This is a genomic window from Streptomyces aurantiacus (genome assembly GCF_001418335.1).
Taxonomy (GTDB): Bacteria; Actinomycetota; Actinomycetes; order Streptomycetales; family Streptomycetaceae; genus Streptomyces; species Streptomyces aurantiacus.
The window spans coordinates 1-57,671 of the sequence record NZ_LIPP01000017.1; the positions used below are offsets into that span (position 1 = coordinate 1).

Annotated in this window: 34 protein-coding genes (1 of these 34 running past the window's edge); 14 read left to right on the forward strand and 20 right to left on the reverse strand. The window is 71.5% G+C overall.

Going from position 1 to position 57,671, the window contains the following annotated elements; genetic code table 11:
- A partial coding sequence (locus AOK01_RS02300) for a type I polyketide synthase (protein WP_213862039.1) occupies positions 1-1,442 on the reverse strand: 1,442 nt, incomplete at its 3' end.
- Positions 1,443-1,804: 362 nt separating this feature from the next.
- On the opposite strand from AOK01_RS02300, the gene AOK01_RS02305 reads away from it, so the two are divergent.
- Positions 1,805-3,112: a cytochrome P450 gene (locus AOK01_RS02305; RefSeq protein ID WP_245702045.1), complete on the forward strand. Its 1,308-nt coding sequence runs from the start codon at positions 1,805-1,807 to the stop codon at positions 3,110-3,112.
- 90 nt (positions 3,113-3,202) lie between these two features.
- Here AOK01_RS02305 and AOK01_RS02310 read toward each other — a convergent pair whose 3' ends face one another.
- Together AOK01_RS02310 and AOK01_RS02315 are read right to left on the reverse strand one after the other, a co-directional pair.
- Positions 3,203-4,000: an AfsR/SARP family transcriptional regulator gene (locus AOK01_RS02310; protein ID WP_055507816.1), complete on the reverse strand. Its 798-nt coding sequence runs from the start codon at positions 3,998-4,000 to the stop codon at positions 3,203-3,205.
- Positions 3,997-4,800 carry a thioesterase II family protein gene (locus AOK01_RS02315; protein ID WP_055507818.1) on the reverse strand — a complete coding sequence of 268 codons (804 nt, stop codon included), beginning with the start codon at positions 4,798-4,800 and terminating at the stop codon, positions 3,997-3,999. The genes AOK01_RS02310 and AOK01_RS02315 overlap by 4 nt, the downstream gene beginning before the upstream one ends.
- An 898-nt stretch (positions 4,801-5,698) precedes the next feature.
- Here AOK01_RS02315 and AOK01_RS02320 point away from each other — a divergent pair.
- On the forward strand, positions 5,699-7,069 hold the full coding sequence (locus AOK01_RS02320; protein ID WP_055507820.1) for a phenylacetate--CoA ligase family protein: 1,371 nt from the start codon (positions 5,699-5,701) through the stop codon (positions 7,067-7,069).
- 45 nt (positions 7,070-7,114) lie between these two features.
- Here AOK01_RS02320 and AOK01_RS02325 read toward each other — a convergent pair whose 3' ends face one another.
- The 10 genes from AOK01_RS02325 to AOK01_RS02370 form a co-directional block, all read right to left on the reverse strand.
- On the reverse strand, positions 7,115-8,110 hold the full coding sequence (locus tag AOK01_RS02325; protein ID WP_157871165.1) for an esterase/lipase family protein: 996 nt from the start codon (positions 8,108-8,110) through the stop codon (positions 7,115-7,117).
- Positions 8,111-8,267: 157 nt separating this feature from the next.
- On the reverse strand, positions 8,268-9,623 hold the full coding sequence (gene ccrA, locus AOK01_RS02330) for a crotonyl-CoA carboxylase/reductase (RefSeq protein WP_055507824.1): 1,356 nt from the start codon (positions 9,621-9,623) through the stop codon (positions 8,268-8,270).
- Positions 9,620-12,031: a beta-ketoacyl synthase N-terminal-like domain-containing protein gene (locus tag AOK01_RS02335; protein WP_055507826.1), complete on the reverse strand. Its 2,412-nt coding sequence runs from the start codon at positions 12,029-12,031 to the stop codon at positions 9,620-9,622. Before AOK01_RS02335 ends, ccrA begins: the two co-directional genes overlap by 4 nt.
- An 8-nt stretch (positions 12,032-12,039) precedes the next feature.
- Positions 12,040-13,338 (reverse strand): acyltransferase domain-containing protein, encoded by a 1,299-nt coding sequence (locus tag AOK01_RS02340; protein ID WP_055507828.1) that lies wholly within the window; start codon positions 13,336-13,338, stop codon positions 12,040-12,042.
- Positions 13,339-13,762: 424 nt separating this feature from the next.
- A complete protein-coding gene (locus AOK01_RS02345) occupies positions 13,763-13,978 on the reverse strand; it encodes a DUF5988 family protein (protein WP_055507830.1) in 216 nt (71 codons plus the stop codon).
- 116 nt (positions 13,979-14,094) lie between these two features.
- Positions 14,095-14,622, reverse strand: a complete 528-nt coding sequence (locus AOK01_RS02350; protein WP_055507832.1) for an NUDIX hydrolase family protein — start codon at positions 14,620-14,622, stop codon at positions 14,095-14,097.
- Between the two features lie 135 nt (positions 14,623-14,757).
- Positions 14,758-15,819, reverse strand: a complete 1,062-nt coding sequence (locus AOK01_RS02355; RefSeq protein WP_055507834.1) for an iron-siderophore ABC transporter substrate-binding protein — start codon at positions 15,817-15,819, stop codon at positions 14,758-14,760.
- Complete coding sequence (locus tag AOK01_RS02360) at positions 15,819-17,663, reverse strand: ABC transporter ATP-binding protein (RefSeq protein WP_055507836.1); 1,845 nt, start codon at positions 17,661-17,663, stop codon at positions 15,819-15,821. Before AOK01_RS02360 ends, AOK01_RS02355 begins: the two co-directional genes overlap by 1 nt.
- Positions 17,660-19,354 carry an ABC transporter ATP-binding protein gene (locus tag AOK01_RS02365; RefSeq protein WP_079103106.1) on the reverse strand — a complete coding sequence of 565 codons (1,695 nt, stop codon included), beginning with the start codon at positions 19,352-19,354 and terminating at the stop codon, positions 17,660-17,662. The genes AOK01_RS02360 and AOK01_RS02365 overlap by 4 nt, the downstream gene beginning before the upstream one ends.
- 201 nt (positions 19,355-19,555) lie before the next feature.
- Positions 19,556-20,908: a lysine N(6)-hydroxylase/L-ornithine N(5)-oxygenase family protein gene (locus tag AOK01_RS02370; protein WP_055507838.1), complete on the reverse strand. Its 1,353-nt coding sequence runs from the start codon at positions 20,906-20,908 to the stop codon at positions 19,556-19,558.
- Between the two features lie 86 nt (positions 20,909-20,994).
- On the opposite strand from AOK01_RS02370, the gene AOK01_RS02375 reads away from it, so the two are divergent.
- Entirely contained in the window at positions 20,995-21,942 is a 948-nt protein-coding gene (locus AOK01_RS02375; protein ID WP_055507840.1) for a methionyl-tRNA formyltransferase, read from the forward strand.
- A 185-nt stretch (positions 21,943-22,127) separates the two neighbouring features.
- Here AOK01_RS02375 and AOK01_RS02380 read toward each other — a convergent pair whose 3' ends face one another.
- The 3 genes from AOK01_RS02380 to AOK01_RS02390 form a co-directional block, all read right to left on the reverse strand.
- Positions 22,128-22,964 (reverse strand): ABC transporter ATP-binding protein, encoded by an 837-nt coding sequence (locus AOK01_RS02380; RefSeq protein WP_055507872.1) that lies wholly within the window; start codon positions 22,962-22,964, stop codon positions 22,128-22,130.
- 82 nt (positions 22,965-23,046) lie between these two features.
- Positions 23,047-24,066 (reverse strand): FecCD family ABC transporter permease, encoded by a 1,020-nt coding sequence (locus tag AOK01_RS02385; RefSeq protein WP_245702047.1) that lies wholly within the window; start codon positions 24,064-24,066, stop codon positions 23,047-23,049.
- 92 nt (positions 24,067-24,158) lie between these two features.
- Positions 24,159-25,181 (reverse strand): FecCD family ABC transporter permease, encoded by a 1,023-nt coding sequence (locus AOK01_RS02390; protein WP_281181288.1) that lies wholly within the window; start codon positions 25,179-25,181, stop codon positions 24,159-24,161.
- Positions 25,182-25,396: 215 nt separating this feature from the next.
- Between AOK01_RS02390 and AOK01_RS02395 the strand changes: the two genes are divergently transcribed.
- From AOK01_RS02395 to AOK01_RS02405, 3 genes are all read left to right on the forward strand, one after another.
- The gene (locus tag AOK01_RS02395; RefSeq protein ID WP_055507874.1) at positions 25,397-44,776 is read left to right on the forward strand and encodes a non-ribosomal peptide synthetase; all 19,380 of its coding nucleotides are present in this window, start codon (positions 25,397-25,399) and stop codon (positions 44,774-44,776) included.
- A gap of 72 nt (positions 44,777-44,848) precedes the next feature.
- Positions 44,849-45,103 (forward strand): MbtH family protein, encoded by a 255-nt coding sequence (locus AOK01_RS02400; RefSeq protein WP_055507846.1) that lies wholly within the window; start codon positions 44,849-44,851, stop codon positions 45,101-45,103.
- On the forward strand, positions 45,100-45,309 hold the full coding sequence (locus tag AOK01_RS02405) for a hypothetical protein (RefSeq protein ID WP_055507848.1): 210 nt from the start codon (positions 45,100-45,102) through the stop codon (positions 45,307-45,309). The genes AOK01_RS02400 and AOK01_RS02405 overlap by 4 nt, the downstream gene beginning before the upstream one ends.
- A gap of 56 nt (positions 45,310-45,365) precedes the next feature.
- On the opposite strand, the gene AOK01_RS02410 is transcribed toward AOK01_RS02405, so the two are convergent.
- Positions 45,366-46,025 (reverse strand): isochorismatase family protein, encoded by a 660-nt coding sequence (locus tag AOK01_RS02410; RefSeq protein ID WP_055507850.1) that lies wholly within the window; start codon positions 46,023-46,025, stop codon positions 45,366-45,368.
- A 192-nt stretch (positions 46,026-46,217) separates the two neighbouring features.
- On the opposite strand from AOK01_RS02410, the gene AOK01_RS02415 reads away from it, so the two are divergent.
- The 7 genes from AOK01_RS02415 to AOK01_RS02445 all read left to right on the forward strand — a co-directional run bounded on the left by AOK01_RS02415 (position 46,218) and on the right by AOK01_RS02445 (position 53,532).
- On the forward strand, positions 46,218-46,955 hold the full coding sequence (locus AOK01_RS02415) for a helix-turn-helix domain-containing protein (protein ID WP_055507852.1): 738 nt from the start codon (positions 46,218-46,220) through the stop codon (positions 46,953-46,955).
- 47 nt (positions 46,956-47,002) lie between these two features.
- Positions 47,003-48,391 carry a M24 family metallopeptidase gene (locus tag AOK01_RS02420; protein ID WP_055507876.1) on the forward strand — a complete coding sequence of 463 codons (1,389 nt, stop codon included), beginning with the start codon at positions 47,003-47,005 and terminating at the stop codon, positions 48,389-48,391.
- Positions 48,392-48,507: 116 nt separating this feature from the next.
- Positions 48,508-49,449 carry a thiamine pyrophosphate-dependent dehydrogenase E1 component subunit alpha gene (locus AOK01_RS02425; protein ID WP_055507878.1) on the forward strand — a complete coding sequence of 314 codons (942 nt, stop codon included), beginning with the start codon at positions 48,508-48,510 and terminating at the stop codon, positions 49,447-49,449.
- Positions 49,437-50,417 carry an alpha-ketoacid dehydrogenase subunit beta gene (locus AOK01_RS02430; RefSeq protein ID WP_055507854.1) on the forward strand — a complete coding sequence of 327 codons (981 nt, stop codon included), beginning with the start codon at positions 49,437-49,439 and terminating at the stop codon, positions 50,415-50,417. The genes AOK01_RS02425 and AOK01_RS02430 overlap by 13 nt, the downstream gene beginning before the upstream one ends.
- Positions 50,418-50,504: 87 nt before the next feature.
- Positions 50,505-51,869: an amidohydrolase family protein gene (locus AOK01_RS02435; protein ID WP_055507856.1), complete on the forward strand. Its 1,365-nt coding sequence runs from the start codon at positions 50,505-50,507 to the stop codon at positions 51,867-51,869.
- Positions 51,866-52,762: a cupin domain-containing protein gene (locus AOK01_RS02440; protein WP_055507857.1), complete on the forward strand. Its 897-nt coding sequence runs from the start codon at positions 51,866-51,868 to the stop codon at positions 52,760-52,762. Before AOK01_RS02435 ends, AOK01_RS02440 begins: the two co-directional genes overlap by 4 nt.
- 80 nt (positions 52,763-52,842) lie before the next feature.
- On the forward strand, positions 52,843-53,532 hold the full coding sequence (locus AOK01_RS02445; RefSeq protein ID WP_055507860.1) for an SDR family NAD(P)-dependent oxidoreductase: 690 nt from the start codon (positions 52,843-52,845) through the stop codon (positions 53,530-53,532).
- 54 nt (positions 53,533-53,586) lie between these two features.
- Here the strand turns inward: AOK01_RS02445 and AOK01_RS02450 are convergent, their stop codons facing one another.
- Positions 53,587-54,285: an HhH-GDP family DNA glycosylase gene (locus AOK01_RS02450; protein WP_055507862.1), complete on the reverse strand. Its 699-nt coding sequence runs from the start codon at positions 54,283-54,285 to the stop codon at positions 53,587-53,589.
- Positions 54,282-54,653, reverse strand: coding sequence for a DUF3140 domain-containing protein (locus AOK01_RS02455; RefSeq protein WP_055507864.1), 372 nt, complete (start codon positions 54,651-54,653; stop codon positions 54,282-54,284). The genes AOK01_RS02450 and AOK01_RS02455 overlap by 4 nt, the downstream gene beginning before the upstream one ends.
- Before the next feature lie 191 nt (positions 54,654-54,844).
- Here AOK01_RS02455 and AOK01_RS02460 point away from each other — a divergent pair, with 191 nt between their 5' ends.
- The gene (locus AOK01_RS02460) at positions 54,845-55,681 is read left to right on the forward strand and encodes a sulfite exporter TauE/SafE family protein (protein WP_055507866.1); all 837 of its coding nucleotides are present in this window, start codon (positions 54,845-54,847) and stop codon (positions 55,679-55,681) included.
- A 153-nt stretch (positions 55,682-55,834) separates the two neighbouring features.
- Here the strand turns inward: AOK01_RS02460 and AOK01_RS02465 are convergent, their stop codons facing one another.
- On the reverse strand, positions 55,835-57,671 hold the 3' portion of the coding sequence (locus tag AOK01_RS02465) for an MDR family MFS transporter (RefSeq protein WP_079103108.1). The gene runs 308 nt beyond the window's last position; only the last 1,837 of its 2,145 coding nucleotides appear in the window; the start codon falls outside the window, past its right edge; it ends in the stop codon at positions 55,835-55,837.

Consider the following 57,671-nt stretch of genomic DNA (forward strand, 5'->3'; position numbering starts at 1 on the left):
GGCTCCGCCACCACCTCAGCCAGCGCGGCGGCCAATGCCTCCTCCGGTACCTCCTCCGGCGCCTCCTCCAGGATCAGATGCGCGTTCGTCCCGGAGAAGCCGAAGGACGACACTCCGGCCCGGCGTGGGCGTTCCCCGCGCGGCCAGGGAACCGGCTCGGTCAAGAGGCGTACGCCGCCGCCGTCCCACTCCACATGGGGCGAGGGGGCGTCGAAGTGTGCGATGGCGGGCAGCAGTTCGTGCCGCAGGGCCAGGATCATCTTGATGACACCGGCCACACCGGCGGCGATCTGTGTGTGACCGATGTTGGACTTCACGGCGCCGATCCACAACGGCCGTTCCGCCGGCCGTTCCTGTCCGTAGGCGGAGATGAGGGCCCCGGCCTCGATGGGATCGCCCAGGGTCGTGCCGGTGCCGTGCGCCTCCACCACGTCGACGTCCTCGGGGGAGAGGCGGGCGTTGGCGAGGGCGGCACGGATCACACGTTCCTGGGAGGGACCGTTGGGTGCGGTGAGGCCGTTGCTGGCACCGTCCTGGTTGACGGCCGAACCCCGGATCACCGCAAGGACCCGGTGGCCGTTGCGCCGGGCGTCGGACAGCCGTTCCAGGAGCACCACACCAGTGCCCTCGGCCATGCCCATGCCGTCGGCGGCGGCCGCGAACGGCTTGCATCGCCCGTCGGGGGCCAGGCCACGCAACTCGCTGAAGCCGATCAGCGGGGCAGGGGACGACATCACGTAGGTACCGCCCGCCAGTGCCAGCGAACACTCCTGGGCGCGCAGGGCCCGGCCGGCGAGATGGAGGGTGAGGAGGGACGACGAGCACGCGGTGTCCACCGTCACCGCCGCGCCCTCCAGGCCCAGGGCGTAGGCGACGCGCCCGGAGGTGACGCTGCCGGAATTGCCGGTGGTGAAGTACCCGGCGGTGCCCTCGGGCACCTCGACGGCGCCCAGGGCATAGTCGAGGCCGTCGCAGCCGATGAAGGTGCTCGTGTCGCTGCCGCGGAGGCTGAGCGGGTCGATGCCGGCGCGTTCGACGGCCTCCCACGCCGTCTCCAGGGCGAGCCGCTGCTGCGGAGCCATGGAGAGGGCCTCGCTCGGCCCGATGCCGAAGAAGGTGGAGTCGAACCGGCCTGCGTCGTAGACGAAGCCGCCCTCGCGGACGTAGCTGGTGCCGGTGTTCTCCGGGTCCGGGTCGTAGAGGGTGTCGAGGTCCCAGTTACGGTCGCCGGGCAATGCGGCGACGGCGTCGCCGCCTGCGGAGATCAGCTCCCAGAACTCTTCGGGGGAGCGGATGCCGCCCGGCAGCCGACAGGCCGTACCGATGACGGCGATCGGCTCCTGGTCCGCCGATTCGAGATCGTGCAGCCGGCGTTCCGTCCGACGCAGGTCCGCGGTGACCCGCTTGAGGTAGTCAAGTAGCTTCTCTTCGGTGTGCGCCATCCCGGTGACAACCGCTCCTCTCCGTGAGAGCAGGTGGGCCCCTGACCCGAGGGCCGGACAGGCCGGACAAGCCGGACAGGCCGGACAGCCGCGAGATCGGTGTGAGCATCCGGCGGGCGGGGCCCTGCCTGACCGCAGACTCGTCGACAGCGCTAAAGCGCTCCTAATACTCGGCTGCATGCCCGGCTGCATGCCTGACCGCATGCCTGACCGCATACCCGGCCGGCTGTACCGCGGTGCGCCGCGGGTACCGGTTCGCGGACCCGGACATGCCGGCGAGCGGTTTCTTAGGGGCGCTTAAGCGGCGCCTGCGACGGTTTGCCGGTGTCAGGCCGCCGTGCTCCAACAGCGGAAGTCGCCCGATGCCCGGGGGATTCGGCGGCCTGACCGTCGGTCCGGACAACGCGAAGCGAGACATCATGCCCCTCACGGGAAGCACGTCATCCGCCACCCTGCCCGACCTGGTCGACCCGTCGTTCTGGGCGCGGCCGTACGACGAACGCGTGGCGCTGTTCGAGGAGTTGCGCAGCCTGCCGCACCCGGCGTTCATCCAGCAGAGCATGCCCGGCGTGCCCTGGGCGTTCGGCTACAACGCGGTGGTCAAGTACGCCGACATCGCGGAGGTGAGCCGCCGGCCGCAGGACTTCTCCTCGAAGGGCGCGACCAGCATCGTCGGCATGCCGCCCGAACTGGACGAGTACTACGGCTCGATGATCAACATGGACAATCCGGAGCACTCCCGGCTGCGGCGCATCGTCTCCAGTTCCTTCGGCCGCAACATGGTCCCCGAGTTCCAGGCCGTGGCGACCCGCACCGCCCGGCGCATCATCCGCGAGCTCATCGCGCGCGGACCGGGGGACTTCGTCAGACCTGTGGCCGCGGAGATGCCGATCGCCGTGCTCGGCGACATGATGGGGATTCCCGAGGAGGACCACGACTTCCTCTACGAACGGTCCAACATGATCGTGGGCCCGCTCGATCCGGACATCGTCCCCGACCGCGCCGACTCCGAGCGGGCGGTGATCGAGGCGTCCCAGGAACTCGGTGACTACATCGCACGGCTCCGTGCGGACCGGATCGCCCGCCCGTGCGGCGACGTGATCACCAAGCTGGTGCAGGTCCAGGCGGACGGCGAGCAGTTGACCCGTCAGGAACTCGTCTCGTTCTTCATCCTGCTCGTCATCGCGGGGATGGAGACCACCCGCAACGCCATCTCGCACGCCCTGGTGCTGCTGACCGATCACCCCGAGCAGAAGGAGCTGCTCCTCTCGGACTTCGACACGTACGCGAAGGGCGCGGTCGAGGAGATCCTGCGGGTCTCCACGCCCATCAACTGGATGCGCCGTGTCGCCACCCGCGACTGCGACATGAACGGCCACCGGTTCCGCAAGGGCGACCGGATCTTCCTGTTCTACTGGTCGGGCAACCGGGACGAGAACGTCTTCCCCGACCCGTACCGCTTCGACATCACCCGCGGGTCGAACGCCCACGTCACGTTCGGCGCGGTGGGCCCGCACGTCTGTCTGGGCGCCCACCTGGCCCGTATGGAGATCACGGTGCTCTACCGAGAACTGCTCGCCGCGCTGCCCGAGATCCGCGCCGTGGGGCGGCCCCGCCGTCTGGACTCCAGCTTCATCGAGGGCATCAAGCAGCTGCGCTGCACCTTTTGACGAGCAGACCGTCGCGAGGCCGTTCACGCGCCGGTCCCGGACGTGCCGGAGTGCCGCACACCGAGTGGGGAGTGATGTGCGGAACTCCGGTCAGCGGCCGGACGCGACCGACGATGTGGCCATCAGACGCTTGTCCCCGGCGAGTATGGCCCGCTGCATGGCCTGGAGCGGGCGCCCGGGCTCCAGGCCCATTTCCTCGTTGAGGGTCTTGCGTACCGATTGATAGACCTTCAGCGCGTCCGCCTGCCGCTCGGAACGGTAGAGCGCCAGCATGAGCTGGCGGTAGAACGCCTCGCGCATCGGGTTCTCGGCGATGAGGGCGTACAGCATCCCCACGGCCTCCCGGTGGCGCCCGAGCTGCAGCTGACACTCGGCCAGCATCTCCTGGCACTCCAGCCGGACCTCGGTCAGCCAGGTCGAGAACCCGTCGATGATCGGCCCGTTGGCGGCCGGCCCGCTGCCGCCGTGTCCGAGCGCCGGACCGCGCCACAGCGCGAGCGCGTCCTCAAGGCACTGAGCGGCCCTGTCGTGCCGCTTCTCCCTGAGGAACGACCGCCCCGCGTCGACCAGTTGCGGAAACAGATGAGCGTCGATCTCGTCGTCACCCTTGTGCAGCACATACCCCGGCGCGCGCGTCTCGACGCGGCTTTCGGCGGTGCCCGGACCCTTGAGAAACTTGCGCAACTGGGAGATGTACACATGCAGTCCCGCGGTGGCGCGCCGCGGCAGATCCTCTCCCCAGACCTCCAGCATCAACTGCTCCAGGGAGACCACCTGGTCGGCACGGATGAGGAGGACGGAGAGAACGATCTCGACCTTACGTGCGTTGATGCTGGAGTACCTGTTTCCGTCGATGACACGGGGCGGACCCAGAATCTCGTATCTCACTGAGCGGTCCCCCTCACGGGTTCGCGCCGGCCGGCGATCCGCGCAAGTGCCTCGGAGACGACGTCCGTCACGCCCTGCCGGTGCGCGTCCAGGTAGAAGTGGCCGCCGGAGAAGACCTTGAGGTCGAAGGGCCCGTCGGTGTGCTGCCGCCAGGCGGCGACGTCGTCCGGCGGGGCCTGCGTGTCCCGGTCCCCTGCCAGGGCGGTGACCGGGCACCTCAGTGGTGACGACGGACTCCACCGGTACTCCTCGGTCGCCCGGTAGTCGTTGCGGACGACCGGGATGATCTCCGCGAGCAGTTCCTCGTCGTCCAGGAAACGGGGGTCGGTGCCACCGACCCGGCGCAGTTCGTCGACGAGTTCGGCGTCGCCGAGCAGATGGACGGTGCCTCGCCGGAAGCGGGACGGCGCCCGGCGCCCTGATACGAAGAGCCAGTGCGGCTGGTTCTCCGAACGCTCCCGCAGCCGCTGCGCGACCTCGAAGGCGAGAACGGCGCCCATGCTGTGTCCGAAGAGGGCGAGCGGGCGGTCGTCGTACGGAGTGAGTGACGCGGTGATCCGGTCGGCCAGCTCGGGAACGCTGTCCATGAGCTGTTCCTTGCGCCGGTCCTGCCGTCCGGGGTACTGCACCGCCAGCACTTCCGCCGTCGGCATGAGTGCGGGGGACTGTGCCAGTGCGTGGTAGTAGGTGGCTGAGCCGCCCGCGTGCGGAAAACAGACCAGGCGGACTTTGGCTTCCGGACGCGGCCGGAACCGTCGAAGCCATGGATCTGGAAGATCAGGTATGTGGGGGGCAGACAAGATCGTTCCCCTTCTCCGGAATTACGGCAAGGGGACCGCCACGTCGCGGTCATCGTCGACCAACTGCGGCGGCCGCCAAACAAGTTCGTCCATCATGCAAGGCCGAAGTTCAAGGGGCAACGAGGCCTATGGCACCACTAGGGCGGAATAAGACATTCCATCCCTCTTGTATCTCGATTCTTGAGTGATCAATTAATTTCCGGAAGTTAAAAGGAGGGTAATCACTGCGACCGATTGGTGTTTCGTCCTGTAAAGCTCGACACCCGGTCGGGTGGCTGAATAGGGCGTCGGCGTCCGAGGGGCGGCGGATCGAGCCGCGCGCGGTGCGGTCGGTCTCCCGTCGGTCAGGATCGCGAGGCTGCCCGCGCCCGGTTCCCGCCAACTGCGACGTGTTGCTTCTGTGGGTGATGTGGAGAATTCCCGTACCACCGCTCGATCCTGCGCAGAGCTGCCCTTTCCTCGTCTTTCGTAAGCCCCGGGCGGAGGCGGTCGGGCCGCGCGGGAGCGGCTCGGGTGGAGTTGTCGGAGAAGCAGGATGTGGCTGGTTTCTTTCAGTGGGCCGGAGAAGCATTCGGTCTCGCTCTCGCTCGTGTCGAGGGTTGGGGACTACGTCACGGGACCCGTGGTACGCGTCGGTTGACGAGTTGTCGTGACGAGTTGTCGTGACGAGTTGTCGTGACGGGTTGTCGTGACGGGTCGTCATGACGAGGAGGCCCGAGGGCTCGGCCGGGGCCGGGCGTCGTCACCCTTTGGTGTGACTGTGTCGCGCTCCGGACGGTCTGCCCCGCGGTGCGTCCGCCACCGTTGTGCCAAGGGGGCGCGGTGAACGCACGCCCCGCGTCGGATTTCTCCGGCAGGCCGGCGAGCGGCCGTGTCTGCCCCGAAGGAGCACAGGACGATGAGTGACAGCATGTCGGGGCTGAACAGGGACATCCGCAGGGCGCGGAAGAAGGGCACGGCCGCGATCGCCCAACGGCAGCGTGACCGGTTGGGCGACTTGGTCGCCCACGCCCGCTCCGCGTCGCCGTACTACCGCGAGCTCTACCGCGGCCTGCCCGAGCGGGTGGAGGATCCGGCCCTGCTGCCGGTCACCGACAAGAAGCAACTGACGGAGCGTTTCGACGACTGGGCGACCGACCGCGACGTCACGTTCGAGAAAGTGCGCGCGTTCACCGACGATCCGGATCAGATCGGACGGCGGTTCCTCGGCAAGTACCTGGCCGCCACCACCTCCGGCACCAGCGGCCGGCGCGGCATGTTCGTGCTCGACGACCGGTGCATGAACGTGGGTTCCGCCCTGCTCTCCCGCGCTCTCGTCTCCTGGCTGGGCCCCCTGGGCCTGGCCCGTGCCGCCGTCCGCGGCGGTCGCTTCGCCCAACTGGTCGCGACGGAAGGCCACTACGTCGGCTTCGCCGGGTACGCCCGCACGCTTCGCGAGGGCAGCCTGCGCGGCAGGCTGGTCCGGGCGTTCTCGGTGCACACACCGACCTCGCAACTGGTCGACCGGCTCAACGACTACCGTCCTGCCTTCGTCATCGGCTACGCCAGCACGATCATGCTGCTCGCCGCCGAACAGGAGGCAGGCCGTCTGCGCATCGATCCGGTGCTGGTCCAGCCCGCCGGCGAGACGATGTCCACCAGCGACGTCGACCGCTTGGCGGGCGCCTTCGACACCATGGTGCGCCCGGTGTACAGCGCGACCGAGTGCATCTACCTGAGCAACGGCTGCGCCGAGGGCTGGTACCACGTCAACGACGACTGGGCGGTGTTCGAGCCGGTCGACGCCGACCACCGGCCCACCCCGCCCGGCGAGTTCTCACACACCGTCCTGATCAGCAACCTCGCCAACCGCGTACAGCCGTTCCTCCGCTACGACCTCGGCGACAGCGTCATGCTGCGGCCCGACCCCTGCCCCTGCGGCGACGTTCTGCCCGCGATCCGTGTCCAGGGCCGCACCGGCGACATGCTCACCTTCCCCACCAGCCGCGGGGACGACGTACAGCTCGCTCCACTGGCCCTGAGCACCCTGTTCGACCGGGTGCCTGGGATCGAGCTGTTCCAGATCGAGCAGACCGCCCCGTCCGTACTGCGGGTCCGGGTGGCCGTGGCCCCGGGCGCCGACCCGGACCGCGTGTGGGCGACCGCCCACCGGGGCCTGGCCCGGCTGCTCGCCGACAGCAAGCTCGACGACGTCACTGTCGAGCGGGGCGAGGAACCGCCGAAGCAGGAATCCGGCGGCAAGTACAGGACGGTCGTCCCCTTCGGCTGACCGCCGTCCCCGGTGTGCTGTCCGTGGGTTCGGATGCCGTGGCGCTCACCGCGCGTAGGGGCGCAGGGGCGGCTCTTCGCCGGCCCATGGCCGGCTGTGGATCAGTGCCTCGATCGGGAAGGCCAGGAAGCCGGGCAGCGCCTTGACGGCCTCTTCGCTGTTGAGCGGCATGATCAGCTCGGCGCAGTCCGCACGGTCGATCCGGCCGGGATCCGCGGGGCCGGGATGTTCGATCGCGTCGGCGACCAGGTCGTAGCTCACCTGGTCGACCACCAGGGCGATGTGGGTGGGCCATGGCCGTCCGGGACAGATGTCCTGGACTCCGACGCGCTGGGCGCCGGGCAGGGTCGGGGGCCCTCCGTCGGCCACCACGGACTCGTCGGCGGTGGAGTGGACGGTGGTGTACGAAGGCCCCGCCGGCATGGGCGTGCCGTTCGCGGTGAGGGCCTTCGACCAGTTCGAGTCGCGTGCGAACTGCAGGACCGCCGCGGGGCATCCGGTGATCTCGGTGAGGGGGAGGCAGAAACTGGCGAGCCGGGTCCCCTGGAACGGGGAGCCCAGCGTCACCACGTCGTCGACCTTCCCGGCCAGGTCCGGCCAGAAGCGCAGGGCCCAGGCCGCCAGGAGGCCGCCCTGGCTGTGCCCGACCAGGTCGACCTTCCGGCCGGTTCGCTCCTGGACCGTGCGTGCCGCGTACACCACGTATTCGACGGACACCTGCATGTCCTGGAGGCCGCGGCCAGGAGGATCCACCCAACAGGACGGATAACCCTCCTTGGCGAGTTCGGCCATGTAGTTCCAGGCGTAGTTCTCGTAGCCTGTGAAACCAGTGGCGGGAATGAAGAGAACGGTCGGCTTGTCGCCGTCCGCGTGTACGCCCTTGAGGTCCGTTCCGCAGTGCAGAGCCCCGGCCAGCTCGGCCACCGGAGTTTCCAGGGGCGGAGACGGGTCGGCAGCGGCCCGGGCGGCGGGCGCCGGAAACAGGACAAAGGTCAGGAGCAGTGCCGCCGCGAGACCACTGACCTTCGAGGAAAAGCGCACCGGGACCTCCAGGATGCCTTTATGTAAAAGCCCACGCGAAGAATACGTTCGTCGTGGGGATTAGCCCACCGAACGCGCAGGAACATGTTTCCCGGTCTCTTTTCCGGCGAACTGGCGACACCTCACCCGGTCTTCGTCCCTGCCCTGCCGCGCGGCATCACGTCACAGGCCGGAGTGCGGGGCTCGGACTGTTCTGGAAGAGATTGATCCGGTCGAGTTTGCGGGCCCTGAGATCGGGGTCGCGTACGCCCATGCCGCCGCGGTCGGCGAGGCAGAGCACACCGACCTTTCCCTGGTGGAGGTTGGCGGCCACGGCGTGGGTGGCGTCGCCCACCGCGGCGAGGGGGTAGGTCCGGGAGAGCACGGGATGAATGCTGCCCCGGACGACGAGTTCGTTGGCGGCCCATGCCTCGCGGTAGTTCGCCATGTGCGAGCCGATGACGCGCTTGACGTGCATCCACAGATGGCGGTTGTCGTAGCTGTGCTGATAGCCGGTGGTCGAGGCGCAGGTGACCACGCTCCCGCCGCGGGCGGCGACCATCACACTGACTCCGAAGGTGTCCCGGCCCGGATGCTCGATGACGATGTCCGGGTCGTCCCCCGCCAACTTGCGGATGGCGCCGCGGAATCGGCTCCAGTCGCTGAGGCGGGGGCGGTCCTGCTCGTCCCAGAAGACGAAGTTCTCCGCGGCCCGGTCGATGACCAGCTCGGCCCCCATCCGGCGGCACAGGTCGGCCTTGGCCTGTGACGACACGACACAGACAGGTATGGCGCCTCCATTGAGGGCCAGTTGGGTCGCGTAGGCGCCGAGCCCACCGGCGGCTCCCCAGATCAGGACGCGCTCGCCCTGCTTCATCGCCGCCCCGTGATGGGACACCAACTGGCGGTACGCGGTGGAGAGTCCCACACCCAAGGAGGCGGCCTCCTCCCAGGTGAGGTGGGCGGGCTTCGGCATCAGCTGGTTCGCCTTGACCAGGGAGATTTCGGCGAGGCCGCCGAAGTTCGTCTCGTACCCCCAGACCCGCTGGCCGGGGTCGAGCAGCGTGTCGTCGTGTCCTCCCGGGGTCTGCAGGTCCGGCTGGAGGCAGTGCGCGACGACCTCGTCACCCGGCTTCCACTCGCGTACCCCCGGTCCGGTGCGCAGCACGACTCCGGAGAGGTCGGAGCCGAGCACGTGGTACGGCAGGTCGTGCCGGGCCCCTTCGGGCGAGGTCCGGCCGAACGTACGCAGGAAGCGGAAGGTGGGAACGGGCTCGAACAGGGCCGACCACACGGTGTTGTAGTTGATGGAGCTGGCCATGGTGGCGATGAGCGCCTCGCCGTGCTGCAGCTCCGGGGTGGCGACCTCCTGCACGTGGACGGTCCTGCGGGGGTCCCGCCGGTCGACGGGGGTCCGGGCGAGGGACTGCTGCTCCGCCGCGAGGACGACGGCGGCCCGGTAGCCGGCCGGGACGTCGCAGGCGGCGATGGCCAGCGGGTCGTCCGTCGCCGCGGCGTCACGAAGTCGGCTCATCGGCTGGTCCTTGTCTGCCGGCGGGGCGGGCCGTCGGTGACGCGGCTGACGGTGATCAGGGGTCCTGGTTCGCCGCTCACCGGCCCGGCCACGACGTCGGTGGTGTCGGGGGTGTCGGGGGTGTCGGCGTGCAGCGCGCGGATCACGGCGAGGACACCGTCGGCGCCGAGGAAGGTCTCCTCCGTCGTACGGTCGCCCCCGCACGCGAAGTCCACCGGCGGGTGGGGTGTACGCGACCAGGCCGTACGGAGCCGGGCGAGCGGCCGGAGTCCGTGTGCGCGGGCGACGGACTCCCGGCTCAGGGCGAGCAGGAACGCCCCTTCGGCGATCCGCTCGGGCTCGACACCCATGAAGCGGGCGAACTCGGGCCGGCTGGTGGCGCTGACACCGAGGACGAGCGCCATGTCGAGCTCACCGCGGGCCAGTTGCCGGGCCGCGGTGTGCACGGCGGTGAGCCCGCTGGTGACGCCGGTGTCCACCAGCATGGTGGGGCCGCCCAGGTCGTAGCGGTTGGCGATACGGGCCGGGACGACGTTGGGCAGGATCCCCGGCAGCGTGTCCTTCGTGGTCGGCGGGGTCGCGGACCGTACCTCGGCGAGACAGCCGGCGAACGCCGTACGGTCGGCTCCTTCGAGGACGCCGTCCACCTCGGCGGCGTGGCATCGTACGAGGTGGTCCGACGCGGCCGGCGACGGGCCGACGGCGGCCGCGACGACCCCGGTGGTGAGGCGCGTAGGAGCCCACAGTTCGCCGTGCTCGGCGCTGAACAGGGCCGCCACCCGCAGGGCCATGAGCTGGCTCGGGTCGGTGGCCCGCACGGTGGGCGGGGGCAGGCGGACATCCTGGAACGGCGGCGCCGGATACCGGGGGCCGAACGTGCGGGGTCCTGGCGGACGACCGTCGCGCAGCAGCCGTGCCAGTTCCGCGGGGTCCGGGTCTCCGGGCAGGTGGGCGGTCCAGGCGAGGAGGACCACCGGGTCGGACTCCGGAGCCGGGACGCGCCGGGCCGGCCGTGCCGTGGCACGGTCGCCGATCAGCAGATGGGCGTTGGTCCCGCCGAAGCCGAAGGCGGAGACGCCCGCGATCCTGGGGCGGCGGCCGTCCTCGGGCCAGGGGACGTCGGTGACGGGCACGCGCACCAGGTCGTCGGCCCGCGCGGTCGGTCCTGGCTCGGTGTAGCGGCGCTGTGCCGGGATCGTTCCCTGCCGCAGCGCCGTCAGGGCGTGGATGACCGAGACCACTCCGGCACTCCAACCGGTGTGCCCGAGCAGCGACTTGTTGGACGCGCACCAGACGCCGCCCGGGGCCGTCACGTCGCCGAGCGTTCCCAGCTCCACCGCGTCGCCGACCGCCGTGCCCGTTCCGTGCGCGATCACCCAGTCGATGTCGTCCGCGGCCAGACCGGCGTCCTGCCGGGCACGGTCGAGACACCGGCGCTGACCGGCCGGATTGGGTGCGTAGATCGCCGTACCCCTGCCGTCCGAGGAGCGGCCGAACCCCAGCAGGACGCCGAGCACCGGATCGCCGTCCTCGACGGCCCGGTCCAGGCGCTTGAGCGCGACGACCCCCGCGCTGTCGGAGAACAGGGTCCCGTCCGCGTGCCGGTCGAACGCGCGCACGTCTCCGCTGGGGCTCAGCCCGCGCAGTTTGGCGAAGGCGACGTTGTAGCGCGGCGTCACCCCCGACACCCCGCCGCAGTAGGCGATGTCGCTGGTCCCGTCCAGCAGGCTCGTGACTCCGAGGCCGATCGCGTACAGCGACGACGAACAGGCGGCGTCGACCACGGAGAACTCGCAGTCGTCGGGCAGCAGTCCGGCCGCCGCGGCCCGCGCGACCCGATGGGGCAGCGTGTCCTGCGGCTGCCCGCCGCCGTGCCCGTGATGACGCCCCAGCAGGCCGCGCAGCCGTTCTTCGGCCTCGGCCCGCCGTGCGGGGTCGTCCCGGTGCAGATGTTCGGCGGTGTGCCGGGCGACGGACTCGGTCAGGACCGCCTCGTCGGTGCGCTGTCCGACGAGGGTGCTGCTGCCGACGTAGTAGGAGTACCGGTCGGTGGGGCGGGTGGTGACGGTCTCCCCCGCCTGCAGCAGACAGTGCCGGAGCCAGACCGGGTTCTGCTCGGTGGCCGGGACGACACCGGCCGCGATCTCCTCGGCAAGCCGGGGGTGCGGCCGGAAGTCGTGCAGGAAACCGGAGGTGCGGACGTAGCCGCGGTCCTCGGCGGCGGGGTCCGGGGACCAGAAGGAGTCCAGCCGGTAGCGGTTCGACGGCTCCTCGAACACGGGCCGGTCGTCGCACAGGAGCTTCCACAGCTCCTCCGGGTCGCAGGCCCCCGGAACGGCGATGCCCATGCCCACCACGGCGACGCTGTCGCCGTGGGCGCCGTCGTCGGCCGGGCCGCGAGGGGTCATGGGCCGGCTCACCGCCGCTCGGACGCGGGGGCGGCGCCGTCGCGCACCAGGCCGGTGACGAGCGTGGCCAACTCCGCGACGGTGTCGTAGTTTCCCGCGTTGGCCACATGGAACATGTCGCTCAGGTCGTACGTCCGCAGCGCACGCTCCAGCAGTTCGGTCATCGCCAGGGAGTCGACGCCGAGGTCGGCCTGGAAGTCGGCGTCGTCGGTGATCACCTCCGGCGGGTATTCAAGGATCTCGGCGCACACGGCACGCACGGTTTCGAGGATGTCCGCGTCGGCCACGGTCGCGGCTGCGGCCGTCTCCGCGACCGGGGCGGCGTCGGCCACGGCGGAGTGCAGAACGGGCCGCAGCCGGTCGGAGAGATCGGACGTCACCGTGCTCTCGCGGAGCGGTGCCGCGGTGACCGCCGAGGGCAGCGAGGTGGACACGATCCGGGTGAGGACGTCCAGCGCGCCGCACTCCACGAAGGTCGTGACGCCCTCGGCGTGCAGCGCGTGCACGGCTTCGTGGAAGCGCACCGGCCGGGTCATGTCGGCCACCATCAGCTCGACGACATCGTCGGCCGCGGTCAGGAAGCGGCCGAGGCCGTGGGAGTAGAAGAAGCGCTCGCGGGGCGCGGACATCCGTACGGTCCGCATCGTCGTCGCGTAAAGGGCACTCGCCTCGGCCAGCTGCGGGGTGTGGAAGGGGCCGGGGACGCTCAGCCGGGACGTGCGGATCCCCACCTCCCGCGCCGCCTGTCGCACTTTCTCCAGCTCCGCCCCGGCGCCGCTGACCACCGACTGTTTCGTGGCGTTGTGCGCCGATACGGCCGTCGTGGCGGCGCCGGCCGAAGCGATCAGTTCCTTGGCGCGGGCCGGGTCTGTGCCCACCGCCAGCATGCCGCCCACGGGCGGCGGTGCCTTGCGCAGCGTGGCATGGCGTTCGCACACCGCCCTGGCCGCGTCGGCCGGGGTGAAGACGCCGGCGACGGCCAGGGCGCCGAACTCGCCGAGGCTGTGCCCGAGGACATGATCGGGTGTCAGTCCGTAGCGGGACTCCAGGAGCGCCGCCAGGGCGACGGACGTCGCGAGGATGGCCACGTCGAGACGCTCGTGGTCGGACTCCAGCAGCTGCCCCAGCGCGGGAGCGTCCGGAGAGAACAACAGCGGTTGGACCGGCTTGAGCTGGTACTCCGCGGCGACCGCGTCGATCTCCGCCACGCGGTCCGAGATCCGGTCGGCGTCCGCGCCGAGGCCGGCGAAGACGCCCGGCAGATACGATCCTTGGCCGGGGAAGAGGAACGCCACCCCACTGCTCATGTGATCATCCTTTCGTCGGGGATGGCCCGGGACGAGTGCGTGCGAGACCGCGGAGGCGGCGGCGTCCGTGGTGGGCCGCGCGGCTGTGCTGTCCACCGCTGAACCCGGCACGGAGAACGCTGCCTCGTGTCAACGGCGACGCGTCGAGCCTAGGAGGGGGCCGTCGAGGCGTCAGCCCCTAAAAGGGCGGTGCCCACCCCTAATTGAGAGTGGGGTGTCTCTCGGAGGTGAAGTCTCGGAAGTCCGGTGTCCGGTTACGTGCCCGGTGTCGCGGCGAGCCGGACGGCGGCGGCACCGGATGCGGCTCGTACGCGTATGCCGTCGGCCACCGCCCGGGGGCGCGTGCGGTGGCCGACGGCGGTCGCGGAGTCCGTGCCGGCCGGTACCCGCTACGCGGCCACGCGGGTCTGCCCGGCCACGCGGGCTACTCGGCCACGTAGGTGTGCCGGCTCCAGATGAAGACCACCAGATCCCGGCCCTGTCGGCGGATGAGTTTCGCGGTCGGTTCGAAGTGTTCCCAGCGGTTTCCGTTCAGCAGCCGGAACTTGCTGCCGATGTCCGGCACGTACCGGAGCCGCTCCGTCTCCGGGAGGAAACCCGGACCGCCGGTGAGGATGGCATTCGGCTCGTGAGTGACCATGCACGCCGCCTTCCGTGGTTGGAACCTGGGAGAAATTCCACCATCCGGTCCACGGAAGTGGTGCATTCCCGGCGGAAGCTAGGGGGTCACGAAGCCGAGTTAGGGGGTCCCGTGCGTCAGAACAGGCAGCCCACATGCGCGAGGGCCTGCTTGAGCAGGGCGCCGTGGCCGCCGTGCATCTCGTTGAGGACCATGGCGGACGAGGCCTCCTCGGGGCTGAACCAGACCAGGTCGAGGGCGTCCTGACGGGGACGGCAGTCGCCGGTCACCGGGACGATGTAGGCGAGGGACACCGCGTGCTGGCGGGGGTCGTGGAAGGGTGTCGCCCCCAGCGTCGGGAAGTACTCGGCGACGGTGAAGGGCTGCAGCGAGGCCGGGACCCGGGGCAGCGCGACAGGGCCGAGGTCCTTCTCCAGATGGCGCAGAAGAGCGTCCCTGACCCGCTCGTGGTGCAGCACCCGGCCGGAGACGAGCGCGCGGCTGACCGCCCCGCCCGACCCCATGCGGAGCAGCAGTCCGATGCTGGTCACTTCGCCGCTGTCGTCGACGCGTACCGGTACGGCCTCGACGTACAGGATCGGCATGCGGGACCGCGCCTGTTCCAGTTCGTCGTGTGGCAGCCAGCCGGGCGTGGTTTCGGTCATGTCAGACATTGCTTGATCATACTTTCAGCGTCCGGTGTCGCGAGCGTGTCGCCCGACACAGCGAATCCGGGACCACGGTCGTCCGTGACCCCGGACCTTCTGTCCGCTTCTCCCCGCGGCGACGCGGGATCACTCTCAAGAGGCCGGTTCGGTCACCTTCGTGGCGGTGTCGCCGTCGACGGCCGCGGCCAGCTGCGGTACCAGTCGCTCCAGCATGTACGGCAGGCTCAGTACCGAGACGAAGGACACGGAGTTGCCGTAGTCGCCGGCCTCCTCCACGAGGACCTCACGTCCCTGCTTCGCCACGTCCAGGTCGGCGTAGAGCGCGTTCTTGTGCAGTTTCGCCTCGTCCTTCGCCCGGTCCGCGACGATCCACACGATGGCGTCGGTGTCCAGCAGATCGGTGCGTTCCTTGCTGATGTTGGCGCCGAACTTGTCACCGATGACCTTGTCCAGGTCCGTCGGCAGCTTGAAGCCGAGGTCGGTCAGCACCCGCGAGCGCGAGTCCTGGCTGCCGAAGACGAAGGTGCCCTCGTACGGCGTCGCCATCACGGCGCTGGCCCCGGCGAACTTCGGATTGTCCTTGGCGGCGGTCGCGAAGTCGGACTCGACGCCCTTCACCAGGTCCTTCGCCTCGGCGTCCTGGCCGAGCGCCTTGCCGATGATCTCGGTCTGCTGCTGCCACGGCACCCCGAAGTCGTTGTACTGCTTCGGCTGGGCCACGACCGGAGCGAACTTGGAGAGGGTCGTGTACTGGTCCTTCGTGAGGCCGCCGTAGACCGCGAGGATCAGGTCGGGCCTGAGCGCGGCGATCTTCTCGGTCTGCGGGCCCGTGCCGGTGTCCTTCAGTACGGTCGGGACCTTCCCGCTGCCCAGTTTGTCCGTGGCCCAGGGGCCGATGGCGCCCTTGTAGCCGCCGAGCCACTCGGTGGTTCCGACGGGCACCTTGCCGAGGGCCAGGACGGCGTCCTGGTCGGTCAGCCCGACCGTGACGATCCGCTTCGGCTCGGACTTGACGGTGGTGCTGCCGTATTTGTGGGCGAGCGTCACCGGGAAGGCGCTGTTCTCGGACGCGGACTTGTCCGAGCCGGCCGCGTCGGAGTCGTCGTCGGAGCCGCAGGCCGCTGCGGTGCTGAACAGGAGGAGCGCGGAGGCGAGCGCCGCGACGAGGCGTGCGCCTCTGGAAGAGCCGGGCATCAGTGGTCCTTCACGGTGGTGGTGTCAGGGCGGGGGTGGTGCGTGGGGGTCCGGTCGGCCGTGGCGCGGGTGCCGGACCACGCCTCCCACAGGGAGGCGTAGGGGCCGGCTGCGGCGCACAGCTCGTCGTGGGTGCCGCTCTCCACGATCCGGCCGCCGTCCATGACGACGATCCGGTCCGCGGTGGCGGCCTGGGTGAGGCGGTGCGCGACGATCAGCGCCGTGCGGCCCTCGACCGCCCGGTCGGCCGCCTGCTCCAGGAGCCGGGCGCCGGTACTGCCCGCCTCGGCCGTGGCCTCGTCGAGGACGGCCACCGGGGGATCGGCCAGCACCAGCCGCGCCAGGGCCAGTTGCTGCACCTGGGCCAAGGTGAGGCGGTGCCCGCCGTCGCCGACGACCGTGTCCAGGCCGTCGGGCAGGGCGCCGGCCCAGTCGAGGGCGTCCACCGTGGCCAGCGCCGTACGCAGTTCGTCGTCGCCGGCGCCGGCGCGCGCGAGACGCAGATCGTCCGCGAGCGGTCCGGCGAAGACGTGCGTCTCCTGGGTGACCAGCGCGACCGGCAGACCCTCCCGGGGCGCCCCGGCGCCGGCCGTCACGTGGACCGAGCCGGACGTCGGGCGGTGCACGCCCGCGATGAGCTTGGCGAGCGTGGTCTTGCCCGCGCCGCTCACGCCGACCAGGGCCACCCGCTCGCCCGCCCGGAGCGTGAGGTCCACGTCGTGCAGGACGGGACGGCCGGGCTCGTAGGCGTGGTGGAGGCCCGTCACGGTGACGGTGCCGGCGGCGCCGATGCCGATGTCGGCGCCGGTACGCTGCGCGGGCTCGGAGGACAACTCGGAGGACAGCTCGGGCGACGGCTGGTCGGCGACCCCGACGAGCCGGGCGAGCGCGGCGGTCGCCGACTGCGCGTCGTCGAGCAGGACGAGCGCCGAGTTGACCGGCGTGAACAGGCTGTGGAAGTAGAGCGCGGCGGCCGTGGCCGTGCCGATGGACACCGATCCGCCGCGCACCAGCAGGAACCCGGTGACGAGGACCGCCGCGAGTCCGGCGTACTCGGCCACGTGCAGCCGGTTGTAGAAGTTCAGCACCAGCCGTACGCCGCGCAGCGTCAGCTCGACCGCCGCCGACGAACGCCGGGTCACCCGCTCGGTGTGCTCCTCCTCAAGCCGGAACGCCCGTACGGTGCCGGCGCCCGCGACGGTGTCCAGCAACTGCTGCTGCTGGGCCCCCGTCGCGATCCGCTGCTCGGCGTAGAGCGGCACGGCGTTGCGTACGTACCAGCGGGCGGTGGAGGCCTGGACGGGCACCGCGACGAGCGCCGCGAGGAAGAACCGCCAGTCCAGCGCGGCCATCGCGACCAGGGTCAGCGCGATGGCCAGCAGTGAGCGGGCCAGTTCGGGCAGGGCCGAGCGCACGGCCTCGCCCACCACCGAGACGTCCCGGGTGACCCGCGCGGTGAGGTCGCCGGCCCCCGCCTTCTCCACCTGTTCCAGGGGCAGCCGCAGGGCCTTCTCGACGAACCGCTCGCGCAGGTGGGCGAGGACGGTCTCGCCGAGCCGGGACACAAGTGACAGGCCCAGCACGGTGGTCGCGCCCTGCGCGAGAGCGACCAGCACCAGCAGCACGACCGGCAGGGTGATGCTCCCCGGCGGGCGGTGGTCGGCGACCAGGTCCACGATGCGGCCCAGCAGCGGCTGGACCAGCAGGCCGACCGAGGTGGCCACGATCATCATGGCGAAGCCGCCGAGGGCCAGGCGCCGGTGCGGGCGTATCAGTTCGCGTACGGCGGCACGCGTACGGGCCTGTGTCGCGGTGGGCAGCAGCGTACGGGCAGTGTCACTCATGCCAGCACCGCCGTTCGATAGGTCTCGTGACGGGCTATCAGCTCCGCGTGCGGGGCCGTGTCGGTGACCCGGCCGCCGTCGAGCAGCACCACCCGGTCGGTCACGGAGAGCAGTGCGGGGCTGGTGGTCACCAGAACCGTGGTGCGGCCCTTGCGGACCTCACGCAGGCCGGCCGCGATCCCCGCCTCGGTCACCGCGTCGACCGCCGTGGTCGGATCGTGGACCACCAGGACGGCACGGTCCGCGGCCAATGCGCGGGCGAGGGCGACGCGTTGGCGCTGGCCTCCGGAGAGCGAGCGCCCGCGCTCACTGACCGCGGTGCCGTCACCTTCGGGCAGTGTCCGCGCGACCTGGTCCACCCCGGCCGCCGTCATGGCCGGCTCGGGGTCGCCGGCCTCGGGGGCGGCGGCCGTGACGTTGTCGCGGACGGTTCCCTCGAAGAGGTCCGCGTCGTGCTCGGCCACCAGCAGCACCGTACGCATCTCGGCCGGGTCCAGGTCCCGCAGGGACACCCCGTCCAGTTCCACCGTGCCGGCGTCGGGGTCGGCCCGCCGGGCCAGACAGCGCAGCAGATCGGTGGCGTGGGCGGGGTCGGTCGCGACCACGCCCAGCAGTTCGCCCGGCTCGATGTCCAGGTCCACCTCGCGCAGCCCGCCATGGCTGACGCCGGCCAGCCGCACCGCGCCGCGCACCTGCCGGGGCAGGCTCCGCTCGCCCGCCGTGACGCTGTGCGCGGTGGCCAGGACCTCCGCGACCCGTCCGGCGGAGGCCCGGCCCTGGGCGAGTTCGGCGTTGACCCAGGCGAGCACTTCGAGGGGGCCGAGCAGGAAGAGCGCGAGCCCGACCGCCGACACCAACTGGCCGAGACTGATGGTCCCTTCGGCGGCCAGCCGGCCTCCGACCAGGGCGACGACGGCGATCAGACAGCCGGTCAGGGACAGCACCATGCCGCTCTGGAAGGCCTGCGCGCGGGCGGCCTTCAGTGTGGCCCGCAGGGAGTCGCGGCTGGTGGTGCGGTAGCGGTCGATGGCCGCCGACTCGCCGCCGATGCCCTTGAGGATCCTGAGACCGGCGACCAGGTCGGCGGCGACGGCGGAGGCGTGCGCCGCGCGCTCCTGCTCGGCCTCGCTGCGGGTCTCCAGGGGCTTGCTCAGCAGATGTCCGAGCCAGAGCAGTACGGGGGTGCCCAGCAGGACGACCAGGCCGAGCAGGACCGACGTACGCAGCAGGACGAAGGCACAGGTGAGGATGCCCACCAGGGACGCGATCCCGTACATCACGGCCGTGTTGACGCCGCCGACCCGCTTGGCGTCCTCGGTCGCGATGTTGGCCAGCGCCCCGGGCAGCCGGCCGTCCTCGGCGCCGCCGCCGGGGTGCAGCACCCGTCGTACGAGGGCGATGCGCAGGGAGTGCTCGGCCCGGACCGCGGACCGGTCGCCGGCCCAGGCGCCATAGCGGAAGGACAGCGCAAGCGCGACGTAGACCACGGCGAGGACGCCGAGCCAGCGGACGAGGGCGCCGGTGTCGGAGCCGGTGACGGCCCGGTCGATCACCACACCGATCAGCACCGGAACCAGGGCTTCCCCCACCTGGTGTCCGGAACCGAGCAGCGAGCCGAGGGCCACGTCCCGGCGCTGCTCCCTGACCGACTCCCGCAGGACGTCACGCCCCGACGGATATGTAGGACTCACCCGCAACCCTCCGGGATCGGACGACGAAAACTTAGGTGAGGCTACTCTAAGTTGCTGACCATGGCATTGCCCAGTGAGGGCGCGGGGACACGGGGTGCTGGACCGTCGAGCGGCCCGCGCGGGTGTGACGGCACGTGAAGTGAACCCGTGACGTCACACCCGGCACCCGGCACCGGTGGAGCGAACCCTTCAGCCGGTTCCTCAGCCGATCGGCGCGGCCAAGTCGCCCGTGCGGTGGGCGATCAGGGAATCGAGGATCTCTCCGGACCGCACCGCCGTGGTGGACAGCAGGGTCGAGGTGAGGCCGTGCGTGTGCTCGGTCGCGCCCTGCAGATAGATGCCCGCCGTGACGTCCGGGGTGAGTTCGACACGGTGGTCGCGGCCGACCCGTACGGCGTCCTTGTCGTCCCGCAGGCAGAGTTTCGCGGTTCTGCCCAGGAGGGTGTCGAGGTCCCTGGGCCGGTAACCGGTCGCGTGGACGAGCAGGTCGGCCAAGAGCACCTCCCGTTCCCCGGTGGGGAGATACTCGACGGTGACCTCCAGATGGTCGTCGAGGGTGCGTACGTCCCTGATGCGGGACACGTTGCGCATCTGCAGCCGCTCCCGGCCCTGGACCTTCTCGCGGTACATCGTCGCGTACAGCGACTCGATGAGATCCATGTCGACCACCGAGTAGTTGGTGCTGCGGTGGTAGTCGACCAGGGACTGTTTCACCTCCGGGGTGGAGCGGAAGTAGACGTCCACGGCCTCCGGGTCGAAGATCCGGTTGGCGAACGGGCTGTCGTCGGCCGGCGTGTACCCGTACTTCGCGAAGATCGCGCAGATCTCCGCCTCGGGGAAGGACCGGTGCAGGTAGTCGAGCGCCTCGGCGCCGCTCTGACCCGCGCCGAGCACCAGGACGCGGCCCACCGAACGCTCACCCGAGGCGTTCAACTCCTTCACCCGCGGCACGAGTTGGCTGTTGTGCCAGATGCGGTCCGACAGAGCCGTGTCCGGTGGCAGATGCGGCTCAAGGCCGACGGCCACCGAGATGTTCCGGGCCCTTCGGGTGACGGTCCGCCCGGGTGCGCCGGGCGCGCGGCTGACGACGTCCAGCCAGCGGATCTCGCCGTCCGGTCCCGTCACCGGCTCGACGGACACGACCTCGTCCGAGTAGTCGACGAGGTGGGCCACCCGGGAGGCCGCCCACTCGAAGTACTCGTGGAACTCGATCCGCAGGGGGAACAGCGTCTTCGCGTTGAGGAAGTCCACCATCCTGCCCCGCTCCCGCAGGAAGCACAGGAAGCTGAAGTCGCTGGTCGGGTTGCGCATGGTGACCAGGTCCTTGAGAAAGGAGACCTGCATCGTGGCGTCTTCGATGAGCATTCCGCGGTGCCAGCCGAACGACGGCTGGCGCTCCAGAAATCCCGCGCGGATCCGGTCCTCCGGAGCGGCTTGGGCGTTGTGTTCCTCAACCGCGATGGCCAGCGCGAGATTTGACGGCCCGAAACCGATTCCGAGCACGTCAAGGACGGCGTCCGGCTCGTCGTGCAGCTCGTCGTGCAGTGCGTTCACCGCAACTTTTCCTTCCCCTAGGCGCCACTGATGTTAAATAAGGTTAGCCTTACCTTGCAATGGTGTGTCCTAGGAGAGGATCGACTATGCGGGTCGTCATGTTCGGCTACCAGACCTGGGGGCATCGCACCCTCCAGGCTCTGTTGGACTCCGACCACGAGGTGGTCATGGCCGTGACCCACCCCAAGAGCGACCACGTGTACGAGAAGATCTGGGACGACTCGGTGGCCGACCTGGCCGAGAAGCACGGAGTGCCGGTGCTGCTGCGCAACCGGCCCGACGACCCCGAACTGCTCGCCGCCCTCAAGGACGCGGCGCCCGACCTGATCGTCGCCAACAACTGGCGCACCGTGCTGCCCCCGGAGGTCTTCGACCTGCCGCCCCACGGCACGCTCAACATCCACGACTCGCTGCTCCCGGCGTACGCGGGTTTCTCCCCGCTGATCTGGGCGCTGATCAACGGCGAGCGGGAGGTCGGTGTCACGGCGCACCGGATGAACGCCGAACTCGACGCGGGCGATGTTCTGTTGCAGCGTGCCGTGCCGGTCGGCGCGGCCGACACCGTCGCCGACCTGTTCCACCGCACGGTCGACCTGATCGGCCCGGTCGTCGAGGAGTCGCTCGGCCTCATCGCCTCGGGCCGCGCCCAGTGGATACCGCAGGACCGCAGCCGGGCGAGCTTCTTCCACAAGCGGTCCCTTGAGGACAGCCGTATCGACTGGACCTGGCCGGCCGAGGACATCGAGCGGCTCGTACGGGCCCAGTGCGACCCGTACCCGAACGCCTTCACCCACCACCGCGGACAGCGGCTCAGGATCGTCGAGTCCGCGGTCTCCGAAGGCCGTTACGGCGGAACTCCGGGGCGGATCTTCATCCGCGAGGGTGACGGCGTGGTCGTCGTCGCCGGTGCGGAGGCGAGGAACGGCCGGCTGCGCGGGCTGGTCGTCAAGCGGGTACGCACCGAGGACGGGGCGGAGTACGCGGCGACCGACTACTTCCGCACGATGGGCGGCTATCTGACGGCCCGAGCGTGAGCCTTGCCGGCGGCTGAACAGCGACGACTGGGCGTTCGTCTCCGTCCGCGGGCACGTCGTGGCTGGTCGCGCAGTTCCCCGCGCCCCTAAAAGCGGGGCTGCGCCCCGGCTTTTGTCTTTAGGGGCGCGGGGAACTGCGCGATCAACCCCCACCTACCCGCGGACGAGGACGCACCCGGGCATCGTCAGTCGGTCGCCGGCACCGCCGCTCGCAGCGGAGCGGCCCCGTGGTGGCGGCCCATCGGGATCACCAGGGGCGTGCCGCTGACCGGGTCCATCGTGATCTGGCAGGTCAGGTCGAAGACGTCCTCGACGGTCTCGGCGGTGATGACCTCGGCCGGGGTCCCCTCGGCGACGACCCTGCCGGACTTCATGGCGACGACGTGATCGGCGTACCGGCAGGCCTGGTTGAGGTCGTGGAGCACCATCACGACCGTGCGGTTCTCCCGGCGGTTGAGGTCGGTCACCAGGTCCAGGACGTCGATCTGATGGGCCAGGTCGAGGTACGTCGTCGGCTCGTCGAGTAGCAGGACGGGCGTGCCCTGGGCGACGGCCATGGCGATCCAGGCGCGTTGCCGCTGGCCGCCGGAGAGTTCGTCCACGGGGCGGTCGGCGAGGTCCGTCATGTTGGTGGCGGCCAGCGCCTGGTGCACGGCCTGCTCGTCCGCCTTCGACCACTGCCGCCACCAGGTCTGGTGCGGTGAACGCCCGCGGTTGACCAGGTCGAGGACGGTCAGCCCCTCGGGCGCCACCGGGCTCTGCGGCAGGATGCCAAGACGCTGGGCGAGTTCTCTGCTCGGGATGGACTGCAGCGCCCGGCCGTCGAGGTGGACGGCGCCCTCCTTCGGCGCGAGCAGCCGGGCGAGGGCCCGCAACAGGGTGGACTTGCCGCAGGCGTTGGCGCCGACGATGGCCGTGATCCGGCCGGGCGGAACCGCCAGGTCGAGGCCGTCGACCACCAGCCGGTTGTCGTACGCAAGCCGCAGACCGCTCGCCCGCAGATCGGGGTCGGGGGCCGACAAGGAGTTCGTCGACAGGGGGGCGTCTGTCGACAGGGGATCAGCCGGCACGGGACCGACCGATATGGGATCAGCCGACATGGGATCAACCTCCTGAGCCCGCGCGGTTGGCGCGGACGAGCAGCCAGAGCAGAACCGGAGCGCCGAGCACACCGGTGACGATGCCGACCGGCAGTTCTGTGCCGGAGACGAGCGTACGGGCGATGAGGTCGCCGCCCAGGACCACGAGCGCCCCGGTCAGTCCCGAGGCGACGGTGGGCGGCCAGGCCGTGCCGGCCAGCCGCTGCGCGATCTGCGGGGCGGCGAGCGCCACGAAGGCGACGGGTCCCGCGGACGCGGTGGCGAAGGCGATCAGACCGACGCCGGTGAGCAGGATGGCGAGGCGTACGGGCTGCACGCGCGTACCGAGGCCGGTGGCCACGTCGTCACCGAGCTGGAGGGTGCGCAGCAGACGGCCGAGCAGCAGGGCCGCAGGCAACAGCACCGCCAGCGCGACGGCGAGCGGGCCGACCTGGCCCCAGGTGCGGTTGTTGAGGTTGCCGACCAGCCAGCCGAGCGCGGCCTGCGCCTGGAAGCGTCCGCCCCTGGCCACGAGGAAGTCGGTGGCGCTCGTACAGATCCAGGCCACGCCGATGCCGACCAGGATGATGCGGTAACCGGTGGTGCCGCGCCGCCAGGCCAGCACGTAGACGGTCAGGGCGGTGACCAGGGCGCCGAACAGTCCGAGGGCCTGGGTGCCCAGGCCGCCGTCCCAGCCCAGCACGATGCCCGCGACCACGGCGGTGCCGGCGCCCTGGGTGAGGCCGATCATGTCGGGGCTGGCCAGCGGATTGCGCGTCATGGTCTGGAACAGCGCGCCGGAGACCCCGAAGGCGACCCCGGCAAGCAGTCCGACCAGGGCCCGCGGCAGGCGCAGTTCCTGCACCACGAGAACGGTGCCGGGGTCGCCGGAGCCCACCAGGGCCCGTACGACGTCGGTGAAACCGATCGGGTAGTCGCCGGTCGTCAGGCCCCAGCAGAACATGACGAAGGCGCCCGCGGCGAGCACCACGCACAGGGCGACGAGCCGGGGCCGGAAGACCCCGGAGACCGGCGGCAGGACCAGCCGGTAGGTCCGGTAAGTAAGGAAACGGGCGGAACCGGCCGGACGGACGGTGTCAGCAGGCGCCTTGAGGGCGGTTTTCGGGTTCGGCACGCTCACACCTCCGCCAGATTGCGCCGACGGACCATCGCGATGAAGAACGGACCACCGATGAAGGCGACCAGGACGCCCGCCTGGATCTCGGTGGGCCGGGCCACGAGGCGTCCGATGATGTCCGCGGCGAGCAGCAGGATGGGGGCGAGCACCGCCGACAGGGGCAGCAGCCAGCGCTGGTCGGGCCCGATGCCCGCCGACTGGGCGAGCACGCGGGCCACATGGGGCACCACCAGGCCGATGAAGACGACCGGGCCGATGACCGCGACCGCGGCGCCCGTCAGCAGGGTGATCGCGGCGACGCCCGCCAGCCGGACGAGACCGAGACGCCGGCCGAGCGAGGCCGCGACGTCGTCGCCGAGGGCCAGGCTGTTGAGGGCCGGAGCGCAGGCCAGCGCCAGCACCCCGCCGATGACGAGGAACGGCAGGACCCGCCACACCATGCCGTTGTCCGCCTCCGCGAGCGAACCGGCCGACCAGAACCGGTACTTGTTGAGCGCGTCCACGTCCGTGAGCACGATGGCCTGTGTGAAGGACCACAGCATCGAGGTGACGGCGATGCCCGCGAGCGCCAGTTTCACCGGAGTCATGCCGGACCGCCCGAGGCCGCCCAGCAGATAGACGGCCACCGTGGCGATCAGCGCCCCGGCGAACGCGAACCACACGTACCCGTACAGCGAATTGATGCCGAGCACGCCGACGGCCAGCACGATGGCGAAGGCCGCGCCCGCGCTGACCCCCAGTACCCCGGGGTCGGCGAGCGGATTGCGGGTCAGGGCCTGCATCAGCGCCCCGGAAAGACCGAGCGCCGCGCCCGCGGTCAGCCCGAGCGCGGTACGGGGCATCCGCGCCGACCAGACGACGTTGTCCACGAAACGGCTCGGCGCGTCCCCGAACAGGGCCCGGATCACCTGGTCCGGCGGGATGTTGGCCGCGCCGAGCGCCAGTGACATCAGGCAGAGGACGGCCAGGACGGTGCCCAGCAGTGTCACGAGAAGGACAGGGCGCACTCTCTTGCCCGTCACCTTGCGGTCTCCAACAGCCAGCTCCCTTATTAGGTAAGGCAGGCCTTAATCGTAGTGCGGGGCACGAGGTCCGCAGAGACTGGGCCTTTTGGTTAGGTAATCCTTACCTTAGTATGACCTGCGGTCCTCCGGCTGAGCCGGTTCCGCACACTCTGGAGGCACGGTCAGCTGTGTCCGGTTTCGAAACGCGTGGGTCCGGTGTCGGTGGCAGTGGCATGAGCGACAGTGGCCTTGGTGACAGTGTCGGTGACGTGACGGCGTACTGGCGTCGACGGCTCGATCCCCTCCCACAGGAGGCGGTCCTCCCGGTCGACTTCCCCTACCCGCTCAAGCCCGGCGGAGAGCTGCGCACGATCAGTCGCACGCTGGACGCGACGGCCGACGGGATCGGCGAGACCGACAAGGCCGACAAGGCCGACGAGGTCACTTTGCTGGCCGCATTCGTGGCGCTGCTGCACCGTTACGGCGGCGCGCGGGACCTCACTGTCGGGTACGGCGGACTGCCGGTCCGGGTGGCCCTCGACGGCGGAACCGAGTTCGCCGAACTGGTCCGGCGGGTCTCGGCGGCGTGTGCGGCGGCCGACACCCACCGGGTCGAACTGTGCACGCTGGTCGCTCTGTTGCGGCCGGAGCCCACCCGGGGTGGCGGCCTGCTGTTCAACACGGCCTTCGGAGCGGCACCCGACGGCTCGGCCCACGCCCCGCTCGACCTCGCGCTCGAAGTCCGTGCGGGTGCCGTCCGGGTGACGTACCGGCAGGATCTCCTCCGGGACGGGACCGCCCACCGGACGGCGGGCCACTACGCCACCCTGCTGGCCGACGCGCTCGCCCGGCCGCACACCCCTGTCGGCGAACTGAACCTGCTGGACGCCGAGGAACGGCACCGCGTCCTGACGGAGTGGAACGACACCGACCACGACGTCCCCCTGCGGACCTGGCCGGAGATGTTCGCCGAGCAGGTACGGCAGCGGCCCGACGAGATCGCGCTGGTCTTCGAGGACACCCGGCTGACCTACGCGGAACTGGACGAACGCGCCGGCCGGCTGGCCGACGCCCTCGTCGCGCGCGGCGCAGGACCCGAACGCGTGGTGGCTCTCGCCGTGCCCCGCTCGGCCGAGCTGATCGTCGCCGAGGTCGCCGTACTGAAATCCGGCGCCGCCTACCTGCCGGTGGACACCGATTACCCGGCCGACCGCATCTCCTACATGCTGGCCGACGCTCGCCCCGCCTGCCTGCTCACCACCGCCGAGGTAGCGGCGGACATCCCGCCGTGCGACGGCATGGACGTCGTGGTCCTGGACGCGCCCGAGACCGTGAGGGAGTTGGCTGAGCGGCAGGCGTACGTACCCGGCCTCGACCCCCTCTCCGTCGGCAACGCCGCCTATGTCATCTACACCTCCGGCTCCACCGGCCGTCCCAAGGGCGTGGTGCTCTCACACGCCGGCGTCGCCAAACTGGTCGCCACGCAGAGCGAGCGGTTCGGGATCGGGCCGCACAGCCGGGTCCTGCAGTTCGCCTCGCCGAGCTTCGACGTGGGGTTCTGGGACCTGTGCCTCGGACTGCTCTCCGGTGGCCGACTCGTCGTCGTACCGACCGAGTTGCGGGTGCCCGGCGCACCCCTCGCCGACTACGCCCACGCCAACGGCATCACCTTCATGATCCTCCCGCCGGCGCTGCTCGCCGCGATGCCCGAGGACGTCGAACTGCCGCCCGCCACCCTGCTCGCCGGCACCGAGCGGGTCTCGCCCGAACTGGTCGGCCGGTACGCACGCGGCCGGATGATGTTCAACGCGTACGGCCCCACCGAGGCGACCACCAACTCCACCCTCGGCCTCTGCGACCCCGACACCCCGGCCGGCACGATCGTCCCGATCGGCGTCCCCGACCCCGGCACCCGGGCTTACGTGCTCGACGCCCGGCTCCAGCCCGTACCGGCCGGGGTCCCCGGCGAGTTGTACCTCGGCGGAGCCGGTCTCGCCCGCGGCTACCTGGGGCGGCCCGACCTGACGGCCGAGCGGTTCGTCGCCGACCCGTTCGGCGCGCCCGGCGAGCGGCTGTACCGCACCGGCGACCTGGTGCGCTGGAAGGCCGACGGGCGGCTGGAGTTCCTGGGCCGCGCCGACGCGCAGGTGAAGATCCGCGGCTTCCGCATCGAACCCGGCGAGATCGAGTCCGTGCTGCGCGCCCACCCGGCCGTGGAGCAGGCAGCGGTCCTGATCCGCGAGGACCGGCCCGGCGACCGCAGGCTCGCCGCCTACGTGGTCCCCTCGCTGGACGCGGGCGCCGATGGGAACACCGATGGGGACGCCGATGGGGACGGGCGCCGGGGCTTCGGCGTGCAGGTCCAGGAGTGGAAGGACCTGCACGAACTGCTCTACTCGGCTGCGGGATCCGAAGGCATGCGGGACGAGTCCGCGGGCTCGGTCGACAGTTCCGCGGCCGACGGTTCGGTGGGACTTCGGGGCGAGTCTCCGGGGCTCCGGGAGAACTTCGCCGGCTGGAACAGCATGTACGACGGGCTGCCCATCCCCGTCGCGGAGATGCGCGAGTGGCGCGAGGCGACCCTCGCCCGCATCGAGGAGCTCGCGCCGCGCCGCGTGCTGGAGATCGGCGTCGGCAGCGGCCTGATCCTCTCCAGGATCGCGCCCGGCTGCGAGACCTACTGGGGTACCGACCTCTCCGAGGAGGCGATACGGGCCCTGCGCGGCCAGGTCCACCAGGTGCCGGAACTGGCCGGCCGGGTGCACCTCAGCGCCAGGCCCGCGCACGACACCACCGGGCTGCCCCGGGCCCACTTCGACACGGTCGTCCTCAACTCCGTCGCCCAGTACTTCCCCGGCGCCGACTACCTCACCGACGTCATCGGCGCCGCCGCCGAGCTGCTGGCCCCCGGGGGACGGCTGTTCATCGGTGACGTGCGCAACGCCCGTCTGCTGCGCTGCCTGCGCGCCGCCGTGGAGACGCGCCGCGCGGCCGACCCCGGGGACAAGCAGGCCCTGCGGACCGCCGTGGAACGGTCGGTCGCCTGGGAGGGCGAACTGCTCCTCGACCCCGACTACTTCGCGGCGTTCGACGGCTTCGACGTCGACATCCGCGTCAAGCGCGGCGGCCATCACAACGAACTGACCCGCTACCGCTACGACGTGGTGCTGCGCAAGGCGACGCGGTCACCGGCCCGGGCCGACGGCGACGAGATCGCATGGGCCGACCTGGTCGACTTGGCCGACCTGCCAGATCCAGCAGGCCCAGCAGACCTGGCAGCCCTTGACGCGCTGCTCACCGGGCGGCGTGAGGCGATCCGGGTCACCGGTCTGCCCAACGCCCGCCTCGCCGAGGACCTGGCCGCACTGTCCGCTCTGGACGACAGCAGCCGCACCCCGGCCGCTGCCGACGCGCCGGACCCGGAGGCCCTGCACGCCCTCGCCGCCCGGCACGGCCTGCGGGCGGCCGTCACCTGGAACGGGAACGCCGAGGACGGCAGCCTCGACGTGGTCTTCGGCCCCGCCGACGCGGACCCCGGCCCCGGCACCGCGCTTGCCCCCGACACCGCGCTTGCCACCGATACCGTGCTCGAAGCGCCGGGCCGGCTGTACCGCCCGTCCGGGACGTTCCCGCACGCCAACCGCCCCGCGCCCTTCCGTGACGTGAACTCCCTGATGAAGGCCCTGCGTTCGTACGCGGCCGATCAACTGCCCGAGTACATGGTCCCGTCCGCGGTCGTTCCCCTGGACCGGCTCCCGGTCACCCCCAGCGGCAAGCTCGACGGCGCCGCGCTCCCGGTACCCGACTACGGGGCCCTCAGCTCCGGCCGCCCGCCGCGCGACGCCCGTGAGGAAGTGCTCTGCGCGGCCTACGCCGAGGTGCTCGGCGTGCGGTCGGCGACCATCGACGACGACTTCTTCGCCCTCGGCGGCGACAGCATCACCGCCATCCAGCTCCTCATCCACGCCCGCAGGGCCGGGCTGCGGCTCAGCTCCCGTGACGTCTTCCGGCACCGGACGGTCGCAGCCCTCGCCGAGGCCGCGGGCGTGCGCACCGACACAGGCATCGGTACGGGCTCGGGCACCGCGGTTTCCGCTACGCGGGCCCCGCTGGTGCGGCTCACCGGGGCCGAACTCGCCGAGCTCCAGGGCGAGTACCCGGTCACCGTGGGGGAGCTGCTGCCGCTGAGCCCTCTCCAGGAAGGCTTCTACTTCCACTCCCTCGTCGACGGCGCTGACCGTGACACCTATGTGGTCCAGCAGGCCCTCGAACTGTCCGGCCCGGTCGACGCCGAGGCACTGCGCCGAGCAGCCCAGCGCGTCCTCGACCGGCACGCCCCGCTGCGGGCCTGCTTCCGCCCGCTCTCCGACGGGCGCCCCGTGCAGATCATCGCCGAGGGCCTGGAACTGCCCTGGCGCGAGGTGGATCTGTCGACGGAGGACCGCCGGGCCACCGAGGACCGCCTGCTCCTCGCCACCGACGGAGTCGCTGACGCGGTCGCCGCCGAAGAGCGTGCCCACCGCTTCGACCTCGCTCGCCCGCCCCTGTTGCGCTGCGCGTTCGTACGGCTCGGCGAGGGCCGGAGCCGACTCCTGCTGACGTTTCACCACAGTGTCGCGGACGGCTGGTCCTTGCCGGTTCTGCACCGTGAACTGCTGGCCTCCTACGGCGAAAGCCCCGCCCCGCTGCCCGAGGTCGCCCCCTACAGCTCGTACCTGCGCGGCCTGGCCGCCGCCGACCGGGACGCCGCACGCGAGTCCTGGCGCGACGCGCTCGCCGGGATCGAGGAGCCCACCCGGCTGGTCGAGACGCCCTCCGACGGCACGCCGATCACGCCCGCCCAGGTCCGTGTCGAGCTGTCCGAGCAGGTCACCGCCCGGCTGTCGGCCCGCGCCCGCGAGCTCGGCGTGACGCTGGGCACGGTCGTCCAGAGCGCCTGGGGCCTGCTGATCGGGCGGCTGACCGCCCGCCAGGACGTGGTGTTCGGCACCACCGTCTCCGGCCGAGACGCCGAGGTCGAGGGCATCGAGTCCATGGTCGGGCTGTTCATCAACACCCTTCCGACCCGCTTCCGCTGGGAGCCCGCGGACACCCTCGCCAGCCTCCTGGGACGACTCCAGGACGAGCAGGCCGCGCTCCTCGACCACCAGCACCTGGGCCTCGCCGAGATCCAGCGCGTCGCCGGACTCGCGGGCAGCGGCGAGCTGTTCGACACCCTGGTCGTCTTCGAGAACTACCCGGCCGCCACGGGCCTGGCCGACCCGTCAGGGCGTATCCGGGTCACGGGCCACGAGTTCCACGACGCCGTCCACTACCCGCTCGCCCTGATCGTGAAGCCGGGCCGCCGCCTCGACCTGCGTCTCAAGCACCACGCCCAGCGCCTCGACGCCGCCGCCGTGCGCCGCATCGCGGACCGCCTCACCCGCATCCTGCACGCCCTGGCCGCGGACCCGGGGCAGCCGGCCGCCGCCCTGGAACTCCTCTCGCCCGCGGAGCTGTCCCACGCCCACCCGGCCGGTGAACGGCGGGAGGTGCCGGAGACCACCCTCTCCGCGGCCTTCGAGGCCCGGGCCGCCCGCGCCCCGCATGCCACGGCGGTCGTGTACGAGGACCAGACCCTCACGTACGAAGAACTCGACGCCCGCGCCGAGGACCTGGCCCGCCGGGTACGCCGCAGGGGCGCCGGGCCGGGCACGGTCGTCGCGGTCGCCGTACCGCGCTCGGCCGAGCTCATGGTCGCCCTGCTCGGCGTGCTCAAGTCCGGCGCCGCCTACCTTCCGGTCGACGTGGACTACCCCGCCGACCGGGTGGCCCACATGCTCACCGACTCCGGGGCGACGACGGTCGTCACCACCTCCGACACCGCGCACCGACTGCCCGAGGTCCCGGGCCTCGCCCACCTGCTGGTGGACAGCCTGGACAGCCACCAGACCGACCAACAGTCCGATGCGGCCCGTGTCCGTGCGACCGCCCTCGCCCCCGCGGGCCCCGACGACCCCGCCTACCTGATCTACACCTCCGGCTCCACCGGCCGCCCCAAGGGAGTCGTCGTCACCCATCGGGCCATCGTCAACCGCCTGGCCTGGATGCAGGGCGAGTACCGGCTGGGCGCCGACGACCGGGTGCTGCAGAAGACCCCGGCCAGTTTCGACGTCAGCGTCTGGGAGTTCTTCTGGGCGCTGGGCGAGGGCGCCACGGTCGTGCTCGCCCGCCCGGACGGACACCGCGACCCCGCCTACCTCGCCGGGCTGATCCGCGAACAGGGCGTCACCACCCTGCACTTCGTACCGTCGATGCTCGAAGCCTTCCTCCAGTCGGAGGACATCACCGCCGACCCCGCGTGGGCGGCCTCCCTGCGCCGCGTCTTCAGCAGCGGCGAAGCCCTGTCCACCTCCGCGTCGGCCCGCTGGCGGGACCTCACCGGGGTGCCGCTGCACAACCTGTACGGCCCCACCGAGGCCGCCGTCGACGTCACGTATCACCCGTATGACGGGGCGCCCGGCGCCACCGTGCCCATCGGCAGGCCCGTGTGGAACACCGGTCTGCGCGTCCTGGACTCCTGCCTGCGCCCGGTGCCCGAAGGGGTGCCGGGCGAGCTGTACCTGACGGGCGTCCAGCTGGCCCGCGGCTATCACGCCAGGCCGGGCCTGACCGCCGAGCGGTTCGTGGCCGATCCGTACGGCGGGCCAGGCGAACGCATGTACCGCACGGGTGACCTCGTACGCCGCCGCGCGGACGGAGTCGTCGAGTACCTGGGCCGCACCGACCGCCAGGTCAAGATCCGCGGCAATCGCGTCGAACTCGGCGAGATCGAGGCCGCGTTGGTCCGGCAGGCGTCCATCGCGCAGGCCGCCGTCACGGTCACGGTCACAGCCTCGGCCTCAGCCACAGGGTCCGTCACCGGCGGCGCGCTGGTGGCGTACGTGGTCCCCGCCCGCGGCGCACACCCGGAGCCCGCCGAGCTACGGGCCGCACTCGGCGCGGCGCTCCCCGCGCCCATGGTGCCCGACGCCTACGTCGTCCTCGACTCCCTGCCGTTGACGCCCAGCGGCAAGCTCGACCGGGCCGCGCTGCCCGCCCCGCAGGCGGCGACACGCGCCGAGGTGCGCGCACCCCGGGACGAGCGGGAGCGCGCGCTCACCGGGATCTTCGCCGCGGTGCTGAAGCTCGACGAGGTCGGCATCGACGACGACTTCTTCATGCTCGGCGGCGACAGCATCACCTCCATCGGCGTCTCCAGCCGCGCCCGGCGCGCGGGCCTGGACCTGAACCCCCGCGACGTCTTCGAGCACCGCACCCCCGAGGCCCTGGCGGCGTCGGCCACCCCGGTCGCCGCCGCGCGTGCCCTGCGCTCCGAGTTCACCCTCACCACCGAGGAGACCGAGCGCGTCCACCGGCTCAGCCCCGGCCCGGTGGACGACATCTGGCCCCTTGCCCCGCTCCAGGAAGGCCTGTTCTTCCACTCCACGTACGACGACAGCGCCCTGGACGTCTACACCGTCCACGAGTCGTTCGACATCGCCACGCCGCTCGACACGGACCGGCTCCGCACCGCCGTACGGGTACTGCTGGCACGCACCCCCAGCCTGCGCGCCGGGTTCACCAGCGAAGGGCTGCGCCAGCCGGTGCAGTTCATCGTCCGCGACCCGGAGGTTCCGCTCGAAGAGGTCGATCTGTCCGGGCTGCCCGCCGCCGAACAGGACGAGCGGCTGCGGGAGTTGACGGACGCCGAGCGGTCCCGCCGCTTCGACCTGACCCGGCCGCTGCTCTTCCGGATACTGGTCGTCCGGCTCGGCGAGGAGCGCGGCGACCGTCTGATCGTCGGCCGGCATCTCCTCCTGTGGGACGGCTGGTCCGCCTGGCTCTTCCTCGACCAGCTCTTCGCCCTGTACGAGTCCGGCGGCGACGCGAGCGGCCTGGTCGCCCCCGGCTCGTACCGCGACTACCTGACCTGGCTGGAGGTCCAGGACACGGCCGTCGCCACCGCCGCCTGGCGCACCGCCCTCGCCGGACTCGACGAGCCCACCCTGCTCGCCGCCGCCGACCAGGGCCTGGAACCCGACATCCCGGAGAGCCTCGACGCCTTCCTCCCCGACGAGGTGGGGGAGCGACTGCGCGTGATCGGCCGTCGGCACGGACTGACCCTCAACACCGTGCTGAACGCCGCCTGGGGCCTGACCCTCGCGAGCGCGACAGGCCGCGACGACGTCGTCTTCGGCACGACCGTCGCGGGCCGGCCGAGCGAGGTGCCGGAGATCGAGAACGTCATCGGCATGTTCCTCAACACCGTCCCCGCCCGGATCGCCTACGACCCGGCCGAACCCGTACTCGGCCTGCTGCGCCGCGTCCAGGACGAACGGCTGGCCGTCATGCCGTACGAGTACCTGGGCCTCGGCGTGCTCCAGGCCGAGACCGGACACCGGCGGCTGTTCGACACCCTCTTCGTGTTGCGCAACAGCGACACCGAGGAACGGCTCGCCGAGCTGAGCGAGCGGCACGGCGCCACCGCCGTCGCCAACGTCGACGCCACGCACTATCCCGTCAACCTCGTCGTCACCCCGGGCCGCAGCATCCAGGTCACCCTGACCCACCGGGCCGACGTCGTCGCGCGCGACGAGGCCCAGGAACTGCTCGACCGCTTCACGCTGCTCGTCGAACGGCTCACCGACGACCTCGAAGCCCCCGTCGGCCGTATTGATGCTCAACTCCCTTGCGAACACGTCCGGTTGGAGCGTGAGCGGGCCGCGGGCCGGGTGCCCGACCCCGAGGACACCATCGCCGACCTGCTGGCGGACCGGGCCGCGGCCACGCCCGACACCACCGCGCTGGTCTTCGGCGACGAGACCCTCACGTACGCCGACCTCGACGCCCGCATCAACCGCATGGCACGCCTGCTGCTCGACCGCGGCGCCGCCCCCGAGCGGGTCGTCGCGCTCGGGCTGCCACGCTCCCTCGACATGGTCGTCGCGCTCTTCGCCGTACTGCGCACGGGCGCCGCGTACCTGCCCCTGGAACTGGACTACCCGGACGACCGGCTCGTGGCCATGCTCCAGGACGCCCGGCCCACCCTGCTGCTGTCCAACACCGCCGTCTCCGCACGTCTGGCGGCGGCCGACACCCCCCGCGCGCTGCTGGACGACCCGGCGGTGGCCGCCGAACTGGCCGCCTACCCGGCAGACTTGGAGCGACGGGTCTTCAGCCTGGAGCACCCCGCGTACGTCATCTACACCTCCGGGTCCACCGGCCGGCCCAAGGGTGTCGTCACGCCCTACCGCGGTCTGACCAACATGCAGCTCAACCACCAGCGGGAGATCTTCGAACCGGCCGTCGCCTCGGCGGGCGGACGCGCACTGCGCATCGCGCACACGGTGTCCTTCGCCTTCGACATGTCCTGGGAAGAGCTGCTGTGGCTCGTCGAGGGCCACGAGGTGCACATCTGCGACGAGGACCTGCGACGCGACGCCGAGGCCCTGGTCGCCTACTGCGAGACCCACCGCGTCGACGTGATCAACGTGACGCCCACCTACGCCCATCTCCTCATCGAGCAGGGCCTGTTGGAGGGGCACCGGCCGCCGCTCGTGCTGCTCGGCGGCGAGGCCGTGTCCGAGACCGTGTGGAACCGGCTCCGCGACACCGAGGGCACGTACGGCTACAACCTCTACGGGCCGACCGAGTACACCATCAACACCCTCGGCGGCGGTACGTTGGACAGTGCCACCCCGACCGTCGGGCGTCCGATCCGCGGGACCCGCGCCCACATCCTGGACGCCTGGCTGCGCCCGGTGCCCGAGGGCGTGCCCGGCGAGCTCTACATCGCGGGCATCGGCCTGGCCCGCGGCTACCTCGACCGCCCTGCCCTGACCGCCGAGCGGTTCGTCGCCGACCCCTTCGGCGAACCCGGCGAGCGCATGTACCGCACCGGCGACCTCGTACGCCGCGGCCCCGAAGGCAACCTCGACTTCCTCGGCCGCACCGACGACCAGGTCAAGATCCGCGGCTACCGCGTGGAGCTGGGCGAGATCGAGACCGCGCTCTCCCGGCACCCCCAGGTCGCGCACGCCGCCGTCGTGGTCCGCGACGAACGGCTCGTCGGCTATGTCGTCCCGGCCCCGCTCACCGGCGACGACCGCGACGGCGCCGAGCGCGAACAGGTCGGCGAGTGGCAGGAGATCTACTCCGACGAGTACGAGGAGATCAGCACCGCCGTCTTCACCGAGGACTACGCCGGCTGGGACTCCTCGTACGACGGGCAGCCCATTCCCTTCGCGCAGATGCGGGAGTGGCGCGAGGCCACCGTCGCCCGGATCCGCTCGCTGCGGCCACGCCGAGTCCTGGAGATCGGCGTCGGTTCAGGACTGCTGCTGTCCAAGCTCGCCCCCCAGGCCGAGGCGTACTGGGCCACCGACTTCGCCGCCCCCGTCATCCGCAAGATCGGTGAGGAACTGGCGCAGGACCCGGAACTCGCCGCACGCGTCACCCTGCGCGCCCAGCCGGCCGACGACCTGACCGGCCTGCCCGGCGACGGCTGGTTCGACACCGTCGTCATCAACTCCGTCATCCAGTACTTCCCGAGCATCGACTACCTGACGTCGGTGATCGAGGGCGCGATGCGGCTCCTCGCGCCGGGCGGGGCGCTGTTCGTCGGCGACGTACGCAACCTGCGCCTCGCCCGGACCTTCCAGACGGAGATCCAGCAGGCCAGGGGGGTCACGGGGGAGGCATTGGAGCGCGCCGTCGAACGCGGTCTGCGCCTGGAGAAGGAACTCCTCGTCGACCCCGACTACTTCACCACCCTCGGCCACCGCGTCGACCTGCGCACCAAGCGGGCCCGCCACCACAACGAACTCACCCGCCACCGCTACGACGCCGTCCTGTACGCCGGTGAGGCGGACCTTGCCCTGGACCGCGTACCGTCGGTCGGTTTCACCGAAGGGCTCGACCTGACGGACCTCGTCCGTGCCGTGACCCCGCTGCGGTTCACCGGCATTCCCGATGCGCGTGTCGGGGCCGGCGGGGGAGTGGACCCCGAGGCGCTGCACGACCTCGGCGCCCGGCTCGGCCGCCGCGTCCTGACGACCTGGTCCCGCGAACCGGGCACGTACGACGCCGTGTTCATCGCGGACGCGGACGCGGATGCGGGTGCGGAAGCCGACACCGACGCCGGCGCGGGGCCCGGACGCACCGCCGGGCTGTATCTGCCCGGTGGCGGCGAGGCCCCGTACGCCAACGAGCCCACCGCGGCGCGCGGCGCGAACAGCCTGGTGCGGCGCCTGCGTGACGACCTCAAGCAGCAGTTGCCCGAGTACATGGTCCCGGCGGCGTTCGTGACCCTCGACCGGCTGCCCATGAACGACAACGGCAAGCTGGACGTGCGCGCCCTGCCCGACGCCGAGCCGGCCGTCGCGCTCGGTACGGGCCGCGGGCCGCGCACCCCGCAGGAAGAGGTGCTCTGCCGGCTCTTCGCCGAGGTGCTCGGCCTGCCCGAGGTCGGCGCCGAGGACGCCTTCTTCGACCTGGGCGGCCACTCCCTGCTCGCCACGCGGCTGATCAGCCGGGCCCGCACGGAGCTGGGTGCCGAGCTGGCGATCCGTGACCTCTTCGAGGCCCCGACCCCGGAACTGCTCGCCGCGCGGGCCGACACCGGGCGCCCCGCCCGCCCGGCCGTCACCCCCGCCGAACGACCCGACCGCATCCCGCTCTCGCCGGCCCAGCGCCGGCTGTGGCTGGTCGAACGGCTCACCGGCAGCGGTGTCGCGTACAACTTCCCGCTGGTTTTCCGGCTGCGCGGGGAACTCGACCTCGACGCGCTGCGGTCCGCCCTGAGCGACGTGGCGGGGCGGCACGAGGCGCTGCGCACGGTGTTCCCCGAGCACGACGGGGAGCCGTACCAGTTCATCGTCCCGGCCGCCGAGGCCGCGCCCGAGTTCACCGTGCGGGACTGCGCGGAGGACGCGCTGGACGGCCTGATCGAGTCGGCGCAGCGCCGCCCCTTCGATCTGGCTCGTGAACTCCCGCTGCGCTGCGAGGTGTTCCGGGTCGGCCCGGCCGACCACGTGGTGGCCGTGGTCCTGCACCACATCACCACCGACGAGTGGTCCGACCGGCCGTTCCTGGCCGACCTGAACACCGCGTACGCGGCCCGGACCGCGGGCGGGGAGCCCGGCTGGGCCCCGCTGCCGGTGCAGTACGCCGACTACACGCTGTGGCAGGAGCAACTGCTCGGCCAGGTCGGCGAGGCCCAGCTCGCCCACTGGACGCGGACGCTGAGCGGGCTGCCCGAGGAGCTGGCGCTGCCCCTGGACCGGCCGCGGCCGGCCGAACCCACCGGGCTCGGCGGCAGGGTCCGCCACGAAGTACCCGCCGAGGTCGGCCGGACCCTGCGTGAACTGTCCGGCGAGACCGGCACGAGCCTGTTCATGCTCCTCCAGGCGGCCACGGCGACGCTGCTGCACCGGCTGGGCGCGGGCGACGACATCCCGCTCGGCGCGCCCATCGCGGGCCGCACGGACAGCGCGCTCGACGAGCTGGTCGGCTTCTTCGTCAACACGCTGGTCCTGCGCACCGACCTGTCGGGCGACGACCTGACGTTCCGTCAACTGCTGGCCCGGGTACGTGAATCGGCGCTGGCGGCTTTCGAGCACCAGGACCTGCCCTTCGACCGGGTCGTGGAGGCCGTCAACCCACCGCGTGTGGCGGGCCGCAACCCGCTGTTCCAGGTGATGCTGGGCTACCACTACCGCCCCGACGGCGACGCCGAACTGCTCGGGCTGCCCACCGAGTGGTCCGAGATGGACACCGGCAGGGCCAAGTTCGACCTCCACTTCACCTTCGTGGACGAGTCGGACCACCTTGTCCTGCTGCTCGACTACGCGGCCGACCTGTGCGACGAGGCCACGGCGGAGCGCCTCGTCGGACGCCTGCTCCGGCTCCTCGAACAGGTCACCGACGCGCCGGACCTGCCGGTGCGCGACGTGGAGGTGCTGGCGCCGGACGAGCGGGCGCTCGTCCTCACGCACTGGAACGACACGGCCCACGACACGGCCCACGACACAGCCCATGGGGGCGCATCACTCACCCTTCCCGAGCTGTTCCGTGCCCAGGCGGCCCGTACGCCCGACGCGCTCGCCCTGGTCGTCGGTGAACAGCGGCTGACTTACGCCGAGTTGGACGCGCGAGTCGAACACACCGCGCGCGTACTGGCAGGCATGGGCGTGGGTCCCGAGCGCACCGTGGCCGTCGCGCTGCCGCGCTCGGCGGACCTCGTCGTCGCCCTGCTCGCGGTGCACCGCGCGGGCGGCGCCTATCTGCCACTGGACCCCGACCACCCGCAGGAGCGCCTCGCGTTCACGCTGGCGGACGCCCACCCGGTGGCCGTGATCCGCGACCACCTCCCTGAGGGCGAGGAGGGCGAACTCCCGGGCACATACGACCCGTCGAGCCCCGCCTACGTGATCTACACCTCCGGTTCGACGGGGCGTCCCAAGGGCGTGGCCGTACCGCAGTCGGGCATCGTCAACCGCCTGCTGTGGATGCAGGACACGTACGGCCTGACCGGTGCGGACCGGGTGCTGCAGAAGACCCCGGCCGGCTTCGACGTCTCCGTGTGGGAGTTCTTCTGGCCGCTGATCACCGGGGCGGCCCTGGTGGTGGCCAGGCCGGACGGCCACCGAGACCCCCGCTACCTCGCCGAACTGATCCAGCGACAGGCCGTCACCACCGTGCACTTCGTGCCCTCGATGCTCCAGCTCTTCCTGGAGGAACCGACGGCCGCCCGGTGCACGGGCCTGCGCCGGGTGATGTGCAGCGGCGAGGCCCTGCCCGTCGACCTCACGCATCGCTTCCACGAAACGCTCGCCCCCGTCGAACTGCACAACCTGTACGGACCGACCGAGGCCTCCGTCGACGTCACCGCCGCCCAGGTGCACCCCGGTGCCACGGCGGTGCCCATCGGGCGCCCGGTGTGGAACACCCGCGGGTACGTCCTGGACGCCGCGCTGCGGCCGGTGCCGCCGGGCGTCGCGGGGGAGCTGTACCTCGCGGGCGCGCAGCTGGCCCGCGGCTATCTCGGCCGCGCCGCGCTGACCGCCGAGCGGTTCGTCGCCGATCCCTACGGCGGACCCGGCGAGCGCATGTACCGCACGGGCGACCTCGCCCGCTGGACGTCCGACGGTGCGCTCGCATACCTGGGCCGCACCGACGACCAGGTCAAGATCCGCGGCTTCCGGATCGAACTCGGCGAGATCGAGACCGTACTCGGCCGGCACGACACCGTCGCCCAAGCCGTCGTCGTCCCGCATGACCAGCAGCTCGTGGCCTATGTCGTCCCGGCCGCGGGCCACGGCACCGACGCCGCAGGACACGGCACAGGCGGTACGGGAAGCGGCACGGGACGCGTCGCGGACGGTGCCGTACTGCGCCGGCACGCCGCAGCGGTGCTGCCCGAGCACATGGTCCCCGCGGCCTTCGTGACCCTGGACGCCCTGCCGCTGACCCCCAACGGGAAGCTCGACCGCAAGGCGCTGCCAGCGCCCGACTTCGCCGCCGAGACCACCGCGTCCACCGAAACCCTGCCGCGTACCCCGCGCGAGGAGATCCTGCGCGGTCTGTTCGCCGACGTACTGGGCCTGGAACGGGTCGGTGTCCACGACGACTTCTTCGCCCTCGGCGGCCACTCCCTCGTGGCCATGCGTCTCGCGGGGCGCGTCCGGGCGGTGCTCGGCGCCGAGGCCTCGCTGCGCACGGTCTTCGAGGCCCCGACGGTCGCCCGTCTCGCCCAGGCACTCAGCGACGGGACACGCAGCAGCGACGGAGGGCTCAGTAACGACGGCGCAGGCCGGCCCGTCCTCGCGCCCGCGGACCGGCCGGAGCGGCTGCCGCTCTCCTTCGCCCAGCAGCGGCTGTGGGTCCTGTACCGGGTGGAGGGCCCCAGTTCCACGTACAACATCCCGCTCGCCCGGCGGCTCACCGGGCCGCTCGACACCGACGCGCTGCAACGCGCGGTCGATGACCTGGTGGCCCGCCACGAGCCGCTGCGCACCGTCTTCCCGGAGGAGGACGGGCGTGCGTACCAGCTGATCCTGGAGCCGGCGCAGGCCCAGGTCGCCGTGCGGTCCGCCTCCGTGGCCGACGAGGCGGAGCTGGCCGAGCGGCTCGCCGAGGCCGTCGAGTACGGCTTCGAGCTGGACCGGGAGGCACCGCTGCGCGTGCACCTCTTCCGCATCGCCGAGGACGAGCACGTCCTGCTGCTCCTGCTCCACCACATCGCGGGCGACGAGTGGTCGGACCGGCCGCTCACCCGCGACCTGGCCGCCGCCTACGAGGCACGCACGGCCGGCCGGGCGCCCGAGCGGGCCCCGCTGCCGGTCCAGTACGCCGACTACAGCCTGTGGCAGCGTGCGGTGCTCGGCGACGAGAAGGACCCGCAAAGCCTGGCCGCTCGCCAACTCGCCTTCTGGAAGCAGTCGTTGACGGGGCTCCCCGAGGAGCTGGGGCTGCCTGTCGACCGGCCGCGCCCGCTGGAGGCCAGTTACCGCGGTGGCGCGGTCGACATGGCCCTGGACCCGGAGCTGACGGCGGGGCTGCGCGAGCTGGCCAGGTCCGGCAATGTCAGCATGTTCATGATCATCCAGGCGGCGGTGGCCGCGCTGCTGACCCGGTTGGGCGCCGGCACGGACATCCCGCTCGGCAGCCCGATCGCCGGGCGCACCGAAGAGGCGCTGGAGGACCTGGTCGGGTTCTTCCTCAACACTCTGGTGCTGCGCACCGACACCTCCGGCGACCCGGCGTTCCGCGAACTGCTCGCCCGGGTACGGGAGACCGACCTGGCCGCCTTCGACCACCAGGACGTGCCGTTCGAGCGCGTGGTGGACGTGCTCAAGCCGGCCCGCTCGCTGTCCCGGCACCCGCTGTTCCAGGTCATGGTCGTGTATCTCGCCGCGAGCGGCGACGCGGACGACCTCGCCGGGCTGGCCTCCCGGCGGGAGGAAGTCGGCGCGACCACCGCCAAGTTCGACCTCTCCTTCGACTTCGTGGCACGGGCCGGCGGTGACGGTAATGACGGCGGTACCGGAGCCGAGGGAGGTGGCGACGTGACGGGCGGTGACGGTATCGACGGTGTGCTGGAGTACAGCACCGACCTGTTCGACCACGCCACCGCCGAGGCGATCGCCGCACGGCTCGTGCGACTCCTGCGGGCCGTGGTCGCCGCCCCCGACACCCCGATCAGCCGGATCGACATCCTCGGCGACGCGGAGCGCCGGCGCATCCTCACCGAATGGAACGACCGGCCCCTGCTCGCCGGACCGACCACCGTGCCGGCCCTCTTCGAACGGCAGGCCGCGCTCTCACCGGACGCGCCGGCCGTCGCATCCGACGGCATCAAGCTGACGTTCGCCCAGCTCAACGCCAAGGCGAACCGGCTCGCCCGGCTGCTCGTCGCGCGCGGCGTCGGCCCGGAGCGGCTGGTCGCGCTGGCACTGCCCCGCACCGCCCGCACCCTGCTGGCCATCCTCGCCGTGCACAAGGCGGGCGCCGCCTACCTGCCGCTCGACCCGGACGCGCCGGCCGGCCACCTGAGCGACACACTCGCCGACGCCCGCCCGGTCCTGACGCTCACCACACGGCAGCTCGCGCCCCTGCTGCCCGCGGACGGACCGCCGGTACTGGAACTGGACGCCGAGGCAACCGCCGAACTGCTCGCCGCCCAGCCCGCGACCGACCTCACCGACACGGACCGGGCCGCGCCCCTGAGCCCGCGCCATCCGGCGTACGTCATCTACACCTCCGGCTCCACAGGGCGCCCCAAGGGCGTCGTCATCACCCACGAGACGGTCGGCAACCTCTTCCACAGCCACCGCGAGACCCTGTACGCGCCCGCCAAGGCGGCCACCGGCCGCCGCCATCTGCGCGCCGGACACGCCTGGGCGTTCTCCTTCGACGCCTCCTGGCAGCCGCAGCTGTGGCTCCTGGACGGGCACTGCGTCCACGTCGTCTCCGACGAGACCCGCCGCGACCCGGAGCTCCTCGCGGCGGCCGTCGTCGAGCACGGGTTCGACTTCCTGGAGGTCACCCCGTCGTTCTTCGCGCAGATGGCCGAGACCGGCCTCGTACGCGACGACGGCAGCAGCCCCCTCGCGGTCGTCGGCGTCGGCGGCGAGGCCGTACCGGGCGCGCTCTGGGAACGGCTCGGACGCCTGACCGGCACCGAGGCGTTCAACCTGTACGGGCCCACCGAGTCCACCGTCGACGCGCTCGTGGCACGGGTGCGCGACAGCGACCGGCCGCTCGTCGGCCGCGCGGTCGCGGGCACCCGCGCGTACGTCCTCGACGACCGGCTGGGGCCCGTACCGCCCGGTGTGACCGGCGAGCTGTACCTGGCAGGCGGCGGCCTCGCCCGCGGCTACCTGGGCCGCCCCGCCCTGACCGCGGAGCGCTTCGTGGCCGACCCGTTCGGCGGGCCCGGCTCCCGGCTCTACCGGACCGGCGACCTGGCCCGCTGGACGGCCGACGGACACCTCGACTACCTGGGCCGGGCCGACGACCAGGTCAAGATCCGCGGCTTCCGCATCGAACCCGGCGAGATCGAGTCCGTACTGGCCGCCCACCCGGACGTCGCCCGAAGCGTGGTGACGGTACGTCAGGAAGGCACGCGCAAACTGCTCGTGGCGTACGCGGTCCCCGTACCCGGAGCCCTTCCCGACCCCGGACGGCTGCGCGCCCACGTCGGCGGGCACCTGCCCGACCACATGGTGCCGGCCGCCGTGGTCCTCCTGGACCGGCTGCCGGAGCTCGCCAACGGCAAGCTGGACCGGGCCGCCCTGCCCGCCCCGGACTTCTCCGCGCTCTCCACAGGCCGGGCCCCCGGCACCGAGCTGGAGAAGACCCTGTGCGCCGTGTTCGCCGACGTGCTCGGCCTGACCGAGGTCGGCGTCGACGACGACTTCTTCACCCTCGGCGGCGACAGCATCATGGCGATGCAACTCGTCAGCAGGGCCCGCGCGGCGGACGTGCGGATCACCCCGCGCCTGGTGCTCAGGCACCGTACGGTCGCCGGGCTCGCCGAGGTGGCGACCACCACCGGAGCCGCCGACGCCCGCCCGGCCGACGAGGGAACCGGCATCGTGCCGCTGATCCCGGTCATGCACTGGCTGCGCGAACTGGGCGGCCCGTTCAAGGGCTACCACCAGTCGGCCCTGGTCAGGACCCCCGCGACCCTGGACCGGCCGAAGCTCACGGCCGTACTGCGGGCACTCGCGGACCGGCACGCCATGCTGCGCGGCACGCTGGTCCGGAGCGCGCCCCTTCAGGGGCGCGGGGAACTGCGCGACCAGCCCCCACTGACCCGCGGCCGAGAAACGTCCGCCGGGGCCGAGGACGACCGCGGCGCCAACTGGAGCATCGCGGTGCCGCCCACAGGCACCGTGGACCCCGGAACCTGGATCGAGCGGATCGACGTCACCGGGCTGGACCCCGACGCGCTGCGGACGGCCGTCGCGGACGGCGCCCACGCGGCCCGCGCCGCGCTCGACCCGGAAGCCGGTGTCGTGGTGCGGGCGGTGTGGTTCGACGCGGGCGCCGAGCCCGGCAGGCTGCTCCTGATGGCCCACCACCTGGTGACCGACGGGGTGTCCTGGCGCATCCTGCTGCCGGACATGGAGACCGCCTGGCGGGCCGTCGAGGCTGGGCGCCCCGCCGAACTCCCGCCCGTCGACACGTCGTTCCGCACCTGGTCGCGCACACTCGAACAGCTGGCTCAGGACCCGGCGCGGGAGGCCGAACTCCCGTTCTGGACAGACGTGTTGGCAGGTGCGGCGCCCCTGCCGCTGAAGAGCCCGCTCGACCCGGTCCGCGACACGGCCGGCACCGTACGGCGGCTGGAGCTGCGGCTGCCCGCCGAGCACACAGGACCGCTGCTGTCCGCGGTGCCCGCCGCCTTCACCGCGAACGTCAACGACGTCCTGCTCACCGCACTCGGACTCGCCGTGGCCGACTGGCGGCGGCGGCACGACAGCGGCCCCGGGGGACCGGTCCTGGTCGACCTCGAAGGCCACGGACGCGACGAGGAGGTGGCGGGGCAAGCGGCGGGTAGCGTCGATCTGTCCCGTACGGTCGGCTGGTTCACCAGCGTCTTCCCCGTCCTCCTGGATCCAGGCCCCGGCGCCCTGGACGACCTGGACGGGGCCCTTGAAGGCGGCCCGGCCGTCGAGGAGGCGCTCGACCGGACCCGACGGCACCTCGCCGCACTGCCCGCGAACGGCGTCGGCTACGGCCTGCTCCGCCACCTCAACCCCCGTACGGCTCCGGTCCTCGCCGGTTTCGAGGCGCCGCCGATCGAGTTCAACTACCTCGGCCGCTTCGGCATCCCCGAGGCCACGGACTGGTCGTACGCCCCCGAGGAGGACGTCTCCGACATCGGCCCCGAGCCGGACATGCGGGAGGGCCACGCGCTCGGCATCAACGTGGTGACCGAGGACCGCGCCGACGGTCCGGTCCTGGCCGCCCACTGGTCCTGGCCGGAGGCGGTCCTGGACGAGGAGACGGTCCGCGACCTGGCCGAGACCTGGTTCCGCGCACTCAGGGCACTGGTCGCCCGCGCGGCAACCCGAGACCAATGAGAACCAATGAGAACCAATGAGAACCGATCAAGCCGATAGAACCGATCAAGCCGATCAAGCCGAAGGAGCGTCATGAGCACCAACCCGTTCGAGAACCCCGAGGGCACCTACTCCGTGCTCGTCAACGACGAGGGCCAGTACAGCCTGTGGCCCGACTTCGTGGACGTGCCGGCCGGCTGGACCGTCGCGCACGGACCGGCTGCCCGCCAGGAGTGCCTGGACCACATCGAGGCCAACTGGACGGACATGCGGCCCAAGAGCCTGGTGGAGCGGATGGCCCAGACGGCGACGGCGACGGCGACGGCCACGGGCACGGGGACGGCGTGAAGGCGTACGCCCATCTGTGGCAGGGGACGCCGTATCCGCACCGGTGGGTGCTCTGGGACACCGCGGGGGACGTCCTCGTCTTCGACCGGGACGCCAACTGTCCGGTGGACATCGACGACGGGGCCGTGCGGCGCGAGGTCCTGCGCCGGATGCGCGAGGCGGGCGTGCCGGAGAGCGACGACTATCCGGGGCGCCCCTGCGCGTGAACGGAACGGACTGCCGACGGACTGCCGACGGACTGCCGACGGACTGCCGGGGGGCGTCACATGCTGTGTGCCGCCTTGCCGTGCAGCAGGTGGCGGATCAGCTGGTCGGTGGTGCAGACGACGCCGGTACGCGCGATCCACCGCAGCGCCATGGAGTGGTCCTCGGCGGAGAAGTCGGCCACCGCGTCGGCCACGACGAACGGCTGGATGTCGTGCATGAAGGCGTCCGCGGCCGTGAGCAGGATGCCGAGGTGCGCCCGCACCCCGCAGAGGATCAGCTGATCGCGCCCCTCGGCGCGCAGCAGCCTGCCGAGGTGGCTGCGGAGGAACGCGTTGTGGCGGACGTTGACCATCAGGTGTTCCCCCACCCGGGGCGTGAGCGACGCCACGACCGCGGCGTCCCCGTCGGGCTCCGGGCCGATGCCGGGCCCCCAGATGTCGCGCATCAGGCCGCGCTGGCCGGGGCGTTGCGCGGCCGGTTCGGCGCTGAAGACGATCGGCATGCCGAGGGTGCCCGCGAGTTCGCGCAGGGTCGCGATGTTGTCGACCAGTTCCACGACGGGTGAGCGGTCCGGCGGAAAGGCCCGGACGAAGTGGTTCTGCATGTCGTGGACCAACAGCGCGGCCCGTGCCGGGTCGATCGCCCAGGGCGGGCCGGCCACGGGCACCGCGGAACGGTCGGGCATGGCATAGGAGTTGATGACGGGCAGGACCATGGGCGGACGCCTCCCTGATGGTGTGGGTACGCGAGCCCGGTGCGAGGAACTTAGCTTAGCCTAAGCTAAGTTGGCTGGCGTCGTGGTCGTGTGTCGGCCACGTGTTTGCCGACTGGCCCCCCTTACTGCCCGGCCGCACTGTTCAATGAAAGTGAACAGTGCACACATTCGTGAGAGTGAGAGGAGCGGCCCGTGTCCCCTGTCGTGGTGCCGCCGGTCGGCGCGCGCATTCGCCGGGCGCGTACGGCACGAGGTATGAGCCTGCGTGCCCTGGCCCGGGAGATCGGGGTGTCCGCGAGCCTCGTCTCGCAGATCGAGACCGGGAAGAGCCAGCCGTCGGTGAGCACCCTGTACGCGATCACCACCGCGCTCTCCATCCCGGTCGAGTCGCTCTTCGACGCCGACCCCGGGGAGGGTGCGGCTCCCGCCCCCGTGGCGGCGGTCGGCGAACGGCGGCCGGCGCCCGTGGGCACACCGCCCGGCACCGGACCGCCCGGCACCGCACCACCTGGCACCGCACTGCCCGGCACCGTAGCGCCCGACACCGTGCTGCACGCACTCGCCGCCTTCGCCGCCGACCCCGGCCGCAGGATCGGCCCGTTGGTCAAGGGCGGTGAACGGGAGGTACTTGAGCTGGACTCGGGCGTCGTGTGGGAGCGGCTCGGCCGTGTCCCCGGCGTGGACGTCGACTTCCTGCTCGTGACCTACCGCCCCGGCGGGGCCTCCTCCGGCACGGGCGGCCTGATGCGGCATTCCGGGACCGAGTACGGCTACCTGACCTCCGGCGAACTGGTCCTCACGCTCGGCTTCGACGAGTACGTGATCCGGCCCGGCGACGCGGTCTCCTTCGAGTCGACGACCCCGCACCGCTACCGCAACGACGGCAGCGAACCGGCCGTCGGAGTGTGGTTCGTGTTCAGTATGCCTTGACACTTTCCCCGGATGGTCGTTCACTCCGGATGAGGGTGGTGGTCGTCATGGCAATCCGCACATTCGGACCGAACGCCGTCGACTGGGAACAGCGCATCGACCTCGACCGGCTCCGCAGGGAGCGGTTGGACCGGCTCCACGAGGCCCTGAACCGCTCGGAGTTGGGCGCGTTGCTCAGCTTCGACTTCGCCAACATCCGCTACATGTCGTCCACCCACATCGGCACCTGGGCGATGGACAAGCTGATCCGCTTCGCGCTGCTCGTCCGCGGCGGCGAACCGATCGTCTGGGACTTCGGCTCTGCCGCCCGACACCACCAGCTCTTCAACCCGTGGCTCGACCACGGCGACGGCAAGGGGGGCGGCAAGGAGGGTGGCACGGAGGGTGGCACGGGAGGCGGCCAGGGGGGCGGCCCGCCCACCGGCGCCCGCGCCGGCATCTCCACCCTGCGCGGCGCCTTCCACCCGGACGCCGCGATCGGCGCCGACGTCGCGGCGAAGGTGGCGGCCGAGCTGCGCGAACACGGCCTGGCAGGCGAGCCGTTGGGCGTCGACATCGCCGAGATGCCCGTCCTGCACGCCCTCAAGGAGCAGGGCATCGACGTCGTGGACGGCCAGCAGGTGTTCCTGGAGGCCCGCCGCGTCAAGACGCCCGACGAGATCTCCCTGCTCACCCAGGCCTGCTCGATGGTCGACGCCGCGTACGAGGAGCTGTACGGCTACCTGCGGCCGGGCGTGCGCGAGAACGAGTGCGTCGGGCTCGTCAGCAAGGTCCTCTACGACCTGGGCAGCGAGTACGTCGAAGGCGTCAACGCGATCTCCGGGGAACGCTGTTCACCGCATCCGCACGTCTTCAGCGACCGGCTGATCCGCCCCGGCGACCCCGCCTTCTTCGACATCCTGCACAGCCACCTCGGATACCGCACCTGCTACTACCGCACGTTCGCCGTCGGCAGCGCCTCACCCGCGCAGCGCGACGCGTACGTCCGCTGCCGTGCCTACATGGACGAGGCCATCGCGCTGGTGCGGCCCGGCGCCACGACCGCCGACATCGTCGAAGTATGGCCGCGCGCCCAGGAGTTCGGCTTCCCCGACGAAACCGCCGCGTTCGCCCTGCAGTACGGACACGGGGTGGGCCTGTCCATCTGGGAGAAGCCCATCTTCAGCCGCCTGGTCTCGCTCGACCATCCCGAAGTGCTCGAACAGGGCATGGTGTTCGCGCTGGAGACGTACTGGCCGGCCGCGGACGGCTGGTCGGCCGCGCGCATCGAGGAGGAGATCGTCGTCACCGCCGACGGGTGCGAGGTCATCACCAAGTTCCCGGCGGAGGAACTCCTCGTCGCGGGCCGCAAGTACTGGACCGTCGGCGGCGCACTCGACACCCGCCGCGAATCCCAGTCCCATCTGAACACCCGCGAGGGCAGGGGGGAACGATGACCCGCGCCCCGCAGCCGGAAGCCCGCGGCCTGGACATCACTGACCCGGACAGCCCGGAAACCCGCCCGGAGGGCACCGGCCCGGATGCCGGTCAACTCCTCGCCCTCTACGAGGAGATGGCCGTGATCCGGCGCACGGAAAAGGCCGCCCACGACCTGTTCATGACCGGCCTCGTCAAGGGCACCACCCACCTCGCCGCCGGCCACGAGGCCGTCGCGGTCGGCGCGAGCGCGGCCCTGCGCGACGACGACTACGTGTTCGCCACCTACCGCGGCCACCACCACGCCCTGGCCCGCGGCGCGACCCCCGAGGAGTGCCTCGCCGAACTGATGAGCCGCGCGACCGGTCTGTGCGGAGCCAAGGGCGGCTCGATGCACCTCACCAAGGCCTCGCGCAACATGCTCGGCTCGTACGCGATCGTGGGCGCCCATCTCCCCATGGCGGTCGGCGCCGCCTGGTCGGCCCGGCTGCGGGGGACCGAGCAGATCGCCGTGGCCTTCTTCGGCGACGGCGCGACCAACATCGGTGCCTTCCACGAGGCCCTCAACCTGGCCGCCGTGTGGAAGCTGCCCGTGCTGTTCGTCTGCGAGAACAACCTGTACATGGAGTACACCGCGATCGCCGACGTGACCGCCGTGGCCAACCCGGCGGCCGACCGGGCGCCCGCCTACGGCATCCCCGGCGAGATCGTCGACGGCAACGACGTGGTCGCCGTGCGGGAGGCGGTGGCCAGGCTCGCGGACCGGGCACGGGCGGGGGAGGGGCCGAGCCTGCTGGAGGCGCAGACGTACCGGCACTTCGGCCACAGCCGCGCCGACCCGGCGGCGTACCGCCCGGCCGAGGAGGTGGAGCGCTGGCTCAAGCACGACCCGCTGGACGTGGCACGCGGCCGGCTCGCCGACCTCGGGGTGCCGGCCGAGACGGTCGACGCCGCCGACGAGCGCGCCGCGGCCGTCGTACAGGCGGCCGTCGAGGCGGCGAAGAACGCGCCGGCGCCCGATCCCCGTGAGGCGCTGACCGACGTATGGGCCGACGGAGGTGCGCAGTGGCGGACGTGATCACATACCGGCAGGCGGTCGCCGAGGGCATCGCGCGGGAGATGCGGCGCGATCCCGCGGTGGTGTGCCTCGGCGAGGACATCGGCGCGGCGGGCGGGGTGTTCAAGACGACGGCCGGGCTGCACGAGGAGTTCGGTTCCGGGCGGGTGTGGGACACGCCGATCTCCGAACAGGCCATCGTCGGGGCGGCGATGGGCGCCGCGATGACCGGCATGCGGCCCGTCGCGGAGATCATGTTCTCCGACTTCCTCGCCTGTTGCTGGGACTACCTTGCCAACGAGATACCCAAGGTGCGGTACATGACCGGCGGCCAGGTCACCGTGCCGCTGGTGGTGCGTACGGCCAACGGCGGCGGCCTCGGCTTCGGCGCGCAGCACTCCCAGGCCACCGAGAACTGGGCGCTGACGATCCCCGGACTGAAGATCGCGGCACCGGCCACCCCCGCCGACGTCGTCGGCATGATGGCGGCGGCCATCCGCAGCGACGACCCCGTGGTCTTCTTCGAGCACAAGGGACTGCTCGCCGCCAAGGGCCCGCCCGCGCCGCCGGACCACGTCGTCGAACTGGGACGCGCGGCCGTCGTACGCGAGGGCGCCGACATCACCCTCGTGGCCCTCGCCTCGATGGTGCCCGTGGCGCTCACCGCGGCCGAGCGGCTGGCCGAGGAGGGCATCGACGCCGAAGTGATCGACCTGCGCTGCCTCGTGCCGCTCGACACGCGGACCGTGCTCGGCTCGCTCGCGAAGACCTCACGGCTCGTGACCGTCGAGGAGAACCCCTACCAGGGCGGCTGGGGCGGCACGCTCGTTTCGGTCGTCGCCGACGAGGGGTTCGGTCTCCTCGACGCGCCCGTCCGCAGGATCGCGGCTGAAAACGTACCGCTGCCCTTCGCGGACGCGCTCGAACAGGAGGTCATCCCGACCGTGGACAAAGTCGTGGCGAAGGTCCGCGACCTCAGCGCGTACTGAAACCCGGCAACTTCGGCACGAAGAGAACTGGGCACGAAGAGAACTCGGCACGAAGAGAACTCGGCATCAAGAGAGGCGAGTAGGGCGATGACGACGACCAATCGAATGCTCCTGCGCTCGGGCCACGTGCTCTCGATGGACCCCGACATCGGGGACCTGCCCGACGGTGACGTCCTCATCGAGGACGGGAAGATCGTCGCCGTCGCACGCGACATCAGCGCGGACGCGGAGGTGCTCGACATGACCGGCCGCATCCTCGTGCCGGGCTTCGTCGACACCCACCGGCACACCTGGGAGACACCCATCCGCGGCTGCGCCCCCAACGCCACCCTCGACGACTACTTCGTCGAGGTACTGGACACCTTCGCGCCCGTCTACAGCCCCGAGGACGTCTACGCGGGCAACCTGGCGGGCTCGCTGGAATGTCTGAACGCCGGGATCACCACCCTGGTCGACTGGTCCCACATCAACAACTCGCCCGAGCACCCCGACGCCGCGGTCCAGGCACTCGGCGAGACCGGCATCCGCGCCCAGTACGCGTACGGCAGCGCCAACACCTCGCTCGCCGACTACTGGTACGAGAGCAAGATCGCGGTGCCCGGGGACGACGTACGGCGGGTGCGGGAGCGGCATTTCTCCTCCGACGACGGCTTGCTGACCATGGGCCTCGCCACCCGCGGACCCGGCTTCTGCAGCAACGACGTCGTCGAGGCCGAGTGGCGGCTCGCGCGCGAACTGGGCATCCCCATCACCGTGCACGTCGGCATGGGACGGCTCGCCGGCCGCTTCGGGATGGTCAAGCAACTGGACGGCCTCGGGCTGCTCGGCTCCGACACCACGTACGTCCACTGCTGCTACTTCAGCGAGGAGGAGTGGCGGCTGGTCGCCGACAGCGGCGGCACGGTCTCCATCGCACCGCAGGTGGAGACGCAGATGGGGCACGGCTGGCCGCCCGTGATGAAGGCGATCGAGTACGGCCTCCGACCGTCCCTGAGCATCGACGTCGTCACCACCGTGCCCGGCGACATGTTCACCCAGATCCGCGCGGCCTTCGGCGCCGAGCGGGCCCGGGTGAACGCGGTCTGCTGGCAGGCCGACACCCCCGTCCCGGAAACGATGTTGACGGCACGTCAGATGCTGGAGATCGTGACGGTCAACGGCGCGCATGTCGCGGGACTTGAACACCGCACCGGTTCACTGACCCCCGGCAAGCGCGCCGACGTCGTCGCGATCGACGCGACCGCGCTCAACGTCGCGCCGCTCATCGACCCGGTGGCGGCCGTGACGTTGAGCGCGGACGTCTCCAACGTCGAGACCGTCATCGTCGACGGCGTCGTCCGCAAGCGCGACGGGAAGCTGCTCGGCGACGTCGGGCGGGCCCGGCGCCTGGTCGAGGAGTCCCGCGACCGCCTCACGGCGGCGGTCGCGGCGCGTGGGAAGCGAGAGGCATGACACACCACGTGATCCGCTGGGCGGCGGACGCCACGTTCGCCGCCCCGCCCCAACTTCCGTACGAGAGCACGGGGTTCACGCGGCGGACCGTGGTCGGCGAGGAGGACGGCACCGTACACACGGGCTTCGGCGTCTGCGAACTGGCGCCGGACGGGACGGTCGGGGCCCACGTCCACTCGTACGAGGAGTCCTTCCACCTGCTCTCCGGAACCGTGATCCTCGATACGCCCGAGGGCTCGTACCTCCTGGCGGAAGGCGACTACGGACTGCTCCCGACGGGCGTCCCGCACGCCTGGCGCGGCGCAGGAGACACCGTCGCGCGCTGGGCGGACATGCTCGCGCCGGTGCCGAGGGCGCGTTACGGGTACGACACCCGGGCTGTACCGGCGCTGCCCGCCCCCGCCCCGGCCCGGATCGACGTACGCGACCCGCGCACCCGCTCCTACGGACACTTCGAACCCGGCCAGATGGACCCGGGAAAGCAGTCCCAGGACCTCCTCGCCGTGTCGGCCAGCATGCGCACCGCGCTGCTCGTCTACAGCGGGATCACCGTGAAGATGATGGTGGACGCCGACCTGGGCGCGGTCGCCTCGACGATGTTCATGGTCCAGTACGCGGCCGACGGCGTCGCGGGCGCCCACGACCACCCCTTCGAGGAGACGTACCTGATCGTCGAGGGGGCCGTGGACGCCACCTTCGACGGCGAGCACTACCGGCTCGGCGTGGGCGACGCCGCCTGGGCGGGGGCCGGTTGCGTCCACGGCTTCACCAACGCCGGTACGGGACCCGTGCGTTGGCTGGAGACACAGGCACCGCAGCCGCCGTCGCGACACTCCTACCGGTTCGCCCGGGACTGGGACCATCTGCGCGACAAACTGGCGGACACCCCATGAGCCAGGCATGAGCCAGGCATGAGCCAGGCATGAGCCAGGCATGAGCCAGGCATGAGCCAGGACGTACCGGAGGAGAAGCAATGAGCAGTGTTGTCGTCATCGGCGGTACGGCCGGCATCGGCCACGCGTTCGCCCGCACCCGCGTGGCGCGCGGCGACGAGGTCGTACTCACCGGCCGCGACGCCCACCGCGCCGGCACGGTGGCCAAGGAGGCGGGCGCCCGTGGAATCGCCCTGGACCTCTCCCGGCCCCGGGAGATCGCGGGCGCGCTGGCCGGTGTCGAGCGGGTCGACCATCTCGTCCTCGCCGGCATCTCCCGCGACCAGAACAGCGTCACCGAGTACGACATCGAGGCCGCGCTGCACCTCGTCACCCTCAAGCTCGTCGGCTACACCGAGGTCGTCCACACGCTGCTGCCGCGGATGACCGAGGAGAGCGCCGTCGTGATCTTCGGCGGCCAGGCCAAGGAGCGGCCCTATCCGGGCGCCACCACGGTCGCGACGGTGAACGCGGGCGTCACAGGCCTGGTGCGCACCCTCGCCACCGAACTCGCCCCGATCCGCGTCAACGCCGTCCATCCGGGCATCGTCGGCGACAGCCCGTTCTGGGCGGGAAAGCCGGCCGAGGTGCTGGAGGACGTCCGCACACGGACCCCCTCGGGCCGGCTCGCCCGCATGGCGGACGTCGTGGACGCGGTCGACTTCCTGTTGCGCAACACCGCGGTCAACGGGGTCAACCTCGCTGTGGACGGCGGCTGGCTGCTGAGGTGAGCGTGGCCGCCCCTTCGCTTCGGCGCCTGCTCTCCTGCCCGGTCGGTCAGGCGGTCAGGCTGCCTTGGAGCGCCCTTCGCGTGCCTGCCGCAGACAGTCGTCCACGACGGACTTGTCGAGCGCCGCTCGTACCAACGCGGCCGACAATACGGCCGGTTCGGTGTGCCCGGCGAGTTTCAGCAGCCGGTCGGGCTTCTTCGGCAGGCCGAGCCGGGCCGCGCCCTCCAGGGCCTTCTCATCGAGGTGGGGCGCGACCTCCGGCCACACCTGCTGCACCTCCCGCAGGAAGATGTCCACACCCGCTGGGCCAAGACCCGGCACCTCCCGCAGCAGGCTCCGCAGCTCGTCGAGGTCGCCGTCCGCCGCCTTCCGCATCCGGCGCGGATCTCCGCCCCAGCGGTCCAGCAGCAACTCGGCACCGTCACCGAGCTGGGTCGCCGTGCGCTCGTCGTACCGTCGGTAGCCGCCCCGGCCCAGTGCGTCGACCCGCTCCTGCCAGGAGGCCCCGGCCATCCGGCGCGGATCGCGCAGCCCCGCCTCGTACAGGGCTCGGGTGGTCGCGAGGGCGACGGAGCCACGGATACGGGCGCTGAGCAGACAGGCCATGACCAGGGTCCGGTACAGCGGCTGCGGGGTGTTGCGCAGCCGGATGCCCGCCTCCTCGGCGAACGTACCGCCGTGGTCGGAGACCAGCGCTTCAAGGACCCTCTCCGCCTTGCCGCCCTTGCCGCCCTTGCCGCCCTTGCCGCTCATGCCGTCGGCCTGTGCGGGTCGTGGCCCAGTGTCATCAGGCGTTGGCGGCGACGGGTCTCCGCGGCCTCGGACTCGTGCTCCGGCGCGTGCGCGGATACGTACTCGGGGTCCGTCTCGGCCGTGACGGTGTCGACGACCTCGTACATCACGTCGAGGTCGTCGTCGGTGAGGTCGATGCGACGCTTCTGCAGGATGGCCAGCACGTGCTCGCCGGTGGGCGACCCCGTGTGCTCGGGCGGCGACTGCGACTCCTCGGCCGCGTCGGCCGCGTCGCTGACCCGCAGCCAGGCGGCCAGCTCCTGTGAGGTCATGTTCACCACGCTGTGGAACTCGGCCCACAACGCGTCGAGTTCGAGAGCGTCGGCCATCGGGTGTCCCTTTCGTCCGTGGGCCTCTTGCCGGGGCGGCGTGCGTCCTCGTCCGCGCAGGCCCGAGTTCCCAGCGTGAATCCGTGAAAACACCCGTCCCAGGACGCGGGGCCGTCGGTGGTGGGGGCAGGGGTCACCTGGCGAGACGCCCCTGACATGGCCGGATAGGTGGGCATAGCATCGGTTCTCGCATGGACACGATGACGCTCTGGCACATAACCCCGTGGGAGTTCGCCGCCCTCGCCGCCGCCGCTCTGCTCGTCGGCTTCTCGAAGACCGCCGTGAGCGGAGCCAACACGGTCAGCCTCGCGATCTTCGCGGCGGTCCTGCCGGCCCGGGCGTCCACGGGGGTGCTGCTGCCCATCCTCATCGTCGGGGACGTGCTCGCCGTCCTCACCTACCGGCGGCACGCGCACTGGCCGACCCTGTGGAGACTGTTCCCGGCGGTCGCCGCGGGAGTGGTCGTCGGCACGGTGTTCCTGCTCCGGGCCGACGACGAGATGGTACGTACGTCGATCGGCGCCATCCTGCTGCTGATGGCCGGGGTCACCGTATGGCGCCGCCACAAAGCCGAGGCGGCGGAGGCGGCGGAGGCGGCGGAGACGGCCGAAGTGGCCGGAGCGGCCGAAGTGGGCGAGGCGGCCGGGCCGGACGAGGAGCCCGACGCGGTGGCCACCCGGACCCAGGCCCGTTCCTACGGAGTGCTGGGCGGCTTCACCACGATGGTCGCCAACGCGGGCGGCCCGGTCATGTCGATGTATCTCCTCTCCGCCGGCTTCCGCAAGCTCGGCTTCCTGGGCACCTCGGCCTTCTTCTTCCTGATCGTCAACGTCTCCAAGGTGCCCTTCAGCGTCGGCCTCGGCCTGATCGACGGCCACTCGCTGCTGCTGGACGCGGCCCTCGCGGCCTTCGTCCTGCCGGGCGCCCTCATCGGGAAGTGGGCGGTCGACCGGATCAACCAGCGCTTGTTCGAGCGGCTGGTGATCGCGGCGACGGTGCTGGGCGGCGCCCAGCTGCTCCTGCGCTGAACAGTGCAGCCCCTGGTCCCTAGGGCCCTTCTGATGGNNCTCGCCGCACCGGGCACAGACCCAAGTACGTCCAGTACGCGGGCCTGTGCCCGGCACGCCGAGAGCACGCACCGGACGCCGCTCCTTCACCCACGGAGATCCATCAGAAGGGCCCTAGCGGCTGCTCTCCGACGCCGTGGCCGTGGCCAGGGCCCTGGGGCGGGGCTCCGTCGACGCGTCGTTCGTCAGGTCCTCGACCAGCAGGCGCTTGGCGATGCTGTCGACGGCGACGCGGACGTCGTGGCCCGAGGGGCGGCCGAGGTCCTGCTCGACGCGGTCGGCCAGCCAGTCGGCCCACGCCTCGCCGATGACGCGGGCCTCGCGGGCACCGGCCTCGGTGTGGGCGAAAAGAGAGCCCTCGCGGGTGAGGTAGCCCTCGTCGACCATGCGCTGGAAGACCGGCACCAGGGCCTCCGGGGGCATGTGGCGGCGGGCGGCGATCAGGGAAAGATTGGCGTGACCGACCATCCGGGTGAACAGCTCGACCTGCATGACGGCCCAGGCGCCCGCGATGTCCAGCCGGGTGTCGGCCTCGACGATGAGCCGGCGCATGGTGTCGGGACGCGTATCGCCGATGATCTTCCCGACCGAGGCTTCCAGGCGCTGCCGGCTGTCGGCCGCGGACGGGGTCGCGAAGCCCTCACCCAGGTCGGTGGACCCCATCCGGGCGCTGTCGCGCAGCTGCACCTGCTTGAGGAAGAGGGAGACCAGGAAACCGAGCAGCGCCACGGGCACGGTCCACAGGAAGACCGTCTGGAGGGTGTCCGCGTACGCCCTCACCACGGGAGTGGCCGCCGCCGACGGCAGGCTGTGCAGCCCTTCCGGGCTGGTCGCCGCCCTGCTGACGACCGCGGGGTCGGTCCCGCTCCTGCGGGCCGCCTCGGCGACGCCGTCCGCCAGGTTCGGCTTCAGCGTGTTGGCGTAGATCGTGCCGAAGACCGCGGTGCCGAACGAGCTGCCCAGCGTACGGAAGAAGGTGACGCCGGACGTCGCCGTACCCAGGTCGGTGTACTCGACGGTGTTCTGCACGGCGATGGTGAGGACCTGCATGCACAGCCCGATCCCCGCACCGAGCACGAACATGTAGAGCGAGGAGAGCCAGGTGCTGGTGCCGCTGCTCATGAGCGAGAGCAGATAGAGTCCGACGGCCATCACCAGGGCGCCGATGGTGGGGAAGATCCGGTAGTGGCCGGTCTTGCTGATCACGTTGCCGCTGAAGACCGACGCGATGAGCAGGCCGATGACCATGGGCAGCGTCCGCACGCCGGAGACGGTCGCCGAGTCGCCGTCCACGTACTGCAGATACGTCGGCAGGAACGTCATCGCGCCGAGCATCGCGAAGCCCACGATGAAGCTGAGGATCGAGCAGACGGTGAAGACGGGGTTGCCGAACAGGCGCATCGGCAGCATCGGCTCGGCCGCGCGGGTCTCGACCAGGCAGAAGGCCGCGAGGGCGAGCACACCGCCCGCGAAGAGGCCGATGATGGTGGGCGAGCCCCAGGCGTACTCGTTGCCGCCCCAGCTCGTCGCCAGGATCACGGCGCTGGCGCCGACCGCCACGAGGGCGATGCCCAGATAGTCGATGACCGGCCGGGACGGCGACTTCACCACCGGGATCGTGCGGGCCGCGGCCACCACGACGAGGATCGCGATGGGGACGTTGATGTAGAACGCCCAGCGCCAGGTGAGATGGTCGGTGAAGAGACCGCCGAGCAGCGGGCCGATCACGGTGGCGACGCCGAACACCGCGCCGATCGCCCCCTGGTACTTGCCGCGCTCCCGCAGCGGGATCACGTCGGCGATCAGGGCCATCGCGGTGACCATCAGACCGCCCGCGCCGATGCCCTGCATGGCCCGCCAGGTGATCAGCAGCAGCATGTTCGAGGAGAGGCCGCACAGGAACGAGCCGGTGATGAAGATGATCGCCGAGGCCTGGAAGACGACCTTGCGG

What these genes read in the sequence shown, in the direction of transcription:
- AOK01_RS02305 (WP_245702045.1), top strand. Translation starts at nt 1,805, where the DNA reads ATGCCCGGGGGATTCGGCGGCCTGACCGTCGGTCCGGACAACGCGAAG.
- AOK01_RS02320 (WP_055507820.1), top strand. Translation starts at nt 5,699, where the DNA reads ATGAGTGACAGCATGTCGGGGCTGAACAGGGACATCCGCAGGGCGCGG.
- ccrA (WP_055507824.1), bottom strand. Translation starts at nt 9,623, where the DNA reads ATGAGCCGACTTCGTGACGCCGCGGCGACGGACGACCCGCTGGCCATC.
- AOK01_RS02335 (WP_055507826.1), bottom strand. Translation starts at nt 12,031, where the DNA reads ATGACCCCTCGCGGCCCGGCCGACGACGGCGCCCACGGCGACAGCGTC.
- AOK01_RS02340 (WP_055507828.1), bottom strand. Translation starts at nt 13,338, where the DNA reads ATGAGCAGTGGGGTGGCGTTCCTCTTCCCCGGCCAAGGATCGTATCTG.
- AOK01_RS02345 (WP_055507830.1), bottom strand. Translation starts at nt 13,978, where the DNA reads ATGGTCACTCACGAGCCGAATGCCATCCTCACCGGCGGTCCGGGTTTC.
- AOK01_RS02350 (WP_055507832.1), bottom strand. Translation starts at nt 14,622, where the DNA reads ATGACCGAAACCACGCCCGGCTGGCTGCCACACGACGAACTGGAACAG.
- AOK01_RS02355 (WP_055507834.1), bottom strand. Translation starts at nt 15,819, where the DNA reads ATGCCCGGCTCTTCCAGAGGCGCACGCCTCGTCGCGGCGCTCGCCTCC.
- AOK01_RS02360 (WP_055507836.1), bottom strand. Translation starts at nt 17,663, where the DNA reads ATGAGTGACACTGCCCGTACGCTGCTGCCCACCGCGACACAGGCCCGT.
- AOK01_RS02375 (WP_055507840.1), top strand. Translation starts at nt 20,995, where the DNA reads ATGCGGGTCGTCATGTTCGGCTACCAGACCTGGGGGCATCGCACCCTC.
- AOK01_RS02395 (WP_055507874.1), top strand. Translation starts at nt 25,397, where the DNA reads ATGAGCGACAGTGGCCTTGGTGACAGTGTCGGTGACGTGACGGCGTAC.
- AOK01_RS02400 (WP_055507846.1), top strand. Translation starts at nt 44,849, where the DNA reads ATGAGCACCAACCCGTTCGAGAACCCCGAGGGCACCTACTCCGTGCTC.
- AOK01_RS02410 (WP_055507850.1), bottom strand. Translation starts at nt 46,025, where the DNA reads ATGGTCCTGCCCGTCATCAACTCCTATGCCATGCCCGACCGTTCCGCG.
- AOK01_RS02420 (WP_055507876.1), top strand. Translation starts at nt 47,003, where the DNA reads ATGGCAATCCGCACATTCGGACCGAACGCCGTCGACTGGGAACAGCGC.
- AOK01_RS02425 (WP_055507878.1), top strand. Translation starts at nt 48,508, where the DNA reads ATGGCCGTGATCCGGCGCACGGAAAAGGCCGCCCACGACCTGTTCATG.
- AOK01_RS02435 (WP_055507856.1), top strand. Translation starts at nt 50,505, where the DNA reads ATGACGACGACCAATCGAATGCTCCTGCGCTCGGGCCACGTGCTCTCG.
- AOK01_RS02440 (WP_055507857.1), top strand. Translation starts at nt 51,866, where the DNA reads ATGACACACCACGTGATCCGCTGGGCGGCGGACGCCACGTTCGCCGCC.
- AOK01_RS02445 (WP_055507860.1), top strand. Translation starts at nt 52,843, where the DNA reads ATGAGCAGTGTTGTCGTCATCGGCGGTACGGCCGGCATCGGCCACGCG.
- AOK01_RS02450 (WP_055507862.1), bottom strand. Translation starts at nt 54,285, where the DNA reads ATGAGCGGCAAGGGCGGCAAGGGCGGCAAGGGCGGCAAGGCGGAGAGG.
- AOK01_RS02455 (WP_055507864.1), bottom strand. Translation starts at nt 54,653, where the DNA reads ATGGCCGACGCTCTCGAACTCGACGCGTTGTGGGCCGAGTTCCACAGC.
- AOK01_RS02460 (WP_055507866.1), top strand. Translation starts at nt 54,845, where the DNA reads ATGGACACGATGACGCTCTGGCACATAACCCCGTGGGAGTTCGCCGCC.